The sequence below is a fragment of the Streptomyces capitiformicae genome (assembly GCF_002214185.1).
Taxonomy (GTDB): Bacteria; Actinomycetota; Actinomycetes; order Streptomycetales; family Streptomycetaceae; genus Streptomyces; species Streptomyces capitiformicae.
Genome location: NZ_CP022161.1, coordinates 690,290 through 747,960, shown reverse-complemented (window position 1 = coordinate 747,960; position 57,671 = coordinate 690,290). Strand labels below are relative to the sequence as shown.

At 70.7% G+C, this 57,671-nt stretch carries 45 protein-coding genes and 3 pseudogenes (2 of these 48 running past the window's edge); 17 read left to right on the top strand and 31 right to left on the bottom strand.

Features of this window, described 5'->3' with window-relative positions:
* From CES90_RS03235 to CES90_RS03185, 11 genes are all read right to left on the bottom strand, one after another.
* Positions 1–1,275, bottom strand: the 5' portion of a protein-coding gene (locus CES90_RS03235; RefSeq protein WP_189783134.1) for a PQQ-dependent sugar dehydrogenase. The gene continues 1,233 nt to the left of window position 1, outside the view; the window shows 1,275 of its 2,508 coding nt (coding positions 1–1,275); the start codon lies at positions 1,273–1,275; the stop codon falls past the left edge of the window.
* 108 nt (positions 1,276–1,383) lie between these two features.
* Positions 1,384–2,388, bottom strand: coding sequence for a sugar phosphate isomerase/epimerase family protein (locus CES90_RS03230; protein ID WP_189783135.1), 1,005 nt, complete (start codon positions 2,386–2,388; stop codon positions 1,384–1,386).
* 24 nt (positions 2,389–2,412) lie between these two features.
* Positions 2,413–3,852 (bottom strand): Gfo/Idh/MocA family protein, encoded by a 1,440-nt coding sequence (locus CES90_RS03225; protein ID WP_189783136.1) that lies wholly within the window; start codon positions 3,850–3,852, stop codon positions 2,413–2,415.
* A 157-nt stretch (positions 3,853–4,009) separates the two neighbouring features.
* Entirely contained in the window at positions 4,010–5,047 is a 1,038-nt protein-coding gene (locus CES90_RS03220) for a substrate-binding domain-containing protein (RefSeq protein ID WP_189783137.1), read from the bottom strand.
* Between the two features lie 125 nt (positions 5,048–5,172).
* A complete protein-coding gene (locus tag CES90_RS03215) occupies positions 5,173–6,192 on the bottom strand; it encodes an ABC transporter permease (RefSeq protein WP_189783138.1) in 1,020 nt (339 codons plus the stop codon).
* Entirely contained in the window at positions 6,189–7,730 is a 1,542-nt protein-coding gene (locus tag CES90_RS03210) for a sugar ABC transporter ATP-binding protein (protein ID WP_189783139.1), read from the bottom strand. The genes CES90_RS03215 and CES90_RS03210 overlap by 4 nt, the downstream gene beginning before the upstream one ends.
* Positions 7,731–7,826: 96 nt before the next feature.
* Positions 7,827–9,008 carry an ROK family transcriptional regulator gene (locus tag CES90_RS03205; protein WP_189783140.1) on the bottom strand — a complete coding sequence of 394 codons (1,182 nt, stop codon included), beginning with the start codon at positions 9,006–9,008 and terminating at the stop codon, positions 7,827–7,829.
* A 252-nt stretch (positions 9,009–9,260) separates the two neighbouring features.
* Positions 9,261–9,935 carry a GntR family transcriptional regulator gene (locus CES90_RS03200; protein ID WP_189783141.1) on the bottom strand — a complete coding sequence of 225 codons (675 nt, stop codon included), beginning with the start codon at positions 9,933–9,935 and terminating at the stop codon, positions 9,261–9,263.
* Between the two features lie 131 nt (positions 9,936–10,066).
* Positions 10,067–11,005: a beta-ketoacyl-ACP synthase III gene (locus CES90_RS03195; protein ID WP_189783142.1), complete on the bottom strand. Its 939-nt coding sequence runs from the start codon at positions 11,003–11,005 to the stop codon at positions 10,067–10,069.
* Positions 11,006–11,144: 139 nt separating this feature from the next.
* Positions 11,145–11,282, bottom strand: coding sequence for an MFS transporter small subunit (locus CES90_RS03190; RefSeq protein ID WP_189783143.1), 138 nt, complete (start codon positions 11,280–11,282; stop codon positions 11,145–11,147).
* Positions 11,248–12,588, bottom strand: coding sequence for an OFA family MFS transporter (locus CES90_RS03185; RefSeq protein ID WP_189783144.1), 1,341 nt, complete (start codon positions 12,586–12,588; stop codon positions 11,248–11,250). Before CES90_RS03185 ends, CES90_RS03190 begins: the two co-directional genes overlap by 35 nt.
* 252 nt (positions 12,589–12,840) lie before the next feature.
* On the opposite strand from CES90_RS03185, the pseudogene CES90_RS03180 reads away from it, so the two are divergent.
* The 5 genes and pseudogenes from CES90_RS03180 to CES90_RS03160 all read left to right on the top strand — a co-directional run bounded on the left by CES90_RS03180 (position 12,841) and on the right by CES90_RS03160 (position 18,703).
* Positions 12,841–13,711 (top strand): annotated as a pseudogene (locus CES90_RS03180) (2-dehydropantoate 2-reductase).
* Between the two features lie 9 nt (positions 13,712–13,720).
* A pseudogene (locus tag CES90_RS03175) lies at positions 13,721–14,302 on the top strand (2Fe-2S iron-sulfur cluster-binding protein); the annotation flags it as partial.
* Positions 14,303–14,310: 8 nt separating this feature from the next.
* A complete protein-coding gene (fdhD, locus tag CES90_RS03170; protein WP_189783145.1) occupies positions 14,311–15,156 on the top strand; it encodes a formate dehydrogenase accessory sulfurtransferase FdhD in 846 nt (281 codons plus the stop codon).
* A gap of 402 nt (positions 15,157–15,558) precedes the next feature.
* Positions 15,559–17,457 carry a sialidase family protein gene (locus CES90_RS03165; protein ID WP_189783146.1) on the top strand — a complete coding sequence of 633 codons (1,899 nt, stop codon included), beginning with the start codon at positions 15,559–15,561 and terminating at the stop codon, positions 17,455–17,457.
* A 10-nt stretch (positions 17,458–17,467) separates the two neighbouring features.
* Positions 17,468–18,703, top strand: a complete 1,236-nt coding sequence (locus tag CES90_RS03160; RefSeq protein ID WP_189783147.1) for a hypothetical protein — start codon at positions 17,468–17,470, stop codon at positions 18,701–18,703.
* Here CES90_RS03160 and CES90_RS03155 read toward each other — a convergent pair.
* Positions 18,642–19,682, bottom strand: coding sequence for a bile acid:sodium symporter family protein (locus CES90_RS03155; protein WP_189783148.1), 1,041 nt, complete (start codon positions 19,680–19,682; stop codon positions 18,642–18,644). The two genes, CES90_RS03160 and CES90_RS03155, sit on opposite strands and share 62 nt — an antisense overlap.
* Positions 19,683–19,825: 143 nt before the next feature.
* Between CES90_RS03155 and CES90_RS03150 the strand changes: the two genes are divergently transcribed.
* The 3 genes from CES90_RS03150 to CES90_RS03140 all read left to right on the top strand — a co-directional run bounded on the left by CES90_RS03150 (position 19,826) and on the right by CES90_RS03140 (position 23,905).
* Positions 19,826–20,701, top strand: a complete 876-nt coding sequence (locus CES90_RS03150) for a LysR substrate-binding domain-containing protein (protein WP_189783149.1) — start codon at positions 19,826–19,828, stop codon at positions 20,699–20,701.
* A 320-nt stretch (positions 20,702–21,021) separates the two neighbouring features.
* The gene (locus CES90_RS03145; RefSeq protein ID WP_189783150.1) at positions 21,022–22,848 is read left to right on the top strand and encodes an AMP-dependent synthetase/ligase; all 1,827 of its coding nucleotides are present in this window, start codon (positions 21,022–21,024) and stop codon (positions 22,846–22,848) included.
* 220 nt (positions 22,849–23,068) lie between these two features.
* The gene (locus CES90_RS03140) at positions 23,069–23,905 is read left to right on the top strand and encodes an aldo/keto reductase (protein ID WP_269801943.1); all 837 of its coding nucleotides are present in this window, start codon (positions 23,069–23,071) and stop codon (positions 23,903–23,905) included.
* A 608-nt stretch (positions 23,906–24,513) separates the two neighbouring features.
* Here the strand turns inward: CES90_RS03140 and CES90_RS03135 are convergent.
* Entirely contained in the window at positions 24,514–25,428 is a 915-nt protein-coding gene (locus CES90_RS03135) for a class I SAM-dependent methyltransferase (protein WP_189783151.1), read from the bottom strand.
* A 198-nt stretch (positions 25,429–25,626) separates the two neighbouring features.
* Positions 25,627–27,336 carry a glycoside hydrolase family 6 protein gene (locus tag CES90_RS03130; RefSeq protein ID WP_189783152.1) on the bottom strand — a complete coding sequence of 570 codons (1,710 nt, stop codon included), beginning with the start codon at positions 27,334–27,336 and terminating at the stop codon, positions 25,627–25,629.
* Positions 27,337–27,716: 380 nt separating this feature from the next.
* On the opposite strand from CES90_RS03130, the gene CES90_RS03125 reads away from it, so the two are divergent.
* The 3 genes from CES90_RS03125 (at position 27,717) to CES90_RS03115 (ending at position 34,522) form a co-directional block, all read left to right on the top strand.
* Complete coding sequence (locus CES90_RS03125; RefSeq protein WP_189783153.1) at positions 27,717–30,632, top strand: glycoside hydrolase family 48 protein; 2,916 nt, start codon at positions 27,717–27,719, stop codon at positions 30,630–30,632.
* Between the two features lie 145 nt (positions 30,633–30,777).
* Positions 30,778–33,444, top strand: coding sequence for a cellulose binding domain-containing protein (locus CES90_RS03120; RefSeq protein WP_189783154.1), 2,667 nt, complete (start codon positions 30,778–30,780; stop codon positions 33,442–33,444).
* Positions 33,445–33,604: 160 nt separating this feature from the next.
* Complete coding sequence (locus CES90_RS03115; protein ID WP_189783155.1) at positions 33,605–34,522, top strand: endonuclease/exonuclease/phosphatase family protein; 918 nt, start codon at positions 33,605–33,607, stop codon at positions 34,520–34,522.
* 54 nt (positions 34,523–34,576) lie between these two features.
* Here CES90_RS03115 and CES90_RS51885 read toward each other — a convergent pair whose 3' ends face one another.
* The 3 genes and pseudogenes from CES90_RS51885 to CES90_RS03105 form a co-directional block, all read right to left on the bottom strand.
* Positions 34,577–34,810, bottom strand: a complete 234-nt coding sequence (locus tag CES90_RS51885; protein ID WP_373313335.1) for a rhamnogalacturonan lyase family protein — start codon at positions 34,808–34,810, stop codon at positions 34,577–34,579.
* Positions 34,811–35,319, bottom strand: a pseudogene (locus CES90_RS03110) (rhamnogalacturonan endolyase family protein); the annotation flags it as partial. It lies immediately after the preceding gene.
* Positions 35,320–35,358: 39 nt separating this feature from the next.
* On the bottom strand, positions 35,359–36,315 hold the full coding sequence (locus tag CES90_RS03105) for a helix-turn-helix transcriptional regulator (protein WP_189783156.1): 957 nt from the start codon (positions 36,313–36,315) through the stop codon (positions 35,359–35,361).
* 39 nt (positions 36,316–36,354) lie between these two features.
* Here CES90_RS03105 and CES90_RS03100 point away from each other — a divergent pair, with 39 nt between their 5' ends.
* Positions 36,355–36,843, top strand: a complete 489-nt coding sequence (locus tag CES90_RS03100) for a hypothetical protein (protein WP_189783157.1) — start codon at positions 36,355–36,357, stop codon at positions 36,841–36,843.
* Positions 36,840–37,343 carry a hypothetical protein gene (locus CES90_RS03095; protein ID WP_189783158.1) on the top strand — a complete coding sequence of 168 codons (504 nt, stop codon included), beginning with the start codon at positions 36,840–36,842 and terminating at the stop codon, positions 37,341–37,343. The genes CES90_RS03100 and CES90_RS03095 overlap by 4 nt, the downstream gene beginning before the upstream one ends.
* Before the next feature lie 13 nt (positions 37,344–37,356).
* Here CES90_RS03095 and CES90_RS03090 read toward each other — a convergent pair whose 3' ends face one another.
* The 3 genes from CES90_RS03090 to CES90_RS03080 form a co-directional block, all read right to left on the bottom strand.
* Positions 37,357–38,097: a class I SAM-dependent methyltransferase gene (locus CES90_RS03090; protein ID WP_189783159.1), complete on the bottom strand. Its 741-nt coding sequence runs from the start codon at positions 38,095–38,097 to the stop codon at positions 37,357–37,359.
* 5 nt (positions 38,098–38,102) lie between these two features.
* Complete coding sequence (locus tag CES90_RS03085) at positions 38,103–38,408, bottom strand: 4a-hydroxytetrahydrobiopterin dehydratase (RefSeq protein ID WP_189783160.1); 306 nt, start codon at positions 38,406–38,408, stop codon at positions 38,103–38,105.
* Between the two features lie 145 nt (positions 38,409–38,553).
* Positions 38,554–39,657, bottom strand: a complete 1,104-nt coding sequence (locus tag CES90_RS03080; RefSeq protein WP_189783161.1) for an ADP-ribosylglycohydrolase family protein — start codon at positions 39,655–39,657, stop codon at positions 38,554–38,556.
* Between the two features lie 36 nt (positions 39,658–39,693).
* Between CES90_RS03080 and CES90_RS03075 the strand changes: the two genes are divergently transcribed.
* The gene (locus CES90_RS03075; RefSeq protein ID WP_189783162.1) at positions 39,694–40,539 is read left to right on the top strand and encodes a helix-turn-helix domain-containing protein; all 846 of its coding nucleotides are present in this window, start codon (positions 39,694–39,696) and stop codon (positions 40,537–40,539) included.
* Between the two features lie 7 nt (positions 40,540–40,546).
* Here CES90_RS03075 and CES90_RS03070 read toward each other — a convergent pair whose 3' ends face one another.
* A complete protein-coding gene (locus CES90_RS03070; RefSeq protein WP_189783163.1) occupies positions 40,547–40,963 on the bottom strand; it encodes a hypothetical protein in 417 nt (138 codons plus the stop codon).
* A 202-nt stretch (positions 40,964–41,165) separates the two neighbouring features.
* Between CES90_RS03070 and CES90_RS03065 the strand changes: the two genes are divergently transcribed.
* Entirely contained in the window at positions 41,166–42,029 is an 864-nt protein-coding gene (locus tag CES90_RS03065) for a helix-turn-helix domain-containing protein (protein WP_189783164.1), read from the top strand.
* A gap of 32 nt (positions 42,030–42,061) precedes the next feature.
* Here the strand turns inward: CES90_RS03065 and dnaK are convergent, their stop codons facing one another.
* The 7 genes from dnaK to CES90_RS03030 form a co-directional block, all read right to left on the bottom strand.
* Positions 42,062–43,918 (bottom strand): molecular chaperone DnaK, encoded by a 1,857-nt coding sequence (dnaK, locus tag CES90_RS03060; RefSeq protein WP_189783165.1) that lies wholly within the window; start codon positions 43,916–43,918, stop codon positions 42,062–42,064.
* 99 nt (positions 43,919–44,017) lie between these two features.
* Positions 44,018–46,675: a patatin-like protein gene (locus CES90_RS03055; protein ID WP_189783166.1), complete on the bottom strand. Its 2,658-nt coding sequence runs from the start codon at positions 46,673–46,675 to the stop codon at positions 44,018–44,020.
* Positions 46,676–46,797: 122 nt separating this feature from the next.
* Positions 46,798–47,226 (bottom strand): OsmC family protein, encoded by a 429-nt coding sequence (locus CES90_RS03050; RefSeq protein ID WP_189783167.1) that lies wholly within the window; start codon positions 47,224–47,226, stop codon positions 46,798–46,800.
* A gap of 64 nt (positions 47,227–47,290) precedes the next feature.
* Entirely contained in the window at positions 47,291–49,123 is a 1,833-nt protein-coding gene (locus CES90_RS03045; protein ID WP_189783168.1) for a vWA domain-containing protein, read from the bottom strand.
* Entirely contained in the window at positions 49,120–50,181 is a 1,062-nt protein-coding gene (locus CES90_RS03040) for an ATP-binding protein (RefSeq protein WP_189783169.1), read from the bottom strand. Before CES90_RS03040 ends, CES90_RS03045 begins: the two co-directional genes overlap by 4 nt.
* Positions 50,182–50,436: 255 nt before the next feature.
* Positions 50,437–52,512 (bottom strand): phage holin family protein, encoded by a 2,076-nt coding sequence (locus CES90_RS03035; protein WP_189783199.1) that lies wholly within the window; start codon positions 52,510–52,512, stop codon positions 50,437–50,439.
* 292 nt (positions 52,513–52,804) lie between these two features.
* Positions 52,805–53,200 carry a hypothetical protein gene (locus CES90_RS03030; RefSeq protein WP_149826763.1) on the bottom strand — a complete coding sequence of 132 codons (396 nt, stop codon included), beginning with the start codon at positions 53,198–53,200 and terminating at the stop codon, positions 52,805–52,807.
* A gap of 197 nt (positions 53,201–53,397) precedes the next feature.
* Between CES90_RS03030 and CES90_RS03025 the strand changes: the two genes are divergently transcribed.
* Together CES90_RS03025 and CES90_RS03020 are read left to right on the top strand one after the other, a co-directional pair.
* Positions 53,398–54,171: an MBL fold metallo-hydrolase gene (locus CES90_RS03025; RefSeq protein ID WP_189783170.1), complete on the top strand. Its 774-nt coding sequence runs from the start codon at positions 53,398–53,400 to the stop codon at positions 54,169–54,171.
* 34 nt (positions 54,172–54,205) lie between these two features.
* Positions 54,206–54,823 (top strand): DedA family protein, encoded by a 618-nt coding sequence (locus CES90_RS03020; protein ID WP_189783171.1) that lies wholly within the window; start codon positions 54,206–54,208, stop codon positions 54,821–54,823.
* A 219-nt stretch (positions 54,824–55,042) separates the two neighbouring features.
* On the opposite strand, the gene CES90_RS03015 is transcribed toward CES90_RS03020, so the two are convergent.
* The 3 genes from CES90_RS03015 to CES90_RS03005 all read right to left on the bottom strand — a co-directional run.
* On the bottom strand, positions 55,043–56,191 hold the full coding sequence (locus CES90_RS03015; protein ID WP_208921398.1) for an MBL fold metallo-hydrolase: 1,149 nt from the start codon (positions 56,189–56,191) through the stop codon (positions 55,043–55,045).
* Positions 56,192–56,279: 88 nt separating this feature from the next.
* The gene (locus tag CES90_RS03010; RefSeq protein ID WP_189783173.1) at positions 56,280–57,497 is read right to left on the bottom strand and encodes an aminotransferase class I/II-fold pyridoxal phosphate-dependent enzyme; all 1,218 of its coding nucleotides are present in this window, start codon (positions 57,495–57,497) and stop codon (positions 56,280–56,282) included.
* A 138-nt stretch (positions 57,498–57,635) separates the two neighbouring features.
* A protein-coding gene (locus CES90_RS03005; RefSeq protein WP_189783174.1) for a hypothetical protein crosses the window boundary here: on the bottom strand, positions 57,636–57,671 show its 3' end. 744 nt of this gene lie beyond the right edge of the window; 36 of the gene's 780 nt are visible here — the last part of the coding sequence; its start codon lies off the right edge, out of view; its stop codon occupies positions 57,636–57,638.

The window sequence follows — 57,671 nt, the reverse complement described above, 5'->3', positions numbered from 1 at the left end:
GTCCAGCGAGGCGTCGTAGTGGTAGACCGGGCCGCCCATCGGGGACTCGGAGCCGTCGCCGAACTCCGGGCGGGAGGCACCGTCGTACGGGATCCAGGCGGGCTCGGCGGGCGGCAGGTCGGTGAGACCGGTGTTGTTCGGCGAGGTGTTCTTGGGGGCCGAGCAGTCGAAGGCCGCGCCCGAGGTGCCGGTGGCGAAGTCGTAGTCGACGTAGGCGTCGTTGTCGCCGGTGCAGTACGGCCAGCCGAAGTTGCCGGGCTTGGTCACCCGGGCGAACTCGACCTGGCCGGCCGGGCCGCGCGAGGGGTTGGCGGCGCCGGCGTCGGGGCCGTACTCACCGACGTAGAGGATGCCGGTTTTCTTGTCGACGCTGAAGCGGAACGGGTTGCGGAGGCCCATCGCGTAGATCTCGGGGCGCGTCTTGTCCGTGCCGGGTGCGAAGAGGTTGCCGTCGGGGACGGAGTAGGAGCCGTCGGCGTTCACCTTGATGCGCAGGATCTTGCCGCGCAGGTCGTTGGTGTTGGCGGAGGTGCGCTGGGCGTCGAAGGCCGGGTTTCGGTTGGCGCGCTCGTCGATGGGGGTGAAGCCGTCCGACTGGAACGGGTTGCTGTCGTCGCCCGTCGACAGGTACAGGTTGCCGGCCGCATCGAAGTCGATGTCGCCGCCGACATGGCAGCAGATGCCGCGGGAGGCGGGGACGTCGAGGATCTTCGTCTCGCTGGCCGTGTCGAGGGTGCCGTCCGTCTTCAGGACGAAGCGGGAGAGCCGGTTTACGCCGTTGAAGGGTGCGAAGTCGGCAGCGGTGCCGGTCTCGGGGGCGTCGCCCGCAGGGGTGTTCAGCGGGGGCGCGTAGTAGAGGTAGATGAAGCGGTTGTCGGCGAAGCCCGGGTCGACGCCGATGCCCTGCAGGCCCTCCTCGTCGTGGGAGTACACGTCGAGCTTGCCCGCGAGTTTGGTGTTGCCCGCCGCGTCGGTCAGCCGCAGCTCGCCGTCGCGGGAGGTGTGCAGGACCGAGCGGTCCGGGAGGACGGCGAGCGACATGGGCTCGCCCGTCTCCGGTTCACCCTTGGCCAGGGTGACCTGCTGGAAGTCCTCGGCCTCGGCGGCCTGCGGGGCGGCGTCTGCAGCGGCGGCTTCGGCCGCGCCCGCAGCGGGCGAGGTGAGCGAGAGCGAGGCGCCCGCGAGCAGCAGACCGCTCAGCAGTGCGAGGGGGCCGCGGACGCTCCGGCGTCTGAAGTGGCTGGTGGGGTGTCTGTTGGCGTCGTACGGGTGCACGAGATGCCTCCAAGGAGGGGCCGGTCGTACGGAGCTGTACGGGTGTGTGCGGTACGCCGGGGTGCGCCGTCACCCCGGAGACAGGAAGCGCCCTTGCGGAACCAGGGTCTAGTCGTTGCCGCCGAACGCCGCGTCGAAGGAGGCCGACGGCGGTTCGAAGTCGTACGCCTTGAGGCGGGTCAGGGCCTCGGGGGCGCCCTGGAGCCGGTCCATGCCGGCGTCCTCCCACTCGACGGAGATGGGGCCCTGGTAGTCGATGGAGCGCAGCATGCGGAAGACGTCCTCCCAGGGGACGTCGCCGTGCCCGGCCGACACGAAGTCCCAGCCGCGGCGCGGATCGCCCCAGGGCAGATGCGAGCCGAGGCGGCCGTTGCGGCCGTCGAGCCGCTTGCGGGCCTCCTTGCAGTCGACGTGGTAGATCCGGTCGCGGAAGTCCCACAGGAAGCCGACCGGGTCGAGGTCCTGCCACACGAAGTGCGAGGGGTCGAAGTTGAGGCCGAAGGCGGGACGACGGTCGACGGCCTCCAGGGCGCGCTGGGTCGTCCAGTAGTCGTACGCGATCTCGCTCGGGTGGACCTCGTGCGCGAACCGCACGCCCTGGGCGTCGAAGACGTCGAGGATCGGGTTCCAGCGCGTCGCGAAGTCCTCGTAGCCGTGCTCGATCATGGATTCGGGGGCGGGCGGGAACATGGCGACCAGATGCCAGATGGCGGAGCCGGTGAAGCCGATGACGGTGTCGACGCCGAGGGCGGCCGCGGCCCGTGCCGTGTCGGCCATCTCGGCCGCGGCCCGCTGCCGTACGCCTTCGGGCTCGCCGTCGCCCCAGATACGGGCCGGGAGGATGGCGCGGTGACGTTCGTCGATGATGGCGTCGCACACCGCCTGGCCCACGAGGTGGTTGGAGACGGCCCAGCACTTCAGGCCGTACTTCTCCAGGAGTTGGTGGCGCGAGTCGAGATACGACGGGTCGGCGAGGGCCTTGTCGACCTCGAAGTGGTCTCCCCAGCAGGCGAGTTCGAGTCCGTCGTAGCCGAAGTCGCGGGCGAGTCGGCAGACCTCTTCGAGGGGCAGGTCGGCCCACTGGCCAGTGAAGAGCGTGAAGTTGCGCGGCATTGCCGTGGCCTCCTCGGACCGGAGTCAGAGCCCTGTCGTGGTGTGGTTCGGGATGTGGGTCGGGGTGTAGACGGAGTTCTTCTCGGCGCTCTCCTCCACCGCCGCGAGCACGCGCTGCACCTGAAGCCCGTCGGCGAAGGACGGCTCGGGCCGGGTTCCCGTCGCGATGGCATGCACCAGGTCACGGGCCTGGTGGACGAAGGTGTGCTCGTAGCCGAGGCCGTGGCCCGGCGGCCACCAGGCGTCCACGTAGGGGTGGTCGGGCTCGGTGACGAGGATGCGGCGGAAGCCGGCGTGGGCGCCGGGTTCGGTGTGGTCGTGGTAGGCGAGTTCGTTGAGCCGTTCCAGGTCGAAGGCCAGCGAGCCGCGTTCACCGTTGAGTTCGAGGCGCAGGGCGTTCTTGCGGCCGGTGGCGAAGCGGGTGGCCTCGAAGGAGGCAACCGCGCCAGAGGCGAAACGGCCGGTGAACAGGGCCGCGTCGTCGACGGTGACCGCCCCTCTGTCCGCCGAGCCTCCCGCCGCCGCCAGACCGCTGGACGCCCCGGCGGGCAGCGGCCGTTCCGTCACGAAGGTCTCGGTCAGCGCCGACACCCCGATCACCGGCTCACCCGCCAGATACTGCGCGAGGTCGACGATGTGCGCGCCGAGGTCGCCGAGCGCCCCCGAACCGGCCGTGTCCTTGCGCAGCCGCCAGGTGAGCGGGAACTCCGGGTCCACGAGCCAGTCCTGAAGGTACGTCACCCGTACGTGCCGCAGGGGGCCCAGCCGTCCCTCGGCGACCATGCGGCGGGCGAGCGCGGTGGCGGGCACCCGGCGGTAGTTGAAGCCGACCATCGCCAACTGCCCGCGCTCGTATGCCTCTTCGGCCGCCGTCGCCATCGCCTCCGCCTCCTCGACGGTGTTGGCGAGCGGCTTCTCGCAGAGCACGTGCTTGCCTGCGGCGAGGGCGGCGAGGGCGATCTCGGCGTGGCTGTCGCCGGGGGTGCAGATGTCGACGAGGTCGATGTCGTCCCTGGCGATCAGGTCCCGCCAGTCGGTCTCGGTCGCCGCCCAGCCGTGCCGGTCGGCCATGGCCCGCACCGCATCGCCGTCACGCCCGCAGACCGCCGCGAGCACGGGGCTGAGCGGCAGCTCGAAGACACGGCCCGCGGTGCGCCAGCCCTGGGAGTGCGCGGCCCCCATGAAGGCGTACCCGACCATGCCGACCCGCAGCGGAGGCTTGCCGACCCCTCCGGCGAGCCCGGCGGGCCAGGTCGCGGCGCCGGTGCCGACATGGGCAGCGCTGTCGGGCCTCGCCCCGGGCCCGCCCCGGGGCCCGGAAGCCCCGTCCCCCATGCCCGGCTCGGCCCCGAGCCCGCCCCCGGCTCCCGTGACGGCCCCCGCTCCCGTGACGCCCCCGGCATCAGGCCCAGCGGCTCCTGACTCCTCCGCCTCGGCCTGGTCGGGCTGCTGCGGCTGTCCCATGCGTGTGTCCTCCTCGTGATCGCGGCGCGGTGGGGGGCGGGGCCCTGCCTTCGTTTCCGATCAGCCCGGTCAAACCGGTCAGACTGGCCAGACTGGCCAGACTGGCCAGACTGGCCAGACTGGTCGGACCCGTCCGGCAGGACTCCCGCAGGACTCGTCACTTGAAGCCGGTGGGCATGTACTGGTCGACGTTGGCCTTGTCGACGACGGCCGAGTAGAGCGTGAGCGAGGCCGGGATCTCGAACTCGGCGAGGCCGCCGACGCCCTTGCCCTGGCCGAGGGCGCGGGCGAGGTCGATGGCGGAGGCGGCCATGGTCGGCGGGTAGAGGACGGTGGCCTTCAACACCCCGTCGTCCTTCTTGATGGCCTGGAAGGCGGAGAGGGCGCCCGCGCCGCCGACCATCAGGAAGTCGTCGCGTCCGGCCTGCTCGATGGCGCGCAGGGCACCGACACCCTGGTCGTCATCGTGGTTCCACAGGGCGTCGAAGTTCGACTGGGCCTGGAGGAGTTGGGCCATCTTGGCCTGCCCCGACTCCACCGTGAACTCGGCCGCCTGCCGGGCCACCTTCTTGATGTTCGGGTAGTTCTTGAGCGCGTCGTCGAAGCCTTTGGTGCGCTGCTGGGTCAGCTCCAGGTTGTCGAGCCCGGCCAGCTCGATGACGCGGGCGTCGCCCTTGTCCTTCAGCTTCTCGCCGATGTAGTGCCCGGCGTTGAGGCCCATGCCGTAGTTGTCGCCGCCGATCCAACAGCGGTACGCCTGCGGGGAGTTGAAGATCCGGTCGAGGTTGACGACGGGGATGCCGGCGCGCATCGCCTTCAGTCCGACCTGGGTGAGCGCCTTGCCGTCGGCGGGCAGGACGACCAGGACGTCGACCTTCTTGTTGATGAGGGTCTCGATCTGGCCGATCTGCTGGGCGGTGTCGTTGGACCCTTCGGTGATCTCCAGCGTGACGTCCTCGTACCGCTCCGCGCGGCTCTTGGCGTTCTCGTTGATCGCGTTGAGCCAGCCGTGGTCGGCCTGCGGCCCGGCGAAGCCGATGGTGACCGCCTTGCCGGGCTTGTCGTCGGCGGCCGACTGCTCGTTGGCGGCGGGATCTTCCTTGGACTCATTGCTGGTGCAACCGGTGAGGAGGGCGCCGGCCGAGACGGCGGCGGTCCCGAAGAGCAGTCCTCTGCGGCTCGTGAGGTGTGCCATGGCGTGGGCCTTTCCGTGTCAGGCATGCGGGGCGGATCAGGCGGAGGGGAAGGCATGCGTCTCAGGGGTCTCAGGGACCTCAAGGGCCTCAGAGGGAATCAGGGGTCACAGGAGTCACAGGGGCCTCAGGTCGTGTGGGCCGTACGTCGCTGGACCAGGACCGCGGCGACGATGATCGCGCCCTTGGCGATCTGCTGGACGTCGCTCTGGAGGTTGTTGAGCGCGAAGATGTTGGTGATCGTGGTGAAGATCAGGACGCCGAGGACGGAGCCCGTGATGGTGCCCCGGCCGCCGCTGAGCAGGGTTCCGCCGATGATCACGGCGGCGATGGCGTCGAGTTCGTAGAGGTTGCCGTTGGTGTTCTGGCCCGACCCGGACAGCACGATCAGCAGGAAGGCGGCGATGCCGCAGCACAGCCCGGAGAGCAGGTACAGATACAGCCGCTGCCGACGTACGTCGATACCCGCCAGCCGGGCCGCCTCCGCGTTGCCGCCGACGGCGACCGTGCGCCGGCCGAAGGTCGTACGGTTCAGCAGCAGCCAGCCGATGATCGTCACGACCGCGAAGACGAGGACGAGTGGCGGGATGCCGAGGATGTACGCGTCGCGCTCGCCGAGGTCGAGGATGCCCTCGATGGTGACGACCTGCGTGCTGCCGTCGGTGATCTGGAGGGCGAGACCGCGGGCCGAGGCGAGCATGGCGAGGGTGGCGATGAAGGGGACCACCCCGCCGTACGCGATGAGCAGTCCGTTCACCAGGCCGCATCCGACGCCGACGATCACCGCGGTGAAGAGGATGCCGCCGAAGCCGTACTCCTGGGTGGCGACCGTCGTCGCCCAGACGGAGGCCAGCGCCACGATCGCGCCGACCGACAGGTCGATGCCGCCGGAGGTGATGACGAAGGTCATGCCGACCGTGACGACACCGATCACCGAGGCCTGGGTGAGGACGAGTTGAAGGTTGCGGGTGTCGAGGAACTCGTCCGGCTTGGTGATGCCGCCGATGACGATCAGTACGGCGAGGACACCGAGCAACGACAGCGTGCGGACGTCGGCTCGGAACACGAGTGCGCGCCAGGCTGGCGGTTCGCTGACAGGTGCCATCTTGTCGGTGCCGCCCCGGGGCGGGGACACGGGCTGGGTCATGACGCCGGGCTCCCTTCTGTGGCCACGGGGCTTCCTTCCATCACGAGGTCGAGTACGCGGTGTTCGTCGAGTTCACCGGCGGGCGCGGTGTGGACGACGCGGCCCTCGCGCAGTACCAGCACGCGGTCGGCGAGGCCGAGGACCTCGGGCACCTCGCTGGAGACCAGCAGCACGGCGAGCCCCTCGTCGGCGAGGCGGCGTACGACCGCGTAGAGCTCGGCGCGGGCGCCCACGTCGACGCCCCGGGTCGGCTCGTCCAGCAGCAGCACCTTGCAGCCGCGCAGCAGCCAGCGGGCGAGGACGGCCTTCTGCTGGTTGCCGCCGGAGAGGGTGCGCACCTGCACGGAGGTGTTGTCCGGGCGCAGCGACAACTCCCGGGTCGCGGCCCGCGCGGCCCGGTGCTCTGCGCTCCGGTCGATCCAACCGCCGCGGGAGAAGCGGGACATGGACGACACGGAGACGTTCCTGGTGACGGACTCCAGCATCAGCAGCGCCTGCGCCTTGCGCTCCTCGGGGGCGAGCCCGAGCCCGGCCCGTACGGCAGCCCGTACGCTGCCTGTCCGTAACTGCTGTCCGTCCACGCTCACTTGACCGGCGGTGGGCTTGCGGGCGCCGTAGATCGTCTCCAGGATCTCGGACCGGCCGGAGCCGACGAGCCCGGCGAGGCCGACGATCTCGCCGGGCCGCACGTCCAGATCGAAGGGCTCGAACTCCCCCGCCCGGGCCAGCCCCCTCACTTCCAGTACGGGCGTACCGGCCGCCGGTCGCGCCGGTGGCCGGTCCGGGAAGACGTACTCGACGTTCCGGCCCGTCATCAGTGCCACGACCTCGCGCGTCGGCGTCGACTTCGCGGGCAGCCCGCCCGCCACGGCCCGCCCGTCCTTCAGCACGGTCACCCGGTCGCCGATCCTGCGGATCTCCTCCAGGCGGTGCGAGATGTAGACGACGGCGACCCCGTCCGCCGTCAGGTCTCCGACGATCCTGAACAGGTTGTCGACCTCGTCCGGGTCGAGCGCGGCGGACGGCTCGTCCATGACGATGAGCCGTACGTCGTGGGAGAGCGCCCGGGCCATCGACACGATCTGCTGCTGGGCGGCGGACAACTCGCCCACCAGCCGGGCCGGATCGATCTCAGGGTGCCCGAGTCGCTTGAGCAGAGCGGCGGTCGACGCCCGCGCCGCCTTTCCGCGTACGACGAAACCGGCGGCCGTGGGTTCGTGCCCGAGGTGGACGTTCTCGGCCACCGACAGGCCCTCCACCAGGTCGAGTTCCTGGTAGATGGTGGCGATGCCGAGGCGCATGGCGGCGATCGGTGAGCGGAGGGCGACCGTTTCCCCGTGCCAGGTGATGGTGCCGCCGTCGGGCTGGTGGGCGCCGGCGAGGACTTTGATGAGGGTCGACTTGCCTGCGCCGTTCTGGCCGAGCAGACAGTGGACCTCTCCGGCCTGGACGTCGAGGTCGACACCGTCGAGGGCCCGGACGCCGGGGAACGACTTGGTGATGCCGGACATGGTGAGCAGCGGTGGTTCTGGTGCCATGAGTTCCCCTTGGCGGGCGTGCGGGCCGGTTTCAGGGCAGGGCAGAGCAGGTGGTCGTGCTGGTGAGCCGTATCGAGTGAGTGACGAGTGAGTGGCTTACGCGGGTGAGAACAGGTGATCACTGATGAGGCGGGCCGCGCCGATGACTCCGGCGGTGGGGCCCAACTCGCCGAGGACGATGGGGAGGTTGCCGGTCGCGAGGGGCAGTGACTGGCGGTAGACCTGGGTGCGGATGGCGGCGAGCAGGGTGTGGCCGAGACCGGTCACCCCGCCGCCGATCACCACCAGGCCGGGGTTGAAGAAGCTGACGAGTCCGGCGATGACCTGGCCGGTGCGGTTGCCGCCCTCGCGGATCAGTTCGAGTGCGGTGGCGTCACCGGCGGCGGCCGCGGCGGCGACGTCGACGGCGCTGAGGGTGCCGCTCGTCTCCAGACGGGACGCGAGTTCCGCCGAGAGACCCTGCTGGGCGGCCTCCTTGGCGTCGCGGGCAAGGGCGGCGCCGCTGAAGTGGGCTTCCAGGCAGCCCCGGTTGCCGCAGGCGCAGGGGCGGCCGTCCGGTACGGCGAGGATGTGCCCGATGTCGCCGGCGCTGCCCGTCACCCCGCGGTGGACCTCGCCGCCGACGACGATGCCGCAGCCGATGCCGGTGCCGATCTTGACGCAGAGGAAGTCGCCCACGGAGCGTGCGACGCCCGCGTGCTGCTCCCCCATCGCCATCAGGTTCACGTCGTTGTCGACCATGACGGGGCAGCCGAGTTCCTGGCTGAGCGCCTCGCGCACCGGGAATCCGTCCCAGCCCGGCATGATCGGCGGGGCCACCGGCACACCCTCGGGGAAGCGGACGGGTCCGGGGACGCCGATACCGGCGCCGTCGAACCCCTCCGCGAGCCCGGAGGCCTTCAGCTTGGCCGCCATGGAGAGGACTTGTTCGAAGACGGCGACCGGGCCGTCCCGTACGTCCATGGGCTGGTTGATGTGGCCGAGGATCTCCAACTCCGCGTTGGTGACGGCGACATCGATGGAGGTCGCGCCGATGTCGACGCCGAGGAAGCGGAGTTGGGGGGCGAGCCGGATGTTGTGCGAGCGGCGACCGCCGCGGGAGGCGGCGAGGCCATCGGCCACGACCAGGCCCGTCTCCAGGAGGCGGTCCACCTCCACGGCCAGCTTCGACCGGGAGAGGTCGATGCGATCACCCAGCTGGGCACGGGAGTTGGGGCCGCCGTCGCGTAGCAGGCGCAGCAGGCGGGCCTGGTGTGCGTTCGCGGGTCGAGCCGTCATGCGTCTCACGAGCCCCTCCCCGCCTCATCGGCACCGCCGTGTGTGGCTTTCGAAGGGAAAGTAGCAGTGGATGCCGGAAGCGGGAAGAAGTCGCGCAGCAATTGCCGCTTACTTTCTCCACTGAGAGGACAAAGCGGGGGTGAGAGTAGCGGGGTTCAAGTACCGCGGCCCCGTAAGGGGCGCGGGGGAACTGCGCGACCAGCCACGACGGACCCTCAGCCGACGATCGCGGCAACCCCTACGGCGGGCCTCCTACTTCTCCCGCTCGTGGTACGTCTTCCGCGTGTGCTCCGTGTGGGCCCGCATGACCTCCGTGGCCCTCTGTTCGTCGCGGGCGGAAATGGCGGCGATCAGATCGCGGTGTTCGATCCAGGACTGGTGGCCGCGTTGGCGGGCGACGGGGGTGTAGTGCCAGCGGACGCGGCGGTCGACATGGGCGGCGAGTTCGGCGAGGACGGCGTTGCCCGCCAGCTCCATGACCTTGGCGTGGAAGTGGGCGTTCATGGCGACGGCGGCGTCCACGTCATCGGCGTCGACCGCACGCTCACCCTCGGCGCACAGCTCTTCCAGGGCCGTGATGCCGGCCGTGCCGGCGTTCGCGGCGGCGAGGCGGGCCGCCTCGGCCTCCAACAGGGTGCGCACCGTGAGGAGTTGGTCGGCCTCCCCCTCGGTCGGCTCGTGCACGAAGGCACCCTGCGCGGGCCGCAGGTCGACCCAGCCCTCGGTGTTGAGTCGCTGCAAGGCCTCGCGGACGGGCTGCCGGGACACCCCGAGGTGCCCGGCGAGCTCGCTCTCGACCAGGTGCTGGCCGGGGCGCAGGGCGCGCGTGGTGATGAGTTCGAGAAGTGCCTCGTAGACGCGGTCACGCAGTGGACCGGGGCGTTCGAGCCTGGGCACAGCTCCTTGCGGAAGTCCTGCCGACAACATCGCGGTCCCCTCCAGAGCGCCACCGGGCACTGCAAACGGAAAGTCAGTCAGAGGCAAAGCGTCAGTTAGACGTAGAGGCAGAGCCAGTATGAATTGTCTTTCGTCTACAGTCTACGACCCGTTGGAGGTGGTCATGGGCACCGGACGACCTGTCCCGCGTACGACAGGTTTCCGCCGAAGCCGAACAGCAGGACCGGGTCGCCGCTGGAGATCGCCCCGCGCTCGACGAGCTTGGAGAAGGCGAGCGGGATGCTCGCGGCCGAGGTGTTGCCGGACTCGGTGACGTCCCGTGCGACCACGGCGTTGACCGCGCCGATCTTCTCGGCGAGGGGTTCGATGATGCGCAGGTTGGCCTGGTGGAGGACGACCGCGGCGAGATCGGCGGGCGCGAGCCCCGCCTTCTCGCAGGCGGCACGGGCGATGGGCGGCAGCTTGGTGGTGGCCCAGCGGTAGACGCTCTGCCCTTCCTGCGCGAACCGCGCGGGCGTGCCCTCGATCCGTACGGCGTGCCCCATCTCGGGCACCGATCCCCACAGCACCGGACCGATGCCGGATTCGTCGGCGGCCTCGACGACGGCCGCGCCCGCCCCGTCCCCGACGAGGACACAGGTCGTACGGTCCGTCCAGTCCGTGACCTCGGACATCTTGTCGGCGCCGATGACGAGCGCCCGGGTGGCACCGCCCGCGCGTACGGCGTGGTCGGCGGTGGCGAGGGCGTGGGTGAAGCCTGCGCAGACGACGTTGAGGTCCATCGCGGCCGGAGAGGGGATGCCGAGCCGGTGGGCGACCCGGGCGGCCATGTTCGGGGAGCGGTCGACGGCCGTGGACGTGGCGACGACGACCAGGTCGATGGCGTCCGGGCCGAGGCCGGCCGCGGCGAGCGCCTTGGCGGCGGCGTGCCCGGCGAGCTCGTCGACGGGCTCGTCCGGGCCCGCGATGTGCCGGGTGCGGATGCCCACTCGGCTCGTGATCCACTCGTCACTCGTGTCGACCATGCCCGCCAGGTCCTCGTTGGTGAGCACCTTGGCGGGCTGGTAGTGGCCGACGGCGGCGATCCGCGAGCCGTTCATGGGTGGGTCCCCCTCATAGCCTGTGGTCAGCGGGATCCACCAGTCTGATCAGTGACTCACGGGTACGAGGACGGGTGAGGCGACAGTAATGACGGGCCCGGGTTGTGGGCTTCTGTCAGACCTCTGGACGTCCGAGCACTCACCCGGTGAACAGTTGCGTGGCCTTGCGTACGAGTTCGTACAGTCCGTAACCGAGCGGTACCCCCACCCACAGCCAGGCGAAGGCGATCAGCGGCCGCCGGTCAGGCGGGTTCGGAGTGCTGTCGCTGGACGACATCGGCGGCCTCCCTCGGGGCGGGGATGTGGAATCGGGGGTTGACCGGCCGTACCAGCTCGTTGGCGACGAAGCCGATCACGAGCAGCCCGATCATGATGAAGAAGGACATGCCGTAGAGGTCGGCGCCGTCCTTGCCCGCCTCCTCCTGCCGGTCCGCGATCCAGTTGACGATCAGCGGTCCGAGTACTCCGGCCGTGGACCAGGCGGTGAGCAGCCGACCGTGGATGGCGCCGACCTGGTAGGTGCCGAAGAGGTCCTTCAGGTAGGCGGGAATGGTCGCGAAGCCACCGCCGTAGAAGGAGAGGATCACCAGGGCGCAGACGATGAACAGCGGCTTGGAGGAGTCACCGAACTGCGCGATCAGCAGGTACATCAGCGCGCCCACGCCCAGGTAGACGCGGTAGATGTTCTTGCGTCCGATGAGGTCGGACGTGGACGACCAGATGATGCGGCCCGCCATGTTGGCCGCCGAGAGCAGCGCGACGAAACCGGCGGCCGCGGTGACGGTGACCGGGGTGGAGGACTTGGCGAAGAAGTCCGTGATCATCGGTGCGGCCTTCTCCAGGATGCCGATGCCCGCGGAGACGTTCATGCAGAGGATGACCCACAGGCACCAGAACTGCGGGGTGCGGATGGCGTTGCGGGCGGAGACCTGCGGCCCCTCGAAGACACTCGGCCCGCTGGCAGTGCTCATACGGCCCTCACTTCGCGGCACGCGGACCAGCAGCACGCCGAGCAGCATGAACACGGCGTACGACAGTCCGTGCACGAGGAAGGCGAGGGCGATGCCGGAGGAGTCGGAGCCGAAGGACTCCAGCATCTGCGCGGACCACGGCGAGGCGATGAGCGCGCCGCCGCCGAAGCCCATGATCGCGATGCCGGTGGCCATGCCCGGCCTGTCCGGGAACCATTTGATCAGGGTCGAGACGGGCGAGATGTAGCCGATGCCGAGGCCGATGCCGCCGACGAAGCCGTAGCCGAAGACGATCAGCCAGTACTGCTCGGTGGCCGCGCCCAGTGAGGCGAGCAGAAAGCCGGAGGAGAAGCAGATCAGGGCCACGGTCATCGCCCAGCGCGGCCCGTTGCGCTCCACGAGTGTCCCGCCGAACGCGGCGGACAGACCGAGCATGACGATGCCGAGTTGGAAGGGCAGCGCGCTCTGCGTGCCGCTCAGGCCGAGGGCCGATTCGAGCGGCGGCTTGAACACGCTCCAGGCGTAGGCCTGTCCGATGGAGAGATGTACGGAGAGCGCGGCCGGGGGAACGAGCCAGCGGCTCCAGCCCGGGGGTGCGACGGGGGGACTCATGATCCCGGACGGTAGGGAGTGACAAGGGAGTTGAGAAGGCGGCACGTCGACCGTATGCGATGAGCGGTATGCACGAAGCGCCGAACGGTCACCGCGGCCTACCCGTCGCTGCGACGCGACCCCTGCTACGAACGCCCCGCACTGCGCGAACCCTTGCTGGGGCAACTCCATACTGTAGACAATATTTCGTCGACACAGTTCGACAGTGCGTCATCTCCGCGGTATCCCTCGACCGAACGGAGCTCCCTCGCCATGAAAGTCGCAGTTCTCGGCGCCGGTGCGATCGGCGCCCATGTCGGCGCCGCGCTCCACCGCGGTGGCGCCGATGTGCATCTCGTCGCCCGTGGACCGCATCTGGCGGCCATGAGGCGGGACGGGGTGCGCGTGCTCAGCCCGCGCGGGGACTTCACCGCCCGCGCCCGCGCGCACGCCACCGACGACCCGGCCGGGATCGGTCCACCCGGCCGGGATCGGTCCGGTCGACTTCGTCTTCCTGGGCCTCAAGACCCACTCGTACGCGGCGTGCGGGCCACTGATCGAGCCTCTGCTGCGGCTGTGTCGTCTACGTGGCCACCGAGCTCTAAGGCCCGGGTGTCGTCCGGCACTTGGAAGGCACCCGGTTCTCCATCGGCGAGCCCGACCGGGGCGTGTCCCGGCGCTGTCTCGCGTTCAGCGAGGCCATGACGGCCGGCGGCCTCGAGTGCCCGGTGGAGCCCGACATCCGGGGCCGGCATCTGGATCAAGCTGCTCGGCAACATCTCGTTCAACCCGATCAGCGCCCTGGCCCGCGCGGCCATGCGGCAGATGTGTCTGCACGGCGGCACCCGCAAGGTCATCGAGACGATGATGGCCGAGACGCTCGCCGTCGCCGAGGCCCTCGGCTGCGAGGTCGGAGTCTCCATCGAGCGGCGGATGGCCGGCGCCGAACGTGTTGACCGGCGCCGAACGTGTGGGCGACCATCGCACCTCCACACTCCAGGACCTGGAGCGCGGCAAGCCCCTGGAACTCGACGTCCTCCTCGCCGCCGTCGTCGAGCTGGCGGACATCACCGGCGTCGAGGTGCCCACGCTCCGCACCGTCCACGCCATCTCGGACCTGCTCGCGCTGAGGAGCGCCGCATGAAGTGCGGGCTCAACCCCTCGGATCGCCGAGTGGATCAAGGAGTACGAGGCGAAACCGGACCGCTTCGGTCCGGACGCGGCCCGGCTCAACGAGTAACCGAGGATCGACAGCGAGCTCTATGTGCGGGACTACGACAAGTGCATCCTCTGTTACAAGTGCGTGGACGCGTGTGGGGACCAGTGGCAGAACAGCTTCGCGATCTCCGTGGCCGGGCGTGGGTTCGATGCGCGGATCGCGGTGGAGCACGACGGGCCCCTCACGGATTCCGCCTGCGTGTACTGCGGGAACTGCGGGAACTGCGGGAACTGCGGGAACTGCGGGAACTGCGGGAACTGCGTCGAGGTGTGCCCCACGGGGGCCTTGTCCTTCAAGTCCGAGTTCGACATGCGGGCGGCGGGTACGTGGGACGAGACCGAGCAGACCGAGACCACGACCGTGTGCGCGTACTGCGGTGTGGGCTGCAACCTCACGCTCCACGTGCAGGACAATGAGATCGTGAAGGTCACCTCACCGCACGACAACCCGGTGACCCACGGCAACCTGTGTATCAAGGGCCGCTTCGGCTACCAGCACGTACAGAACCGGGACTGAGACACGACATGGGACGAGTCACGGAACGACGCAAGGTGATCCGGATCCGGGACGGGGCGGTCTCCACCCGGCCGGACACACTGGTCGCCGAGGAACCGCTGGAGATCCGGCTCAACGGCAAGCCGCTGGCGATCACGATGCGCACGCCGGGTGACGACTTCGCGCTGGCGGCGGGGTTCCTGGTGAGCGAGGGAGTGCTGGGCGAGACCGGCGATCTCCAGAACATCGTCTACTGCGCGGGCGCCACGGTGGACGGCTCGAACACCTACAACGTGGTGGATGTGAAGACCGCGCCGGGTGTGGCCATCCCCGACATCACCCTCGAACGGAACGTGTACACGACGTCTTCCTGCGGGCTGTGCGGCAAGGCGTCGCTGGACGCCGTCCGTACGACGGCCCGCTGGCCGATCGCCGACACTCCCCCGGTCCGCGTCGACCCCGAACTGCTCGCGAGCCTCCCCGACCGGCTGCGCGCGGCTCAGCGGGTCTTCGACCGGACCGGGGGTCTGCACGCGGCGGCGCTGTTCTCGGAGGACGGTGAGCTGCTGGACGTACGGGAGGACGTGGGGCGGCACAACGCGGTGGACAAGCTGGTGGGGCGGGCGTTGCAGAACGGGGGTCTGCCGCTGTCCCGGGCGATCCTGCTGGTGTCGGGGCGGGCGTCGTTCGAGCTGGCGCAGAAGGCGGTCATGGCGGGGATTCCGGTGCTGGCGGCGGTCTCGGCGCCGTCGTCGCTGGCGGTGGATCTGGCCGCGGAGACGGGGCTGACACTGGTGGGGTTCCTGCGGGGCAACTCCATGAACGTGTATGCGGGTGAGCACCGGCTCGCCCTGCGGAGCGCGGCCCAGGCCTGAACCGGCCGGCGGGGCCCCGGTCGGCGGAGAGCGCCCCCTGCGCCGCCGGGGTCCCGTCGTTTTTCGCCGCCCCCCGGTCCGGGTAGCGGATTCCAGGGCTTGTCGCGCGGTTCCCCGCGCCCTGAAGAACTGGGGGCGCCCCCTGGTTTTTAAGGGGCGCGGGGAACCGCGCGAGCAACCACATACAACCCGCACCCGCCAACGCACTCCCAACCCCCCGAGCTCTCAGGCGCCCCAGGCCAAGCCTGACGCGGCGTCACCGGGCCCTGAGACACGCCGTTCCACAACTCTCGCATGGTTCTTGTGGGTGCGCTGAGGGCACAAGTAGCGTCTGTGGCCGCACGTTGGACGTGGGATGTCCAGATGTCCATATGCCTAGATGGATGAAGGGCTGGCCGCACCATGCCGTCGAGTCTTCACGCACGCCTCAGAACCACTCTCCTCGCGTTACTCACCACCGGCGCCCTCCTGGCCGTCGCCCACCCCACCGGAGCGGCGGCCGAAGTCGCACCGGAGCCGAAGGCCGCCGAGTTCGAGGAGCAGGTGCTGTTCAAGGCCTCCCAGGACCCCGGCTATGCCTGCTTCCGCATCCCGGCCGTCGTCAGGACGACGAAGGGCACGCTGCTGGCGTTCGCCGAGGGCCGGGTGCTGAACTGCGGGGACGCCGCCGACATAGACATCGTGCTCAAGCGGTCCACGGACGGCGGCCGTACGTGGGGTCCGCTCCAGGTCGTCAACGAGGGTGCGGGCGACACGCACGGCAACCCGGCGCCCATCGTGGACCGCGAGACCGGCCGGATCGTGCTGGCCGAGACGTACAACACGGGCCGTACGGACAGCGCGAGCTGCTCGGTGCCCTGCGACCGCACCCCGCATCTCCAGCACAGCGACGACGACGGCCTGACCTGGTCCACTCCGCGCGATCTGAGCGCCGAGATCCGCCCGGCCCACTGGAACTCCTGGTACGCCACGGGCCCCGTGCACGGCATCCAGCTCAGCAAGGGTCGGCACGCGGGGCGTCTCGTCTTCGGGGTGAACACCGAGACCTGGGCGAACGGCCGGGTCACCGCCAACCACGCGGCGCTCATCACCAGTGACGACGGCGGCGACAGCTGGAAGATCGGCGCGACGGACTCGTGGCCGATCGCGGACGTCGGCACGTTCCGCCAGAAGCCGTCCGAGCTGACGCTGACGGAGCGTCAGGACGGCTCGGTGTTCGTCAGCGGCCGTGAGCAGGACGGCACCGACCTCGGCCATCGCAGCCAGACGGTCAGCCGCGACGGCGGCGACAGCTTCGTCTCCCCGTTCCGGGCCCAGCCGGACCTGTACACGCCTCAGGTCCAGGGCTCCGTACTGCGGCTGGGCGACCGGCTGCTGCTGGCCTGCCCGGCCGACCCGGACCGCCGCCGGACCATGATGGTCCGCTCCTCGTACGACGGCGGACGCACCTGGGAGAGCGTGGACCGGGGCACGGTCGTCACCACGGACTGGTCCGGCTACTCGGACCTGGTGCGGATCGGCGGTGCCGGCGGCAACGACGTCGTGGGCCTGATGTACGAGGGGGGAGCGATAGATGCCCGCGACGAGATCCGCTTCGCCCGCTTCACCGAGGACTGGCTGAAGCCGCGCCGGGGCGCCGACCCGACGACCCCCGACAAGGCGCCTCACGGCCGGCGGGCCGCCGTACTCGGCGGTGCGCGTCCGACGGACGGGGCGTTCGGCGGCGCGATCGAGTTCGACGGCACCGACGACGCCGTACGGCTGCCGTACCGCCGTCAACTCCCCCTGGGTACAAAGGACTTCACCGCGTCGCTCTGGTTCCGCTACACGGCCACCACCGGTGAGCAGCCGATGCTGTGGATGGGCGGGGTCGGGACGACCCAGCCGCAGGTGTGGCTGCGCGGGGAGCCGGCGGCCGGGCGGCTGACCGGGCTGATCACCGTGCGGGACGGGGCGACCGCGCCGCGGACCGCGTCCGTGCGGTCGACGGGCGCGTACAACGACGGGCAGTGGCATCACCTCGCGCTGCGTCGAGGCGGCGGGCAGCTCACGCTCTTCGTGGACGGCACGCCGTTCAGCACCGCCGATGTGACGGGATCGGTGAGCCGGAACTCCCCGTTCGGGGTGCACATCGGGCAACGGGTCGACAGCCGCGTCCACTTCACCGGCGCCCTCGACGAAGTCCGCGTCCACGACCGGGCGTTGAGCGACGAGGAGGTGAGCGGACTGCGCGCCGCGAGTACGACGTCCGAAGGCTCGATCCTGTGGCTGCCCATGGACCGGGTGAGCGGAGGCAACTAACGTCCCTTCCGTGCCCGACGACGCACGAGCACGACGGCTGTCGGGGACCGGACCCGCCCTGATCCTGGGCCTGGTGCTGGTCCTCGCGGCCGTGCTGCTCACCGCCCTCCCGGACGACGACCGGGAGGGCGGCCGCACCTGCACGGCCCGGACGGTGCGGGACTGGGACCCTGACACGTCCCTGACCGGCGAGTTCGCCCGCTACGGCGACGACGCCACCCGCACCGACGACTGGACCGGCGGCGACGGCACCCACTCGGTACGGCTCCCGGACGGGCGGGTGCTGTGGCTGTTCTCCGACACCTACCTCGGTCAGGTGTACGCACCGCCCAACCCGGTCGGCGAGTCCGTGGCGTGGCGGGATGTCTCGGCTCCCCTGGTGCGCAACTCGGCCGTGGTGATGTCGCCTTCGGGCCGCCTGGAATCCACGCTTCCGGCACCCGTGTTCCCGGACCCGGCCCCGCAGCAGTGGCGCTGGCCGGTGGCCGCCCGGGTCGAACCCCGCTCCCCCGGCTCGGCCGAGCAGGTCGTACGCGTGCTGCTGTGGACGCGGACGGCGGGGCAGTCGCCGTGGATCTACGGGGTGCCCACGGCGACGGAGGTGGCCACGCTGTCGCTGCCGGATCTGCGGCTGGAGGGCATCACGACGGTGCTGGACCAGGGATCCGTCGCCGATCCCGCCCGGCGTGTCCTGTTCGGCACGACAGCCGTCGACGCGGGCGACTGGACGTACGTCTTCGGCGGCACCGACGCCCAGGCCGCCTCCCGGCCGACGTCCCACGCGTATGTCGCCCGGGTGCCGCGCGGCAGGCTCGGCCAGCCGGGGGCGTGGGAGTACTGGGACGGCTCCCGGTGGGCGGTGCGGGGGCGTCCGGCGGCGGTGCTCGGCAACGGGGACGACAAGGGGGTCGGCAGCGCGTTCACGGTCGTACGGGACGGCCGTACATATGTGCTGTTCACCATGGCCGCCGGTACCGAGGGGCTGACGACCGTCACCGCGTACTGGGCCTGCTCCCCCACCGGTCCCTGGCACGGGCCCACCAGGGGCTTCAGTCCGCCGCTGCCCGACGGCGGGGTCGCGGCGTACAACCCGCAGGCGCACGAGGCGGCCGACGACGGGCGGCTCGTCCTCAGCTACGACGTCAACTGGCTGGACGCGAACGGGACGACGGCGCAGCTGAACATCACGCGGAACGTGACCCTGTACCGACCTCGGTTCCTGTCGCTTCGTCTCGCTGCTCCGTGACCGCCCGCTCCACCGGGTCGTGCGAGCGGCGCTTGGCGATGACCGCGCACACCATGAGCTGCATCTGGTGGAACAGCATCAGTGGGAGGACGGCGAGGGAGGCCTCGGCGCCGAACAGGACGCTCGCCATGGGAAGCCCGGAGGCCAGGGACTTCTTCGAGCCGGCGAACTGGATGGCGATGCGGTCCGCCCGGTCGAAGCGGAGGGCCTTCGCCCCGTACCAGGTGAGCGTGAGCATCACCGCGAGCAGCACGGCCTCGACGACCAGCAGCCCGGCGAGCCGCAGCGCGCTGACCTGGCTCCAGATCCCGCGCACCACGCCTTCGCTGAACGCGACGTAGACGACGAGGAGGATCGAGCCGCGGTCGACGAGGCCGAGGATCTTCTTGTGCCGGGTGATGAAGGGGCCGATCCAGCGGCGGGCGACCTGCCCCGCGACGAACGGCACCAGCAGCTGGAACACGATCTTCCAGATCGCGTCGGCGGAGAAGCCGCCCACGCTGCCGCCCAGCAGACTCGCCGCGAGCAGCGGGGTGATGACGATGCCCGCGAGGGAGGAGAAGGAGCCCGCGCAGATCGCCGCCGGGACGTTGCCGCGGGCCATCGATGTGAAGGCGATCGACGACTGGATGGTCGACGGGACGAGGGTGAGGAAGAGCAGACCGGTGTAGAGCGAGTGGTTCAGGAACACCGGTTCGAGGCCGCGGGCGGCCAGACCCAGCAGCGGGAACACGACGAACGTGCAGGCCAGGACGGTGACGTGCAGTCGCCAGTGCTTGAGGCCGTCCAGGGCCTCACGGGTGGAGAGCCGGGCACCGTAGAGGAAGAAGAGGAAGGCGATCGCCGCCGTCGACGCCCCCGACGCGACGTCGGCGGCCGTACCCCGCGCCGGGAGGAGTGCCGCGAGGCCCACCGTCCCGAGCAACAGCAGGATGTACGGGTCGATCGGCATCCAACTCGGCCACTGCAGGCGTTTCACGGTGCTCCACTTGCTTGGTTCGGCTGCGCTGACGGGGACGGGACATGCCCTCTCCATCGTCCACCTGATCCCCTCGATCGGGAATCCGGCATACCACTCTGACCGTCATCACGTTCCACGATGACCGCGCTAGCCTTGTCCTCATGTACGACCCCTCCCATCTGCGCACTTTCCTCGCCGTGGCCCAGACGCTGAGCTTCACGCAGGCCGCCCGGCGCCTCGGACTGCGGCAGTCGACGGTCAGCCAGCACGTGCGCCGGCTGGAGGACGCGACCGGGCGGCAGCTGTTCTCCCGGGACACGCACTCCGTGGAGCTGACGGAGGACGGCGAGGCCATGCTCGGCTTCGCGCGCCGGCTCCTCGAAGTGCACGAGCAGGCGACGGCGTTCTTCACCGGGACCCGGCTGCGCGGGCGGTTGCGCTTCGGCGCGTCGGAGGACTTCGTCCTGACCCGGCTCCCGGAGATCCTGGAGGGGTTCCGGCACGACCATCCCGAAGTGGACCTGGAGTTGACGGTCGAGCTGTCGGGCACGCTGCACGAGCAGCTGACGGCGGGCAAGCTCGACCTGGTGCTGGCCAAGCGGCGCCCTGAGGACCCGCGCGGCGAACCGGTCTGGACGGACCGGCTGGTGTGGATCGGCGCGGAGCGGCTCCGCCTCGACCCCGACCGCCCGGTGCCACTGATCGTCTATCCGCCGCCGGGCATCACCCGCGCTCTGGCCCTGGAGGCGCTGGAACGCGAGGGCCGCGCCTGGCACATCGCGTGCACCAGCGGCAGCCTCAACGGGCTCATCGCCGCCGCCCGCGCGGGCCTCGGCGTGATGGCGCACTCTCGTCGGCTGGTGCCGCCCGGTCTGGTCCGGGTGCCGGAGCGGGCGGGCCTGCCGGAGTTGGGCGAGGTCGACTTCGTACTGGTGCACGGCCGGCGGCCGGGAGCGGCAGCTGGCGCGGCGGACGCGCTCGCCGCGGCGATCCTCTCCGGCGGGGACCGACTGCACGGGCGGGCACGCGGGGTGTGACAGCACGGCGGGCGGGTGCGCTGGGAAGAGTGTCGGTCACAAGTGGACCGCCGGCGCTGGGGCCGGGTGTGAAGCGGCATGCCCGGCCCCACGTGCGCGCATCGGCGCACACCGTGATCAGGGCGTGCGGGTTCGGTGGAGATTGGGGCGCCCAACCTACGCAGGCGTAAGGAGTTGCGCCGGAAATCTCCCGGTCTGCCCGTGTTTCCTGTCGTCACCCTGTGACGTGCGTGCGGATTCGTCCCTTCCAGAACCCCTCCCGTCCGACAGTCCCGTGAGGTAGCTTTCACGCGCTGTGGGGAGCGCCACGAGGAGCGGGTTTGCGCGAGTTCACCAACCCTCCGTTGGCGTCGGCGCCGCCGGTGGGCGGCCTGGCCGACGTCGTCTTCGAGTACGCCCAGGAGGACCCGACGTACGTGGCGCTCGGCCGTAAGGACGAGCGGGGCGAGTGGCGCGACGTGACCTCGGCGGAGTTCCGTGACGAGGTGCTCGCGCTGGCAAAGGGGCTGCTCGCGGAGGGCGTCCGGTTCGGCGACCGGGTCGCCATCATGTGCCGTACGCGCTACGAGTGGACCCTCTTCGACTACGCCCTGTGGACCGTCGGCGCCCAGGTCGTCCCCATCTACCCGACCTCCTCCGCCGAGCAGGTCTTCTGGATGCTGTACGACGCGCAGTGCACGGCGGCGATGGTCGAGCACGAGGACCACGCGATGACGATCGCCACGGTCATCGACCGGCTGCCTCAGCTGCGCCGGCTGTGGCAGCTGGACGCGGGCGCGGTGCAGGAGCTGTACGAGTCGGGTGCGCACCTCGACGACGAGGTCGTGCACCGGCACCGGCGGGCGGTGACCCCCGAGTCGATCGCGACGATCATCTACACGTCCGGCACGACGGGCCGCCCCAAGGGCTGTGTCATCTCCCACGCCAACTTCATGGTCGAGGCGGACACGGTCATCGAGCGCTGGGCGCCGCTGTTCAAGTCCCGGAAGGGCGACGAGGCGGCGACGCTGCTGTTCCTGCCGCTCGCCCATGTATTCGGACGGATGGTGCAGGTCGCCGGGATCCGCGGGAAGGTCAAGTTCGGTCATCAGCCGCAGCTCAGCGCGGCCGTCCTGCTGCCGGACCTCGCCGCCTTCAGGCCGACGTTCTTCCTCGCGGTGCCGTACATCTTCGAGAAGGTCTTCAACGCGTCGCGGCGCAAGGCCGAGCGGGAGGGCAGGGCCGGGCCGTTCGAGAAGGCCGTCGAGGTCGCCGTGAGGTACGCGGACGCGGTGGAGGCGAAGGCCTGGGGCATCGGGCCCGGCCCGTCGGCGGGCCTGCGGATGCAGCACCAGTTCTTCGACAAGGTCGTCTACGCCAAGATCCGCGAGGCGATGGGCGGCCGGATCAAGTACGCGATGTCCGGCGGCTCGGCGATGGACCGGCGGCTCGGCCTGTTCTACTCGGGCGCCGGCATCCACATCTACGAGGGCTACGGCCTGACGGAATGCACGGCGGCAGCGACCGCCAACCCACCGGAGCGCACCCGGTACGGCACGGTGGGTCAGGCCATCCCGGGCATGACCGTGCACATCGCGGAGGACGGCGAGATCTGGCTGCGCGGCCCCAACGTCTTCCAGGGCTACCTCAACAACCCCAAGGCCACCGACGAGACCCTGCACGACGGCTGGCTGGCCACCGGTGACCTGGGCTCCCTCGACGAGGACGGCTACCTCACCATCACCGGGCGCAAGAAGGAGATCCTGGTGACCTCGGGCGGCAAGAGCGTCTCCCCGGCGATCCTGGAGGAACGGGTGCGCGACCATCCGCTGGTCGCGCAGTGCATCGTCGTCGGCAACGACCGGCCGTACATCGCCGCCCTGGTCACCCTGGACGGGGAGGCCGTGGAGCACTGGCTCCAGATGCACGGCAAGCCGAAGCTGAAGCCGGCCGACCTGGTACGCGACCCGGAGCTGGAGACCGAGGTACGGCGGGCGGTGGTCGCGGCCAACACCCTGGTCTCGCAGGCCGAGTCGATCCGCACGTTCCGGATCCTGGCGCACCAGTTCACTGAGGAACAGGGCCTGTTGACGCCTTCCCTGAAGCTGAAGCGCAAGGCGATCGAGAAGGCGTACGCGGTCGAGGTGGAGGCGCTGTACCGGGCGTGACCGCTCCGCAGGGTTGCGGCTTCGCTCAAGCGGGAGGGACCCCGCGGCGGAGCCGCATATCGACACAGCCCAGCGCCCCTTACGGGCGCGGCTGCGGTCGGCCGTCGCTTTCCGGCCATTCTGTAATTCGGGGCGTGAGCGGTCCGCTCAGGAATGCATCGCGCGCCGTGATCGTTGACGATGGGATGTACCAACCGACGACTTGAAGGATCGAGAGCTCGTGAGCAGCAAGGTCCCCCCGACCATCCTGAACAACGGCGTCGAGATGCCCCAGCTGGGCTTCGGCGTCTGGCAGGTGCCGGACGACGAGGCCGAGCAGGCGGTCGGCACGGCGCTGGAGGCCGGCTACCGCAGCATCGACACGGCCGCGATCTACGGCAACGAAGAGGGCACCGGCAAGGCCATCGCCGCCGCCGGGATCCCCCGCAAGGACCTCTTCGTCACCACCAAGCTCTGGAACAGCGATCAGGGCTACGACTCCACACTGCGCGCCTTCGACGAGTCCCTGGCCAAGCTCGGCCTGGAGTACGTGGATCTGTACCTGATCCACTGGCCGATGCCGGCCCACGGCAAGTTCGTCGAAACGTTCAAGGCGTTCGAGAAGCTGTACGCCGATGGTCGCGCGAGGTCCATCGGTGTCTCCAACTTCCTCCCGGAGCACCTGGAGACGCTGATCGAGGCCACGTCCGTCATCCCGGCGGTCAACCAGATCGAGCTGCACCCGCACCTTCAGCAGCACGCGGCCCGTGAGTACCACGCGGAGCAGGGCATCGCCACCGAGGCCTGGTCGCCGCTCGGCCAGGGCAAGGGGCTTCTGGAGGTCCCCGCGATCATCGCCATCGCGCAGAAGCACGGCCGCACCCCGGCCCAGGTGGTCCTGCGCTGGCACCTCCAGCTGGGCAACGTGGTCATCCCCAAGTCGGTGACGCCGTCCCGGATCAAGGAGAACATCGAGGTCTTCGACTTCTCCCTGGACACCGAGGACATCGCGGCGATCAGCGCGCTGAACGAGGACCGCCGCATCGGACCGAACCCGGCCACGTTCGACATGGCCTGACGCACATCCGCAAAAGACCGCCCGCCGGACGCGCTCCGGCGGGCGGTTTCGTAGGTCACGGGCCGGCTGGCCGAACGGCCGTCGGTCGGGCTGCCCGATCGGTCGTACGACCACGGTGTTGACGACGACGCCCGCCGGTTGCCGTCTCGCCCAGGCGTCCATGATCGCCCCGTTGAGGTTGCCGCCCGGATGAGCGGCGCCGGACACAGGACGTTGGTCAGCACCGTCTCCGGCGGCCTCCACGGCCACCCGCACGTCCGCGCACTCCGGTGGTGGGTGACAGGATCGCCGTATGAACGACGAGTTGGACAACGTACTGGCCGAGCCAGCACGGATGTTGGCGCCGATCGCGCCGGACCTCGACGTCCGACTCAGCCGCACGCCCCGAACGGTCTTGAGCGCTCCCCCAGACTTCGTCCGGGGGGACCCCCAGGTCCCCGGCGTACTCAGCCCCGGGGCGGCGACACGCATCCTGTGTGTGGTCCGATCCCGGCAGGCCCCTGCGGCCGGAGGCCGCTATGGACACTGCCCTGTGCGACCTGGCCAGGTGGGTACGGCCAGTGGCGACGGGGAGGCCCCGAATCGGCGTCGACGGCTTCTGAGGATCCCTAGTGTGCTTCCGGCGCCGTCCCCACATGGACGGTGTGGGCCGCGAGGACGAACACGTCGGGGCGGTGGTACAGGCCCGTCTTGTCGTCGGGGTCGAGGAGCCGGTCGAGGGTCGAGAGGTCGGAGGCATCCAGATAGTCCGCGAGGCCGTTCCGGCGGCGCCGGAACGAGTCCAGGGCATAGGCGCGGGCGGGTTCCGGCAACGGGGCCGGAAGGTCAAGCAGGAAGGTGCGCGACGTGGCGTTCCGCAGGCCCACGGCGGCGAGAAGCCCGGGCCAGTCCTCGGCCTCGGCGACGGTGTCGGGCAGCTCGGCGCGCATCTGGCTGAACCGCAGTTCCTCGGCCACGTCGAGCCGGGACTGCAGCCCGGGGCGGCCGAAGCCGATGTCTCGCGGCAGGAAGCGCGCGGGCAGGCCGCCTTCCACGAGCGCCACCACACCGCCGGGCGCGAGCCGTTCGACGAAGGCGGCGAGGCCGGCCCGCTGGTCCCCGAGGTGGTGCAGGCTGCGGCCGGCCCACAGCAGATCGGCCGGGTAGTCCAGGTCGGCCAGGCCGCCGGGGAGCTCGACCTCAAGGGTGCCGAAGCGGTCGGCGAGGCCACGGCGCTCGGCCCGGGCCCGGGCGCGTTCCAGCAGGGGCCCGGAACCGTCGACGGCGACGACGCGGGCGCCGGGGAACTCGTCGGCCAGCAGACAGCTCACCACCCCCGGCCCACTGCCCGCGTCGACGACCAGCCCCGGCTCGGGCAGCCGCGTCGCCACCCAGGCCGCGGCCTCCCGATACAGCGGAGCGAACAGCTCCGCCTGCTCCTCCAGATGCTCGGCCATTTCGGCCCAGTCGATGTCGGTGCTGTTGTGCTGGTGCTGGTGCTCGTGCGCGTGCCGGTGCGTGTGCTGGTGCTCGTGCTGTCCCATGGTGGTGAGCCTCTCTTCCGGGTGCCGCCAGCCTGCGTCGACGTGCCGGAGAAGGGCCACTTCCCTTGCCGTATCGGCAAATATTCGAGGCCACATTTTGGTCGCCCCGCACGCGGTCGCCCCGCTCCGGACGGGGTCCGGAGCGGGGCGACGGGGGAAGACGAACCAGAACTACTCGGAACCAGGACTACTCGGCTGTCACAGTGCCGGGTACGCGTTCTGCATCAGCTGCTGGAACTGGGCGGAGAACCAGTGCCCGGACAGCGGCGCGTTGGGCAGGGCGCCGGACATGTTGTAGTTGTTGCGCGGGTTGCCCGTGTACGTCGGGTCGCACATGCGGTCGAAGCCCTTGCCCTCGTCGTTCGGGATGGCGGAGCTGGCCCCGTCGGACTCCCCCGGCGGCTTCATCCACACGTAGGCGTCGATCCCCGCCGCCGGGGCGGCCTGCGGGCGCTCGCCGAGACCGGCTCCGGACTGGTTGCACCAGTTGCCGGTGTTCAAGCGGCGGTCGTAGCGCCCGCCGTCGACGTACGTGTCGACGCTGGTCGTCGCGCCCGGTCCGGTGGGCCGTGCGGTGCCGCCCCAACCGTTGCGGGAGGTGTCGATCAGCATGCCGATGTTCGAGTTGAAGCCCGCCGAGACCAACTGGCCGCGGAAGGCCTGGGCGAAGGACAGCTCGTCGAGGTAGCGGTTCCAGTCGACCCACTTCGACTCGCGGACCGACTTGCCGGCCACGGTGTCGTTGATGGTGAAGTTGTTCTCCTTCAGGGCGCTGTAGTTCGCCGTGTTGGTGATGAAGCCGTGGACGTCGTTGACCGTGGCGCCCTCGGCGGTCGCCGCCTCCTTCATGATGGTGGCGGAGGGGCCGAAGTTGTCGTCCCAGCCGAGCCAGCCGTGGTGGCCGGCGTCGACGTAGTTGTAGACGTTCGCCACGTCGCCGAGCTTGTTGAGCGCGTAGCCGACGCCCTTGACGTAGTTGCCGTTGGCCTTCATCACATCGCACTGCGGCACGGCCGTCGGGCGGCTGCCGGTGTTGGTGACGAGGTTGGGCAGGGAGTCGATCTCGACCGCGGTGACGATCCGCAGCGAGGCGTACTTGGGGTCGGCGAGGATCGCCTTGATCGGGTCGATGTACTGCGTCTTGTACTTGTCGATCTCGTCGGCCTTGAGTTCGCCGTTGGAGGCGAGAGCCGAGCAGTCACGGCCCGGCAGGTTGTAGATCACCAGCTGGACGACAAGCTCGTCCGAGCCCTTCTGCCGCAGCGCCTCGTCGAGGTGGGCCCGCAGGCCCATCTTGCCGCCGGCGCCCGCGATGGCGGCGGTGCGGTCCAGCCACACTCCCGTGGGCTGGTTGGAGATCCGGCTGCCGCCCGGCTCGGCGGCGGCGTTCGCGGACCATTCCGGGTTCACGTACACCTTGGCGCCGGAGTAGGGGTTGTCCACCCTCGTGCCGGGCGTACCCGGGCCCGGGTCGGTACCGCCACCGCCGTCGTCGACGTTGCAGGTCATTCCGTCGAGCGTGAACGTGGCCGGAAGGGCGTTGGTGCCGCTGTAGGTGGCGTTGAAGCCGAAGCTCACCGAACCGCCGGTCGCCAGCGTGCCGTTGTACGTCTCGTTCGCGGCGGTCACCGAGGTACCGCTCTGGCTGATCCGGGCGTTCCAGCCGTTGCCGACCTGCTGGTTGCCCGCGTACGACCACTTCACGGCCCACGACGACTTGGCGGCGCCGTTGTTGGTGATGGTGACGGCGGTGGTGAAGCCGGTGGACCACTGGTTCTGGATCTTGTAGTCGACGGTGCAGGGGATCGCCTTGGCGCCGACGTCGTCCGGCACAGCGGCGATCGCGGTCCCGGCGGCGCCGGCGACCAGCGCCATCGCCGCGAGGAGTGCTGTTCTGGTACGGCTCATGAGTGCGGGTTTCCTCTTCCGTAGTGGGGTGTACGAGGAGGAGTCGTCGCGCCGTCACACAAAGCGAGTAAAAGACCTGAACGCTGGGGGTGTTGTCTGAGCGTCCCTCGCAGCTCGGACACGTCAGGGACGAACGCGTCGACTGATGGAACCGCTCCCACTGGTGCTGGTGAAGGTAGCGCCAAGTGCCGGTAAAAGACAGAGGCGTTGCGTCATCGCGCACCACGAATCTTTTCGCCCTCATCGAATCTTTTCGGCTCTTCAAGCGCCTTGACCCCTTGCGCCCCGCTCCCCAATATGGGAGCGCTCCCACTGGTTCAAGGCTTGTTGTTGCTGCTCCGCCCCCACCTTCGTAAGAGCCGCACGGAAGGAACCAGAGCATGCACCCCAGACGGAGACGCCGTGCCACGCGGCGCCTGTGGACCGCCGTGGTGGCGGGCCTCGCACTCCCCTTGACGATGCTGAGCACGGGTTCGACTCCCGCCAGTGCGGCGGCGGTCGCGTGCAGCGTCGACTACAAGACGAACGACTGGGGTTCGGGCTTCACCGCCGACCTCACGATCACCAACCGGGGCACCGAGGCCATCAGCGGCTGGACCCTGACGTACGACTACGCGGGCAACCAGACGCTGTCCAACGGCTGGAACGGCACCTGGTCGCAGTCCGGGAAGACGGTGACGGCGCGGAACACGTCCTGGAACGGCACGATCGCCGTCGGGGCCGCGGTGACCACCGGCGCCCAGTTCACGTACAGCGGCAGCAACGCGGCACCGGCCAACTTCGCGATCAACGGTACGACGTGTGTGGGCGCCCATCAGCCGCCGATCACCGTGCTGACCAGCCCGGCTCCGGGCGCGGTCTACTCGCAGGGTGACCCGGTGCCGATGGCGGCCACGGCCGCTGCCGCGGACAACGCGACGATCACCAAGGTCGAGTTCTACGACGACACCACGCTGCTCGGCACGGACACGACGTCGCCGTACACGTTCTCGGCCACGGGGTTGGCCGTGGGCGGTCATTCCCTCGTCGCCAAGGCGTACGACAGCCTGGGCGCGTCGGCGGACTCCACGCCGGTCGGTATCACGGTCGCCTCGGGTCCCGCCGTGGTGGTCACGCCGACCCAACTGGGCGTGCGGCAGGGCGAGTCGGGCACGTACGACGTGAAACTTTCGACACAGCCGTCGTCCAACGTGACGGTGACGACCGCGCGGGCCTCCGGCAACACCGGGCTCTCCGTGACCGGTGGCGCATCGCTGACCTTTACCCCGTCGAACTGGAACACGGCCCAGAAGGTGACCATCGGCGCGAACGCCTCCGGCACCGGTTCGGCGGTCTTCGAGTCGACGGCCACCGGGCACGCCAAGGCCGCGGTGACGGTGACCCAGCTGGCGGCGGCCGGCGAGTACGACGCCCGCTTCCTGGAGCTCTACGGCAAGATCACCAACCCGGCGAACGGCTACTTCTCCCCCGAGGGCATCCCGTACCACTCGGTGGAGACGCTGGTCGTCGAGGCGCCGGACCACGGTCATGAGACCACGTCGGAGGCGTACAGCTACCTCCTGTGGCTCCAGGCCATGTACGGCAAGGTCACGGGCGACTGGTCCAAGTTCAACGGCGCCTGGGAGACCATGGAGAAGTACATGATCCCCACCCGCGCCGACCAGCCGTCCAACTCCTTCTACACGCCGAACAAGCCGGCGACGTACGCCCCCGAGCACGACACCCCGAACGAGTACCCGGCACAGCTCAACACCTCGGTCTCGGTCGGCTCGGACCCGATCGCCGCCGAGCTGAAGAGCGCCTACAACACGGACGACATCTACGGCATGCACTGGTTGCAGGACGTGGACAACGTCTACGGCTACGGGAACTCGCCCGGCAAGTGTGAGGCGGGCCCGACCGACACCGGCCCGTCGTACATCAACACCTTCCAGCGCGGCCCGCAGGAGTCGGTGTGGGAGACCATTCCTCAGCCCACCTGCGACCAGTTCAAGTACGGCGGCCCGAACGGGTACCTGGACCTGTTCACCCGTGACGCGCAGTACGCCAAGCAGTGGAAGTTCACCAACGCGCCCGACGCCGACGCGCGCGCCGTGCAGGCCGCGTACTGGGCGGACATCTGGGCCAAGCAGCAGGGCAAGGGCGGCGACGTCTCCGCGACCATCGGCAAGGCCGCGAAGATGGGCGACTACCTGCGCTACGCGATGTACGACAAGTACTTCAAGAAGATCGGGAACTGTGTGGGTCCGACCAGCTGCCCCGCGGGCACCGGCAAGGACTCCTCCCACTACCTGCTCAACTGGTACTACGCGTGGGGCGGCGCCACCGACACCAACGCCGGCTGGGCCTGGCGCATCGGCTCCAGCCACGCGCACGGCGGCTACCAGAACCCGCTCGCCGCGTACGCCCTCGCCAACTACGCCCCGCTGAAGCCCAAGTCGGCGACCGGGCAGGCGGACTGGGCCAAGTCCCTCGACCGGCAGATCGAGTTCTACCGCTGGCTGCAGTCCAACGAGGGCGGCATCGCGGGCGGCGCCACCAACAGCTGGGCGGGGCGGTACGCCACGCCGCCGGCCGGGACGCCGACCTTCTACGGCATGTACTACGACGAGAAGCCCGTGTACCACGACCCGCCGTCCAACCAGTGGTTCGGCTTCCAGGCGTGGTCCATGGAGCGGGTCGCCGAGTACTACCAGCAGACGGGCAACGCCGCCGCGAAGACCGTGCTCGACAAGTGGGTCGACTGGGCGCTGTCCAAGACCACCATCAACCCCGACGGGACGTACCGGATTCCCTCCACGCTCCAGTGGTCCGGCGCCCCGAACACCTGGAACCCCTCCAGCCCCGGCTCCAACAGCGGGCTGCACGTCACCGTCGCCGACTACACCGACGACGTGGGGGTGGCGGCCGCGTACGCCAAGACGCTGACGTACTACGCCGACCGCTCCGGTGACGCCGACGCGGCCCGGGTCGCCAAGGCGCTGCTCGACGGGATGTGGGAGCACCACCAGGACGGGCTCGGTGTGGCGGTGCCGGAGACCCGTGCGGACTACAACCGGTTCGACGACCGGGTGTACGTGCCGAGTGGGTGGACCGGGACCATGCCGAACGGCGACGCGATCAACTCGTCGTCGACGTTCGAGTCGATCCGATCGTTCTACGAGGACGATCCTGCGTGGTCGAAGATCGAGGCGTACCTGGCGGGTGGCGCCGCGCCGTCGTTCACGTACCACCGGTTCTGGGCTCAGGCGGACATCGCTTTGGCCATGGGTTCGTACGCGGAGCTCCTCGAATAAGTCCCCGCTGAAGCTCCGTGTGCAAGGTCCTGCACTCCGGCGGGGGCAGGACCTGGGCCGGGCGGTCCCCACCCGCACAGGGGGCCGCCCGGCCGTTCGCGCCCGTCCATCCCCCTCCCCCCACATACCTGGAGAGGACTTCCCCGTGCGAAGAACCCGCATCCTCACCACCGTCCTGGCCCTCGCGGCCGGTCTGCTCGCGGGCTCCCCACCCGCGTTGGCCGCCGAGAAGGCGGAGAAGTCGGTGTCGATCGCCGCCGACACGTATACGTGGAAGAACGCGCGTATCGACGGCGGCGGCTTCGTGCCCGGCATCGTGTTCAACCGCAAGGAGAAGAACCTCGCCTACGCCCGCACGGATATCGGCGGGGCTTATCGCTGGGTGGAGTCGTCCAAGAGCTGGACGCCGCTGCTCGACTCGGTCGGCTGGGACAACTGGGGGCACACGGGTGTCGTGAGCCTCGCCTCGGACTCGGTGGACCCGAACAAGGTGTACGTGGCGGCCGGTACGTACACGAACAGCTGGGACCCGGGCAACGGCGCGATCTACCGCTCCTCGGACCGGGGGGCGAGCTGGCAGAAGACGAACCTGCCGTTCAAGTTGGGCGGGAACATGCCGGGCCGGGGCATGGGTGAGCGGCTCGTCGTCGACCCCAACAAGAACAGCGTCCTGTACCTGGGCGCGCCCAGCGGCAAGGGACTGTGGCGGTCGACTGACTCGGGGGTCACCTGGTCGCAGGTGACGAACTTCCCGAACGTCGGCAACTATGTGCAGGATCCGGCCGACACCAGCGGCTACGCGAACGACAACCAAGGGATCGTCTGGGTCACCTTCGACGAGTCCACGGGGACGTCCGGCAACGCGACGAGGACGATCTACGTCGGGGTCGCCGACAAGGACAACGCCGTGTATCGCTCGACCGACGCGGGCGCGACCTGGTCGCGAGTGGCCGGGCAGCCCACCGGCCATCTGGCGCACAAGGGCGTCCTCGACGCGACGAACGGCTATCTGTATCTGTCCTACAGCGACAAGGGCGGGCCGTACGACGGCGGCAAGGGGCAGCTGTGGCGGTACGCGACGGCGACCGGTACCTGGACGAACATCAACCCGGTGGCGGAGGCCGACACGTACTACGGCTTCAGCGGGCTGACGGTCGACCGGCAGAAGCCCGGCACGGTCATGGCGACGGCGTACAGCTCGTGGTGGCCGGACACCCAGATCTTCCGGTCGACGGACAGCGGAGCGACCTGGACGAGGGCGTGGGACTACGGGTCGTCCGGCAGTCGCGAGAACCGCTACACCATCGACGTCTCCTCCTCCCCATGGCTGACCTGGAACGCGAACCCCTCACCGCCCGAACAGACCCCGAAACTCGGCTGGATGACCGAGTCGCTCGAGATCGACCCGTTCAATTCCAACCGGATGATGTACGGGACGGGCGCGACGATCTACGGCTCCGAGAACCTCACGACCTGGGACAGCGGCGGCAAGTTCGCCGTCAAGCCCATGGTGCGGGGCCTGGAGGAGACCGCGGTCAACGACCTGGCCTCTCCCCCGTCGGGCGCCCCGCTGCTGAGCGCCCTCGGTGACGTCGGCGGCTTCCGGCACACGGATCTGACGAAGGTCCCGTCGATGATGTTCACGCAGCCGAACTTCACGACGACGACCAGCCTTGACTTCGCCGAGGCCAACCCGAACACGGTCGTGCGCGTGGGCAATCTGGACTCCGGGCCGCACATCGCGTTCTCGACCGACAACGGCGCCAACTGGTTCGCGGGAAGCGACCCTTCGGGCGTCAGCGGCGGCGGCACGGTCGCAGCGGCGGCCGACGGCAGCCGGTTCGTGTGGAGCCCGCAGGGCACCGGCGTGCAGTACACGACAGGCTTCGGCAACTCGTGGGCGGCCTCCAGCGGCATCCCGGCGGGTGCGATCGTCGAGTCCGACCGCGTCGACCCGAAGACCTTCTACGGCTTCAAATCCGGGAAGTTCTACGTCAGTACGGACGGCGGCGCGACCTTCACGGCGTCCTTCGCGACCGGTCTGCCGAGCGGCGACAGTGTCCGCTTCAAGGCGCTGCCCGGCGTGAAGGGCGACGTGTGGCTGGCGGGCGGTGCGCCCGACGGCGCGTACGGTCTGTGGCACTCCACGGACGGCGGCGCCACCTTCACGAAGCTGGCGGGCGTCGAGCAGGCCGACACCATCGGCTTCGGCAAGGCCGCGACGGGGGCCTCGTACCAGACCCTCTACACCAGCGCCAAGATCGGCGGCGTACGAGGGATCTTCCGCTCGACCGACAAGGGCGCGACCTGGACCCGGATCAACGACGACGCCCATCAATGGGGTTGGACCGGCGCGGCCATCACCGGCGACCCGCGCCTCTACGGGCGGGTCTACATCGCGACGAACGGGCGCGGGGTCATCTACGGCGACTCCTCCGACACCGGTGGCGGAGGTGGCGGCACGGACCCCGATCCGGATCCCCAGCCGACGGGCGCCTGCGCGGTGACGTACCAGGTCACCAACGAGTGGTCGGGCGGCTTCCAGGCGGACGTTCGGCTGAGCAACACCGGCACGAGCGCGTGGACCGGCTGGTCCCTCAACTGGTCCTTCCCCAACGGTCAGACCGTCTCGCAGATGTGGAACGCCGACCACACCCAGTCGGGTTCGGCCGTGACGGCGAAGAACGTGGGCTGGAACGGCAATGTGGCGGCGGGTTCATCGGTGAACTTCGGCTTCACGGGGAGCCGGTCGGGTACGAACGGGAAACCGACCGCATTCAAGGTCGGTGACCAGAGCTGCGCGGTCAGCTGATCCGCACGGCTGTGCGCGGGGCGCGTGCCGAAACCGGCACGCGCCCTCTTCCGGCCATGTGCACCGCCATATATCGACATGTTCATGACTGGAACATCGGGCCGTTCCACAATGCTGTGCGCACCGACTCGCCCGGACGCCGCCACAGAAGGAGCCCCCTGTGCCGAACCACAGCCGAGTCACGCGCCGCATCGGTCTGAAGACCGCCCTCGCCGCGGCGGTTCTGCTTCCCCTGTCCCACACAGGAATGTCAGCCGAGCCCGCCGAGGCGGCGGAGGAGGACGCAGCCGCTGGTACCCCGCTCGAAGTCATGTCCTTCAACCTGCGCTACGCGAGCACCACACGGCCCAACAGCTGGGCCGTCCGCAGGCCGGTGATGCGGGAGCTGCTGCGGCAGGAAGGACCCCATGTCATCGGCACCCAGGAGGGCCTCCACCACCAGCTCCTCGACATCGAGGCCGACCTCGGACCGACGAACTACGACTGGATCGGCACGGGACGCGCCGGCGGCAACCGCGACGAGTTCATGGCCGTCTTCTACGACACCCGCCGCCTCGCGCCACTCGAACACCAGCATTTCTGGCTCTCCGACACCCCGGAGATCCCCGGCTCCAACACCTGGGGCGGCGGCTCCATACGCATGGTCACCTGGGTCCGCTTCCGCGATCTCCAGGACGGCGACCGGCAGTTCTACGTCCTCAACACCCACCTCGACAACGCCAGCCAGTACGCCCGCGAGCGCGGCGCGACCCTGATCACCGAACGCATCGCCGGCTTCGACCGCTCCCTCCCCCTCGTCGTCACCGGGGACTTCAACGTCGCGGCCCACAAGAACGTCGTCTACGACACGATGCTGGGCGCCGGTCTCGTCGACACCTGGGACACGGCGGCCGAGCGCAGCGACCTGTACGCGACCTTCCACGGTTACCGGCCGCTCACCCCCGGCGGCGACCGCATCGACTGGATCCTCGCCACCCCGGGGGTCACGACCCACCGGGCGTCGATCAACACCTTCTCGTCGAACGGCCAGTTCCCCAGCGACCACCTGCCCGTACAGGCCTCGCTGGCCCTGGGATGAGCCAGGACCCTCTCGGCGGCCAGTGGGATGCCCGGCCGCCGAGAGGTTGACCGCCTACGGCGTGTACACCGTCGGCCTCGGTGCCGTCGGCATGTTGTTGCCGATGAAGAAGCTGGTGTGCGGGGGCTGGTTGTAGGCGGTGTTCTGCCAGGCGAGGCCTGTGCGGTACATCGGGTCGTGGAGCAGGGTGGTGATCTTCGTGGTGGTCTCGATCGGGGTCGAGTAGATCCTGAGGGCCGTGTTGCCACTGGCGCGCCAGACGACCTCCTCGCGCCAGTCGCCGAGGATGTCGCCGTCGAGGTCGCCGACGGAGGCGTCGTTGGCCTCGTAGGTGTACGCGACGCCGTCCGGGGTGGTGCCGCCCGCGGGCGCGCTGATCGGTACGTCCTTGTAACCGGTGCGGAGTTGGACCGCGTGCACCGAGTCACCCTGCTCGACGCCGTTCACGATCGCGCGCGGACGGTGTAGTCGGCCTGGGCGGGGGCGCCGGAGTGGAAGTAGGTGGTGGAGCCGGAGATCGGGGTCGAGTTGCCCTTCGTACCGGCGCGATAGACGTTGAACGACACGTCGTTCGGGTCGGTGCCGAGCCAGCGCCGGCTGACCAGGTTGCCGCTGTCGACATGCGCACTGACCACGCCCCGGTCCAGTTCCTCGACCTGGCGGGCGGTGGCCGCGGCGGCGGGCGGGGCGGTGAAGGTGGTGAGTCCGGCGGCGGTCAGGGCGGCGGCCGCCATCGTTGTCACGATCCTGCGGGCCTTGCGGATCTTGCGTCTGCGGTGCGCATGCGGGTGCTGCACGGGGAGTACCTCCCGAGAGACAGACGGGGTTCCGTTTCCTCAGTCGCCGCTGCTCGCACCGGAGTTGCCGTATCTTCCGGTCAGTTCGGCGACCGTCCGGGCGATCCGCGCGCGCAGCTCGGCCGGTTGCAGCACCTCGATGTCCGTGCCCAGCCGCAGGAACTCACCGTGCGCGTGCTCGACGGACTCGATGGGCACCCTGACCTCGGTCCAACCGTCCCCGCTCGCACGCTTGTCGACCCGCACGGCCCTCGCGAGCGTCACCCCCGGCGCCAGCCGGACCAAGGCCTCTCCCCGGTACAGCCGCTCGTGGAAGTCGCGCTGGTACGCCGTCCAGTACACGGCCAGGTCGAAGTCGTCGGGGCGGGTGAACTCCTCGTCGGACACGGTCAGTTCGAGGATCTGGCCGACGCGGAAGGTGCGCGGCCCCGAGCCCGAGACGACGTACCAGCGGCCGGCCTTCAGGACCAGTCCGTACGGTTCGAGGCGACGCCTTACGTCCGTGGGTTCGGCCCAGCGGCGGTAGAGGACGTGCAGGACCCGGCTGTTCCAGACCGCGTCGGCGACCGCGGGCAGGAACGGGGCGTCGTCGGCCTTGGCGTACCAGCCGGGCGCGTCCAGGTGGAAGCGGCCGGCGACCCGGTCGGCGTGGGCCCGCAACTCCACGGGCAGCGCCGCGCGGACCTTCAGCTGGGCGGCGGCCAGGACCGCGCCGAGGCCCAGTTCGGCGGCTGGGCCGGGGGCGCCCGCGAGGAAGAGGGCCTCGGCCTCCTCCGTCGTCAGGCCGGTGAGGCGGGTGCGGTAGCCGTCGAGGAGGCGGTAGCCGCCGGCGTGGCCCGCGTCGCCGTACAGCGGGACGCCGGCCGCGCCGAGCGCCTCCACGTCCCGGTAGACCGTGCGGACCGACACCTCCAGCTCCTCGGCGAGCTGGGCGGCGGTCATCCGGCCCCGGGTCTGGAGCAGAAGGAGGATCGAGACGAGCCGACTGGACTTCACTGACACAGGATGTCAGTGAAGCGGCCCTAGCGTCGCACCATGAGCTTCACCGAGAAACTGCTGACCGTGCCCCCGCCCATCGAGGTGGCCGGGCGGCGGATCAAGCGCTATCACGTCACGGCCGACCCGGCCGGCATCGCACCCGAGGTCGAGAAGGCGGCGTACGCGATCCTCCCGGAGCTGTTGCCGGAGCCGGACGGGACGCCGCCGGCGACGTTCGTCGTGCTGCACCGGGGCGGGGACGACGGCGCCTACCTGAACGTCTACAGCTGGGTGTGGGACAACGTCCTGCACTTCGCCGGCGCGGCGGCCGGCCAGCCCGTGCTCGGCTGCCCGGACCGCGATCCCGCGCACTTCGTCGCCACCGACCGGCCATGGATCGGCTGCGTATGGGAGCTGCCGCCGATCCAGCACGAACGGGACGCCTGGGTACGGCATCTGCTCGCGCCCCAAGTACCCGACCTCGACGCCTACTTGACCGACTTCCTGCCCGCCGGAACCACTGGATCCACCGGAGACCGTTCATGAGCAGCGCGCACGACTTCGACTTCTTCCACGGCGACTGGGAGGTCCGCCACCGCCGCCGCACCGACTTCCTCGACCCGGACAGCGACTGGGAGGAGTTCCCGTCGACGAGCCGGTGTCGGCCGCTGTTCGACGGGGCCGCGAACATCGACGAGATCGACATGCCGTACCTCGGTTCGAAGGGACTGACGCTGCGGCTGTTCGAGCCGGACACAGGGCTCTGGACGCTGAACTGGTCCTCCAGTCGCAGTGGGAGGTTGTTCCCGCCGGTCGCCGGACGGTTCGAGGGCGGTCGCGGTGAGTTCTACGGCGACGACACGCTCCCCCACTCTCGACTTCGCTCGAGCGGGGGGACCCCCATCGGGAAGGACGTGCGGGTGCGGTTCGTGTGGTCGGGTGTGTCGGCGACCAGCGCCCGCTGGGAACAGGCGTTCTCCCTCGACGACGGGGAGACCTGGCTGACCAACTGGACCATGGACTTCACCCGGCCGCCGGTCTCCTGAACCCTGAACCCCTTCAGCCCTTTCGGAACGCCCGCAGGGTGAACTCCGGGTCCGGGCGCGGGCGGTCCTGGTCGGGGAGGGCCGCGAGGCGTACGGCGAAGTCGTCGGCGAGGGGGTCGCCGGGCGGGAGGGTCATGAACCAGCCGCGGCGCAGGTCGGTGACGGTTCGGCGCGGGCTGCGGCCCTGGCCGCGCCCCGGGAAGCGGGCCTGCCCGACCGGGCGCAGGCCGTGCTCCTCGGCGTACGCCTCGACGGCCGCCGCCGTGTCCAGGGCCGGGCGGCGCGGTCGCGGGGCGAGGACGGCGTCGATGTCGCTGCCCACGTTGTGGGCGGCGGCCTTGTCGACGGTGGTGACGTACACGCCGCCCGGCCGCAGTACGCGGGCACACTCGCCGACGACGGTCCGGACGTCCTCGGGGCCGCCGAGCAGATGCAGCAGCCACACGCTCGTCACGGCGTCGAACTCCCCGTCGCGGAAGGGGAGTCGGCGGGCGTCGGCGAGCACGACGGCACCGGGCAGCCGGGGGACGGCACGGCTCGCCATGCCGTATGTACGGTCGATGCCCGTCAACCGCATCTCCGGCCGCGCGGCCGCGTAACGCCGGGTCACGATGCCGGTGCCGCAGGCCACGTCGAGCAGACTGCGCGTGTCCTCGGGGACGAGGCCGAGTACGGCTTCGGCGGCGGCCTCGGCCCGGGGCTCGCCGCCGCGCAGGGCGTCGTACTCGACCGCCTCCTTGTCGTAGTCCAGCACCCGGCTCAGCTCGCCCCGTGGCCGGGCGCGAGCGCCTCCACCCTGCGGGCCAGCTCGAAGTCCTTCTCGGTCACGGCGCCGCCCACGCTGTGCGTGTGGATGGTCAGCGAGACGGTGTTGTAGCCGAGGGTGAGGTCGGAGTGGTGGTCGAGCTCCTCCTGGGTCTGGGCGATGTGCACGACCATCGCGGTCGCCGCGAAGTGCGATCCCAGGCGGTAGGAACGGGCGATGCGGTCCCCGTCCAGCGACCAGCCGGGCAGCTCCGCCAGCCGGTCCTCGATCTCCTTCTGCGACAAGGGTTCGACGGGCATGGCCGACTCCTTCCGTTACGTCCCCTCCATGACGTGCGGTCCCTCTCAGCCTGCCACAGGCCGACCGCCGGGTACCTGGTCAGGCGGCTCGCCGGTCGTCAGATCCGTATCAGAGGCCACTTTCGCAACAGGCCCTGGATCCGGATCAGATCCGTACGCTCTCGGCCGCGAAGTCGTCCGCCAGGACGGTGATCTCGGCGCGGCCCTCCGTCGCCGTCAGCCAGTCGTGGGGCAGGCCGTGGTCGCCGTAGTGGGCGCCGAGGAGATTGCCGCAGATGGAGCCGGTGGAGTCGCTGTCGCCGGAGTGGTTGACGGCGAGGAGGAGGGCCTCGGACACGGTGGGGGTCCCCCCGCTCGAGCGAAGCCGAGAGTGGGGGAGGGTGGCGAGGGCGCAGTAGACGCCCATGGCGAGGGCCTCCTCGGCGATCCAGCCCGCGCCGAGGGACTCGACCTTCTCGGCCGTGGGCGCGCCGTCGGCGGCCAGGTCGAGGGCGCGATTGAGGGCCGTGCTGGTCTCCTCGTGACCCGGGTGGCGGGCCAGCAGCCGCAGCGTGCGCAGTACGGCGCCCTCCAGTGACTCGTCGGCCACCAGGTACGCCACGATCGCGGCCAGCGCACCGGCGGCGTAGTAGCCGGTGGGGTGCCCGTGGGTCATCTGGGAGCACCGCGCGGCCATGTCGAACGCGGTCTCGGCCGGGACGCGGGCCAGCCCGAAGGGCGCCGCGCGCATGACCGTGCCGCAGCCCTTGGAGTTCGGGTTGACGGGGCCGGGCCGACCGAGTGGAACGGCCGGGTCCGGGTGGTGGACCTGGGCGAGGCCGGACAGGCAGGCGTTGCCGGGGGCGCGGCGGGCGTACAGCCAGGGCTGGGCGGCGAGTCCGGAGGAGACGCGCGGATCGGGGCCGGGCTGCCGCTGGGTGTCGAGCCAGCGGCCGTAGGCCTCCCGGACCAGCTCGGGCCAGGCGCCGTCGCCGCCCTTGAGCCGTGCGCGCTCGTGCGACTGCTGAAGTGCCTCGACGGTGAACAGGGTCATCTGGGTGTCGTCGCTGACCCGCCCCACGACCCCTTCCCCGTCCGGCACCAGCCCGGTGACCCCTCGGCCGCCGTGCGTACCGCGGATGATGTCGAGCGAGGCGAACTCGATCGGATAGCCGAGCGCGTCGCCGACCGCCCCGCCCAGCAGGCACCCTCGTACCCGTGCCCGGTAGACCGCCGTCGCCTCCCAGGACGGATTCCACGGGTTGTACACGCGCCACTCCTCGATCGCCTCGGCTACGTTCGTCGTGTGACCATTGTCCCGTCCGGCACCAAGGGCCGCCCCACCACCCCTCCCGACCAGGGCGTCGGCCCGCTGCTGCGGGCCTGGCGGGAGCAACGACGGGTCAGCCAGCTGGAGTTGGCGCTGCGCGCCGGTTCCTCGGCGCGGCACATCAGCTTCGTCGAGACGGGCCGCTCCCGCCCCAGCGAGGAGATGGTGCTGCGGCTCGCCGAGCACCTGGACGTCCCTGTCCGGGAGCGCAACGCGTTGCTCCTGGCCGCCGGTTACGCCCCGCGCTATCCCGAGACCCCGCTGGACGACCCGGCGATGGAGGCCCTCCGCGAGGGCATGGAGCGCCTGCTCCAGGGCTACGAGCCGTATCCGGCGCTGGTGATGGACGCGACGTACCACGTCCTGGCCGCCAATCGGGGCATCGCCATGCTGCTCGGCGGTGTACCCGAGTCCCTGCTCGTACCGCCGCTCAACGCCATCCGACTCACCCTCCACCCCGAGGGTCTGTCACCCCGCATCCGCAATCTGCGCGCCTGGCGCGGTCACCTGCTGGAACAGATGCGACGCCAGATCGCGCTGCGCCGCTCGGAGCCGCTGCGCGAGCTGTACGAGGAGGTGGCGGCGTATCCACTGCCGCCGGGCACACCCGACGAGGAGTCCGGTGGGGATCGGGGCGAGGAGGCGAGCGCGTACTTCGCGCTGCCGTTGCGGATCGAGCACGAGGGGCGGGTGCTCTCCTTCATCTCGTCCGTCTCCACGTTCAACACACCCATGGACGTGACCGTGGCCGAGCTGGCCATCGAGACGTTCCTGCCGGCCGACCCGGCGACGGTCAAGTACCTGCGATCACTGGCGACTTGATGCTCAGTCAGTGGCCGGTCGCCCGCACGGCGAGGTACTGCGCCGCCGCGAAGCCGGCCACGGCCAGCGCCTGGAGCACCGTCCACACCGCGCCCGCCGTGCTCGGCGTCAGCCATACCGCCAGGGCGACGAGACTGAGGACGGCCCAGAAGAGGTTGGCGTCGATCACGGCTCGTACGGGCAGCATCGGCGGGCGCTCGCGCGAGGCCAGCAGGCCCACGGCCGCCGCGTACACGACGAGGAACGCGCCGAGCGCGCGAAGCAGCCCCGGGTCGACCCCGAGGAACCGGCCGAGCGGCCCGGCGGCGGCGAGGTAGGCGAGACCGTTCGCACCGGTCACCACGGCGTCGGCGGCCAGGAAGCGGCGGAGCATGGTCCGAGGGTCGGTGGTCCGGGCGATCGCGGCGAGCTGGGTTGCGGACATGGCGGATCAGCCTCCATCGAGGTCGAATGGGACATGGGAGAAGAAGGACGGGAGAACTGCCCTCACCTTGCCGCGCGCGGCGCAGGCTGGTCGATTACCTCGGAGGTCATGGCAGCGCGTAGGCTGTGGGGTCGCCCATGAGATGTCCATTACCGGAACATGACAGACTGTTCGCATACTTCGGCGCGTGGGGAGGCGTGGCGTGAGTGAGCGGCGGGCCGCGCCCACAGTGGGTCAGGTGGTGCTCGGGAAGCGGCTGCAGGAACTGCGCGAGGCCGCCGGGCTCAAGCGCGACGAGGCGGCGCGCGTACTGCGGGTCGCCGCGGCGACCGTGCGGCGCATGGAGACCGCCGATGTCGCCCTCAAGATCCCCTACGTACAGATCCTGCTGAGGACGTACGGTGTGGCCGAGGACGACATCGCCGCGTTCCTGACGCTCGTCCAGGAGGCGAACAAGCCCGGCTGGTGGCAGCGGTTCCATGACGTGCTGCCCGACTGGTTCAGCCTGTACGTCAGCCTGGAGGGTGCGGCGCATCTGATCCGGCAGTACGAGCCGCACTTCGTACCCGGCATGCTGCAGACCGAGGACTACGCGCGGGCCGTCATGGAGGCCGGAACCGTCGGCCGGACCGGGCCCGAGACGATCGAGCGCCATGTGTCGCTGCGCATGGCCCGGCAGAAGCTTCTCACCGAGGACAACCCGCCGCACCTCTGGGTGATCATGGACGAGACGGCGCTCATGCGTCCGGTGAGCATCGACTCCCAGGTCATGCGCGACCAACTCGACCGGCTTCTGGACGTCACGCCCGAGGACCACATCACCCTGCAGGTGGCGGAATTCGCCAGCGGCCCCCACCCCGGCACCTATGCCCCGTTCTCCCTCTTCCGCTTCGCCGAGCCCGAACTCCCCGACATGGTCTACACCGAGTACCTCACCGGCGCCCTCTACCTCGACTCCCGCTCCGAGGTCGCCATGCACCTGGAGGTCCTCGACCACATGGCGGCGCACGCGGCGTCCGCCGAACGGACGAGGGACATCCTGGAGCGCTACCGCGACAGGTACTGACCGCCGCGGAAAACACGCCCTGGGCGCCGCCTCTACGCCGCGCCGCCCTTCGTGTCCTTCTCGTCGTCCACGATCTCCGCGTCGACGACGCCCTCTTCCTCGGTGGGGCCCGGAGACGAGTCCTCGGGAGGGGTGGTCGAGGCGGACGCGTACATGGCCTGGCCCATGCGCTGGCTGACCGAGGCCAGTTTGTCAATGCCGGCGCGGAGAGCGGCGGTGTCCTCCGGGTGTTCCAGGAGGCCTTTCAGCTCGGCGACGGCGGACTCCACCTCGGACCTGGTGTCGGCCGGTACGCGCTCCTCGTTCTCGCGGAGGAACCGCTCGGTCTGGTAGACGAGTTGCTCGGCCTGGTTGCGGGTCTCGGCGGCCTCGCGGCGACGGCGGTCCTCGTCGGCGTACTGCTCGGCCTCCCGCATCATGCGGTCGATGTCGTCCTTCGGGAGCGCGGAGCCGCCGGTGACGGTCATCTTCTGTTCCCGGCCGGTCGCCAGATCCTTCGCCGAGACGTGCATGATCCCGTTCGCGTCGATGTCGAAGGCCACCTCGATCTGCGGGACGCCGCGGGGCGCGGGCGGCAGGCCGGTGAGATCGAAGACGCCCAGCTTCTTGTTGTACGCGGCGATCTCGCGTTCGCCCTGATAGACCTGGATGCCGACCGACGGCTGGTTGTCCGCGGCCGTCGTGAAGATCTCCGAACGCCGGGTGGGGATCGTGGTGTTGCGTTCGATGAGCTTCGTCATGATGCCGCCCTTGGTCTCGATGCCCAGGGACAGCGGGGTGACGTCGAGGAGGAGTACGTCCTTCACGTCGCCCCGGATGACGCCCGCCTGGAGCGCGGCGCCCACCGCCACGACCTCGTCGGGGTTCACGCCCTTGTGCGGGTCCTTGCCGGTGAGCTCCTTCACCAGGTCGGTCACGGCGGGCATCCGGGTCGAGCCGCCGACGAGGATGACGTGGTCGATCGCGGCGAGCTTCACCCCCGCGTCCTTGACGGCCTGGTGGAAGGGCGTCTTGCAACGGTCGAGCAGGTCGGCCGTCAGTTCCTGGAACTGGGCGCGCGTCAGCTTCTCGTCCAGATGGAGCGGCCCCTCGGCGGACGCGGTGATGTACGGAAGGTTGATGGACGACTCGGAGGAGCTGGACAGTTCGATCTTGGCCTTCTCGGCGCCCTCGCGCAGCCGTTGCAGCGCCATCTTGTCGTTGCCGAGGTCGATGCCGTGGTTCCCCTTGAAGCGTTTGACGAGGTACTCCACGATCCGCTGGTCCCAGTCGTCACCGCCGAGGTGCGTGTCGCCGTTGGTGGCCTTGACCTCGATGACCCCGTCGCCGATCTCCAGGAGCGAGACGTCGAAGGTGCCGCCGCCGAGGTCGAAGACGAGGACGGTCTGCTCCTCGCCCCGGTCGAGGCCGTAGGCGAGGGCGGCGGCCGTGGGCTCGTTGATGATCCGCAGAACCTTCAGGCCCGCGATCTCCCCGGCCTCCTTGGTCGCCTGCCGCTGGGCGTCGTCGAAGTACGCGGGCACGGTGATCACCGCGTCGGTGACGTCCTCGCCGAGGTAGGACTCGGCGTCCCGCTTCAGCTTCTGCAGCACCCGCGCGGACAACTCCTGGGCCCGGTAGCGCGTACCGTCGACGGAGCCCTGCTCCGGGAAGCGCCAGCTTCCGTCGCCCATATGCCGTTTGACCGAGCGCGCGGTGCGCTCCACGTTCGTCACGGCCTGTCGCTTGGCGACCTCGCCCACGAGGACCTCGTTGTTCTTGGCGAAGGCCACCACGGAGGGTGTGGTCCGCTGACCCTCCGCATTGGCGACGACGGTCGGTTCGCCGCCCTCCAGCACGGCCACCACCGAGTTCGTCGTCCCCAGATCGATCCCTACCGCACGCGCCATCGCCGTCCCCTTCCAGCACAGTTCCGCGAGATTCCGCGAGATTCCGCAAGGTTCCGCCCGGGGTTCCAACCTCCAGCACAAAACTTGAGTGAGCTCTTGTCAATGGGGCGTACGGGCGCTTCGGGGGCGTCTGCGGAACGCGTGCGCCAGACGCAGGGTCCCGCTCACCGTGCCGAAGAGCAGTCGCCAGTACCACCGGTCGACCGCCGCCCTGACCGCGTTCGCCGTCACCACCGCGCTGTGCGCGACGGTGTGGCTCAGCAGCTTGCTGTCCTTCTCCTTGGTGAAGGTCTCCTCCGAGATCCGGCAGGCCTTGAGGAGGTCCTCGACGGTCTCCGGATCGACCGCCTGCCCGGGGTTCTGCCCAGTCCGCCCGATGTCCGGGTGCCGCTGCCGGTAGAGCTTCAGGAAGTCGCTCGCGGCGAGGGCGCCGCCGGCCTGCTTGTCGAGCTCGGCCTGCGCGGCGACGTGGGGCAGTTCCTCGGCCACGATCAGCCGTTGCAGGCCGCGGGCCACCCACATCGACGTCAGCGGCAGGCTGTCGGGCGGCTCCGTCCCGTCATCCGCCGTGAGGAAGGCGAGCTCGGCGGGCTCCCCGTCGGGCCCGGTGGTGAAGACACCGGCGGGTTCCCCGGAGCCGGCGATGTCCCTCAGCCCCTGGACGACGGGCACGCCCCCGGCGGCGAGCCGCTGCAGACGTTTCGGGGAGAGCAGCACATGGACGAGCCATCCGGCGCCGTCCAGCCGCCCCCACATCCAGTCGTTGGCCCGCCAGGACCTCTTGAAGAAGGCCCCGAAGTGATGAGTCTGCAGCCCGGTGAGCTTTTCGGCGGCGAGCCGGCGTGTGTCGACCAGGGCCCGCGTGTCGGCGCTCATCTGGATCAGCTCCACGCGCTGCCGTGCGGCAAGCTCGTCCGGGAAGATCACCCGCTGGGCGGCGAGCAGGTCGTACAGCCGCCGGGCCACGGCATCGGCGGGCAGCGGATCATCCGGGTCGGGCCCGGTCAGATACGTCAGCAGGACCCGCCACTCCGCGTCCCCACCACCTGTGCCGCCCTCGGCACCGAGCAACAGCGGCCGGGTGCCGAGGACCGCATCGACCATCGTCGACCAGGCGCGCTCCAGATCCGGCAACTGGTCGGGCGACGGCAGCTGGGCGGCGACGGCGGGTGCCCAGCCGGGGGCCTGGAGCACGGCGTCCACGGGGTCGGTGTTCTCCGTGGCGCCGGCCACCACCGCCTCCACGACCGGCCGGAGGAGCTTGCGCAGCTTCAGGTCGGTGCGGTGGGGCATCGCGCGGTGCACCTCCGCCACCCGCGCCTCCACCCCCGTACGCGTACGCACCGGCGCACCGGCGCTGCTCTCCCGCAGCAGCCGGAGCACGGTGGACTTGGCCGCGTCGAGCAGCGGCCGGCCGTACCGGGCCAGGGCGGCGAAGACCTCCGCTCCCTCCAGGAGGGTCTCCGGCGGCGGACCGTGGCGCTCGATCACCGCGGCCGCCCCGGCGATCAGCCGGTCCATGTCGGCGCCGAAGCCGACCGGGCGGTCCCCGGAGGCGGCGCCGCGGGCGATGAGCTGGGCCAGGGTCTCGTCGGCGACGGCGCGGGCCAGAGCCTGGACATGCGCCTCGTAGTGCTCCCGGCGAAGGTCCGCGCCGCCGAGGTCGGCGCCGCCGGCCGCCATCCGGGCCAGCCGGGTCTCCGCCCGCAGCCGGCTCCGGACGCGTTCGTTGTGGGCGGCCAGGGCGCTGAGCTCCGCGGTGACGGTCTGCGAGGTGACGACACGGAAGACCTTCAGCAGCGTCGGTCCCAGCGACGGCACGTCGGCGGGAAGCGGGAGCGGTGGGGGATCACCGGCCTCGCCGTCGGGCGACGGCACGACGTAGGCGAGGACACGGCGTACCTCGCGGCTCGCCGGCCGGTCGAAGACCGCCTGCAGGGCGGGCCCGATCGGCCGGTTGGCCAGCAGTCCGCCGTCGGCGCAGAACTGTGTCCGGGACAGCCGGAGCATGTATGGGCTCATGTCGGGGCGTTCGTGCGTGGGCTCGCCGACGGGAATGTACGCGGGCTCGAAGGCCACGGGGTAGGAGGCGCTGGACCGGGCGGCCCGGGCGAGGGCCTTGATCACGTGGTCGTCGGCGAGATCGTCGGCGGTGAACCTGAACAGGCCCCGATGATCCGTGTCACGGATGACGCTGCCGTAGTCGTCCCGGAAGGGCCGTGGCAAGCCGTCCAGGAGCGTGGTGGTGATGAAGACGTGCGTGGGGTCGGGATCCGCGTCGCCTGCGAGGACACCGCCCTCAAGGCCCGGCACGGGAGCCGCGAGGACGGCCTTCAGGCCCTCTTCGAGACCGCGCAGCAGTCCGTCCTCGCCCTTGAGGAGGGACGGCGGCTTCTGTTCGGAGAGGTCCCGCAGCAGGCTCCCCAGCGCCCCCTCCTCCAGCCACAGCGCCCGCAGTCCGCCCAGGTCACAGCCGCGTACGTTGGCGAGGCCCAGGACGGCCGCGTTGATGCCGCCGGCGCTGGTGCCGGAGAGCACGTCGACGCTGACGTCCAGCCGCAGCAGTTCGAGCAGCTTCTTGTAGCGGGCGCGGACACGACCGGCGTGTGTGTCCGCCTTCTCCGCCCGCGCGGCGGTCGTCAGGAGGTTCAGTTCCCTGGCCACGCCGCCCATCCACACGGCGAGGCTCAGCCCGCCGGTGAAGGCGACGGCCAGTCGCAGCTCCGCGTCGGGTCCGGGCCGTTCGTCGTCACCCATGCGCCCAATGTGCTCGCTACGAGCGACTCGCGCATCCGGGACGGCGACGTTCCGGTGGCCCTTCCGGCGGCCGGACAGGCACCTGGGCGAGGTGGCCTGTCCGGCGGCCGGCGACTCGTGGGTCAGGCCAGCTTGGCCGAGAGGGTGATCGGCACCGCCTTGAGGGCCTGGCTGACGGGGCAGTTCACCTTGGCGTCCTCGGCCGCGGCCACGAAAGCCTCCTCGTCGAGGCCGGGTACGGTGCCCTCGACGGTGATGTGGATGCCGGTGATGCCCTCGCCCGGCTGGAACGTCACGTCGGCCGACGTGGTGAGCCTGGTGGGCGGGGTGCCCGCGCCGGCGAGGGCGTGCGAGAACGCCATGGAGAAGCAGCTGGAGTGGGCGGCCGCGATCAGCTCCTCGGGGCTGGTCCTGCCGTTCGCGTCCTGGGCGCGCGATGCCCACGTCACCGGCTGCTCGGCGATGGCACCGGAGGAGTCGAAGCTGACGACACCGCTGCCCTCGAGCAGGTTGCCTTCCCAGACGGTGTGTGCGGAGCGCGTGGTAGCCACGGTTCTTCCTTTCGCGTGGGTCCCGTTTCAACGGGGGTTGGGCCCCATCCGATCACACTCCGGCTCATCTCACCCTGAACACGGGCCCACGTGCGGTGAACGGCAGGCGAGCACCTTGGGGAATCAGATACGCGTGCTCGCGCCGTACCCGCAGTACGTCGCACCAGCCGTCCGTGATGACGAGGACGGGAGCGTTCGGCGGGAAGTCGTCGGCGCGGTGCAGCAGGTCGATTCCCGGTTGCAGGACGGTGCCGCCGCGGCCGTGGACGCGTACGCGTCCGGCGATCTCCGTGACCGGGAGGTAGCCGGCGTCGTGCGGGGCGGCGTCGCAGAAGACGACCCGGGCGGCGGGTACGTCGCGTGCCTCGGCGTACGAGGCGATGGCGCCGAGGGCCTTGCCGAGGAGGGTGCGGTCCATGGAGCCGGAGGTGTCCAGGACGACGCCAAAGGTGCAGCGGGCAACCTCCTCGGGCGGGAAGTACCGTCCGGCGCGCGGGATGTCGGGGGTGGAGGACTGGCGGCGCGAGGGACGGGCGTAGGTCCGTACGGGCTCCGGACGGGGCACGAACTCGTCGAACCAGCGGGCCAGTTGAGCGTCCCAGGGCAGCGGCGGGTGGCTGAGGGCGCGGATCTCCTCGACCAGGCCGCCGGGCAGGAAGCCGCGTTCCTGCCGCTGGTGCAGGTCGAGTCCGCGGCCGAGACCCCGGCGGTAGAACTCGTCGAGGTCCACGTAGTCGCGGGGCGCGCCGAGGGGCCCACCGAGGATGTCGCCGGCGCCCTTGCCGCGCAGGGTGGACAGGCGGCGCGTCCGGCGCAGGTCGCCCGCGATCCGGTCGTAGACCTCCTCGGCCGACAGGCCGTTCAGCGCGGGGTCGTACAGCAGCCCCTCGGGCATGGTGCCGACCTGCATCTCCCGCAGCCAGCCGTTGATGACGTAGTCGGCGGCGATGTTGAACAGATACGGGTCGCGGGTGCCGCAGCGGTCGCCGTGGCGCAGGGCGGCGTGCAGCATCTCGTGGGCGAGGACGAACCGCCACTCCTCGTCGTCGAACCGGACGAGGGGGTTGATGTAGATCTCCGCCGCCGCGGCGTCCACGGCGGCGATGGAGATGCCGTGGGCGCGGTTGAGTTCGGGGTCGGCGACGATCTTCATGCCCGCCGCGATGCCGCCGAGCAGCGGGTAGGACGTGATGAACCAGCTCAGCGCCTCCTCCCAGGGCCGCTTGCGATGCGGCTCGCTGTCCAGGGAGTCGCGGCGGCCGCCCGCCATGTCCATCGCGGCGGACATGGTGCGGGTGAGGGCGTCCGCGAACGCGAGCTGCCAGTCCGGGGGCTGGGCCTGCCCGTACCCGCGCGTCCAGGGCACGAGCACCTGGTCGTGTTCCCCGCCGGCCGTGCCGCAGCGCTCGTACACCGCCGGGAGTCCGTCGCGGCGCCAGCGGGCGGCGAGCCGCTCCTCGTCGCCGTCGGGGTACGCGGCGGGCAGGAGCTCGGGGGTCTGGCCGATGGGGAAGGTGAGCAGGAAACGGTTGACGACCACGCAGCGGGCGGCGAGATCGAAACGGTCGGGCTGTTCGCGTGGGCCCTTCGCCGCCGGGACGTGGCCGAAGCCCAGGTGGATGGCGGCGTGTGCGATGGCCCAGGCCCAGACGCCGGGGTCGGCGAGCCGGTCGGGGTGCGCGTGCACCACGCCCTCGGAGTCGACCCGGACCAGGCCGTCGCGGGGCGGGCGGAGGCAGTCCTGACGGCAGGTGGTGAACCCCACGGCGTTCAGCGCGGGGTTGGCCAGCACCAGGGCGAGCCCCGCCTCGAACGCCTCGGCGGCCAGATCCCGTTTCTTCTTGCCCTTGCCCTGACTCTTGCCCGTGCCCTGCCCCTTGCCACCGGGTCGGCTCATCGGCGGGCCTCCACCAGCCGGGGCATGTCCCGGGCCGCCTCCACGAGGAACCAGGCGGGCAGTACGGGGTGGCCGTCGGCGTCGGAGGCGATGACGGTCTGGGCGACCTCGACGGATATCTCGGCGAGCTGCACCAGCAGGGACTTGGCGCGGTACGCAGTCTGCCGGCCGTTCGCCGACATGTGCTGCTTGCTCGCGGGCAGGTCCTTGATGAGCCGGCCGCGGAAGGAGTCGGCGAGGAAGTACAGCAGGTCGCGGTCCTCCAGGCGGTGCGGCCAGCCGGCCTCGCCCTTGAGGATCGCCTCGATGCCGAACCGGCTGCGCACCACCTTGACGTAGCCGCAGAAGGCGACCGCGTGCGCGGGGGTCAGCGTGCCGTGCGCGAGGACCTTGAGGGTCTCCTCGTCGAGGTCGCGTCCGAAGGAGTGCAGGGCGTCGGAGAGCATGTGCCAGGAGCGGGGCGTGGAGAACGGCTCCTCGGTCTTCGGCGGCTTGGACCAGAGGTGGTCGGGGCGGTCGGTGAGGTGGTCCAGGATCCAGGGGTGGATGCCGGCCTCGGCCGCCCACACCAGCCAGTCCTTCGACGAGGCCTCCAGATGGACGTGGGTGAGACGGTTGACCAGGGCGGAGGCGATGGGGCGGGCGAGGGCGTTGTCGGTGGCGCGATTGCCGGCGCCGATGACGATCGAGCCCTTCGGCAACTCGTAGTTGCCGATACGGCGGTCCAGGATCAGCGAGTAGAACGCCTTCTGCACGTCCGGCGTCGCCGCGTTCAGCTCGTCCAGGAACAGGCAGTACGGCTCGTCACGGGCGATCACCTCCGGCGGGCAGAACACCGAGCGGCCGTCGCGGATCTGCGGTACGCCGATGAGGTCCTCCGGCGCGAGCTGGGTACCGAGCAGGCTGACGCACTCCAGGCCCAGCGACTCCGCGAATCCCTTGACCAGGGAGGACTTGCCGATGCCGGGGGCGCCCCAGACGAACACGGGCCGTACGGTGGCGAGGCCCAGCAGCAACTCGGGGATACGGGAGGGGGTGACGGTTATGGCAGCCTGCAAGGGGTTGGCTCCTGGGGAGGTTCGAGAAGGCGCGCGCTCGTCGGGGCGCCGATGCGAACAGTGTGGGCCGACCTTTTGAACATCGCAGCCGAATTTTGGGTGCCTAAGCGTCTGCCGGGTTCTGTTGTGTCGTGGGTGCCGGCTCGTTGTGGCTTGTCGCTCCCCCACTCTCGGCTTCTCCCCCACTCTCGGCTTCGCTCGAGCGGGAGGGGCCCCCATGAGCGGGAGGGACCCCCATCGCGGCGGAGCCGCAAATCAACTCTGCTCCGCGCCCCTTTGGGGCGCGCTGCCGTCAGACTCAGTGTCGTAGGTCAGCGGTACCTGGGGGCCGTTGGATTCCCTCAGCCATCGTTTCAGTACTCGGTGGATGTGTTCGGCGCCCACCAGGTCCTCGTTGTCCTCCACCGGCGCCGACAGTGCCAGAGGCGACAACAGGAACGGGCGGGCCTGGCAGCCGCCCAGGCCTCCGTGGGAGCCGATCTGTTCCTCGAAGGCGAGGACTTCGCCCTCGAGCGGGTCGTACCAGGAGTTGACCATGATGTCGGCGGTGTGCGGGAAGGCGTGGGTGCGGCGTACGGCGTCGGCGGCGCCCGGGCCGAAGTCGGCCAGCGGGCCCGGGTTTTCGTCCGTCAACTCGTCCACGGGGACCTCCGCGCCGTGCGCGCCCAGTATCACGCCGCCGTGCTCCTCACTCCGTACGAGCACGAAGCCGATGCCGGGGTGGTTGGCGAGGGTGGAGAGAAGGGCCGGGTGTCGGGCGTCGATCTCCTCGCGGCTCATGCGGTGCGGCACGTCCGGGAAGGAGACGAGGCCGAGGTTGCCGGAGGCGAGGACGATCGGCTCGGAGCGGCGGGTCGGGCGGTGCTGTTCGCCGTCGTCCTCGACCGGGATGTGCAGGGCGGCCCGTACCGCCGCACGGGCCTCGGCGCCACTGTGGGTGCGCTGGGCCTTGCGCGGTACGGGCAGACCGCAGCCGGCGCGGACCAGGTTGCCGAGGGTGAGGCCGTAGCGGCCGAGGAAGGTCTCGCCGGGGCTCTGGCCGTGGTCGGAGAGCAGCACGATGCGGTAGGCGCGCGGGGCGTGTTCGGCGACCTGCGCGATCAACGCGAGGGAGCGGTCGAGGCGTTCGAGGACTTTCTCGGCGTCCCGGCTGTGCGGGCCGGAGTGGTGGGCGACCTCGTCGTACGCCACGAGGTCGGCGTAGATCGCGGCGCGGCCGGCGAGCATGTCGCCGATCACCGCGGAGACGACGACGTCGCGCTCGACGACGGTCGCGAAGGCGCGGATGAACGGGTAGAGGCCGCCGCGCTTGACCCGGGGCCGCTGCTGGGCGAGTCGGGCGCGGGAGGACTGGCCGATCTCGCGCAGGACGTCGGCCGCGAAGGACAGGGCCGTGCGGACGGCGTTGGCGGGGTCGGAGAAATAGGCGAAGTACCCGGCGCGCGACCGGTTCTGTTTGGCACGGCGGGCCGCGATGGACAGGACGAGCGCGAGTTGGTCGGCGCCGCCGCTGAAGAGGTTGCCGCGGCTGGCCCCGTCGACGGTGAGCAGGCCGCCGTCGCCGGTGCGGGCGATGGCCCGGCGCTGGAGTTCGGCCGCGTTGGAGGGGCGGTTGCAGACGACGACCTCCCGGCTCTCCTTCTCGTACCAGCGGAAGGCCGGCACGTCGTGGTTGGTGCCGTGGAGGATGCCGAGCTGGCTGGCGCCGGTCTGGCTGGACCAGTCGGTGCGCCACGGGGTGAGCCGGTGGGTGGGCCGGGGGTGGGGGGTCCCGTCCGACGGGTGGCCGAGCCACTGGGCCACGGTCGGCATGAGGCCCTTGCCGATGGCCGCCTCCAGTACGTCGTGGCCGACGCCGTCGAGCTGGAGGAAGAGGGTGCCGGGTCCGGCGGGTCCGGGGCGGCGGAAGGCGTGCCTGCGGCGTCGGTCGGCCAGCCGGTACAGGCGGCGCCGGTACGCGTCGTCGTCCCGTACGGCCAGGGCGCCACCGGTGGCGGAGGCCACGGCGGACATCACGGCGGCGACCACGACGGCGGTCTCTGGCGCGGCCGCACCGCGGCCGGAGGGAATGACCCACAGGGCGATGAGGAGCAGCGAGCCGTTGAGGAAGAAGACGAGCAGGCCGAGCACCAGGGCGGGGACGAGCAGCAGCGCCCGCACCAGCAGGGGCCACACGAGGGAGGACAGCAGGCCGAACGCCCCGGCGCCGAGGGCGGCGGTGACACCGATCTGGGTGGCGCTGTCGCCGCTCGTGGACTGCAGCCTGAAGTCGGGCAGCGCCCCCGCGAGCACGAGCATCGTCACCGTGGAGACACCCCACACGGCCAGCATCCGCCAGAACCCGCTCAGCACCCTCCGCCAACGCTCACCGCCCACGCCCGGCCACCTCACCTCCCGTCGCTCCGCCCAGCCTGTCACAGGGGCCGGGGACGACGGGGTGTCATCCGGGGGTGCGTGGAGGCTCTGCCGGAGCACGGCCCGGGAAGAGCTCGGGGCGTACTGTCCGTTGCGGGCTGCGGATCGTATGCGGCTGGTCGCGCCCACGCGGCGGAGCCGCATGTCGATACAGCCCCGCGCCCCTTCAAGGCGTCCGGCGCCCGGAACGGTGCGACCTCGCCCCTGCTCAGCGGCCGTCGTAGCCCGCCGTCGGCATGGACAGGCGGCGGTGTACGCGGGCCTTCATCTGGGCGTCGTAGGCGGGTTCGGCGCGGCCGACGGTCTCGACGCGTATGCCGCGGCGGGCGCACTCGGCGGTGAAGTCGTCGACGGAGGCGAGGGCGCGTTCCAGGACGCGGCGGCTGGGGGCTACGAAGAGGTCGACGAGGCCGGCGTCGACGTCGGCCCACAGGGCGCCGTGGTCGGGGCGCAGCCCGCGTACGAGCAGCTCCCGTGTCACCACGTAGCCGCGCTCCGCGGCCCAGCGGGCGCACATGGCGTGCTGGCCGCGGGAGTCGACCAGGAAGGGCTCCGCCTCCAGCTCCTCCAACGGGGTCAGGCTGGCGATGGCCGCGACCCGCACCACCGCGGCCCGCCCCGACTGCACCGGGCAGCCCGCGGGTACCTTCGCGCGGGGCGCGTTGTCGTATGCGTCGCTCTTGTCTCCCATGGTGTCCCCCTCACCTCCGGGTCCAGGGCCGGTCCGACGGATCATGCCCGGGCCGCAGACCCTACTCCAGCCCGTAGGCTCGGGGGAGTAGCGCGAAGGAGGCGGACGGAGTGCCGGCGGAGATCACCTGGTGGGGTCATGCCACCTGCACGGTGGAGGATTCGGGCACACGGGTGCTCACGGATCCGCTCTTCGCACGCCGGCTCGCGCATCTGCGCAGGCGCCGGGGTGCGCCGCCCCCGCCCGAGGCGGCGGTCGCGGACGTCGCGCTGGTGTCGCATCTGCACGCCGACCATCTGCACGTCCCCTCCCTGGCCCGACTCGCGCCGGGGACCCGGCTGGTGGTGCCGAGGGGTGCGCCGCGCCAGGTGCCGGGGCTGCGCAGGCTGGGCCATCTGCGGCTCCGCGAGGTGGTGCCCGGGGACGAGGTCAGGGTCGGTGACCTGGTCGTACGCGCGGTGCCCGCCCGGCACGACGGGCGGCGGCTGCCGTTCGGGCCGCACCGTTCGCCGGCCCTCGGGTTCGTGATCGACGGGGAGGCGCGGACGTACTTCGCCGGGGACACCGGGCTGTTCGAGTCGATGGCCAAGGAGGTCGGGCCGGTCGATGTGGCGCTGTTGCCGGTCGGCGGCTGGGGGCCGTACCTCGGTGACGGGCATCTGGACGCGGGGCGCGCGGCACAGGCGCTCGCGCTGCTCGCACCCCGGAGCGCGGTTCCGGTGCACTACGGAACGTACTGGCCAATCGGCCTGGACGCCGTGCGCCCCCATGAATTCCATGCGCCCGGCGAGGAGTTCGTGCGCCTGGCGGCCTCCTGTGCGCCCGACGTCGCCGTGCACCGGCTGGGGCACGGTGAGAGCGTACGACCGGGGGGAGCGCCATGAGATGCCGGCCGACCGGAGTCGCGGAGGGCGCCCGGTGATCGTCCTGTCCGTCGCGACCACGCCGCTGCCGCACGAGTCCACGCAGCAGGCGATCGGTTATCCGACGTTGTTCCTGCTGGTGTTGATCGGGGCGCTGGTGCCGGTGGTGCCGACGGGGGCGCTGGTCAGTTCGGCGGCCGTGGTGGCGTTCCATCAGACGGCGCCGTTCGCGCTGCTGCTGGTGTTCGTGGTGGCCTCGGTCGCCGCGTTCCTCGGGGATGTCGCGCTGTACTGGCTGGGGCGGCGCGGGATGGGCTCCAAGAATGGTTCGCGGTGGCTGGAGGCGATCCGCCGCCGGGCGCCGGAGGACCGGCTGGCGCGGGCCCAGGAGAAGCTCGACGACCACGGGGTGACCGTGCTCGTGCTGTCCCGGCTGGTGCCGGCCGGTCGTCTTCCGGTGATGCTGGCGTGTCTGCTGGCGAAGATGCCGCTGCGGAGGTTCGCGCGGGGGAATCTGCCGGCGTGCCTTGCGTGGGCCGTGACCTACCAGCTGATCGGGATTCTTGGGGGGTCGTTGTTCGATGAGCCTTGGGAGGGGGTGCTGGCGGCGGTGGTGTTGACGTTGTTGATCAGTGTGGTGCCGAGTGTGTGGCGGCGTATTCGTTCCGCTTGAGGCTCGTTGAGAGCTCGGGGCTTGATGTGCGTTGCGGACTGCGGGTTCGTTGTGGCTGATCGCTCCCCCACTCTCGGCTTCTCCCCCACTCTCGACTTCGCTCGAGCGGGAGGGACCCCCATGAGCGGGAGGGACCCCCATCGCGGCGGAGCCGCAGATCGACACGGCCTACACGGCCCCGCGCCCCTGAAAACGGGGCGCGGGTGCGCCGTAGCTGAGTCAGGGCAGTACCCGGGATCCGCCCACCGGCAGGTCCCACAGGTCCTCTCGGGGCAGGCCCGCCGCCTTCCATGCCGCCCGTACTCGCGTCAGCGGTTCCAGGACCGGCTCAGCCGACAGGACGAAGGTTGCCCAGTGCATGGGGGCCATGGTGCGGGCGCCCAGGTCCTGGAATGCCTGGACCGCCTCCTCCGGGTCGCAGTGGACGTCGCTGAGCCACCAGCGGGGGGCGTAGGCGCCGATCGGGAGCAGGGCGAGGTCGATGTCGGGGTAGCGGCGGCCGATCAGGGAGAACCAGTGGCCGTAGCCCGTGTCGCCGGCGAAGTACACGCGTCGGCCGTCCGACGCGGTCAGTACCCAGCCGCCCCACAGTGAGCGGCAGGTGTCGGTGAGGGTGCGCTTGGACCAGTGGTGGGCCGGTACGAAGTCGAAGCGGACGCCGTCGAGTCGGGCCGCCTCCCACCAGTCCAGCTCGGTGACACGGGTGAAGCGGCGCCGCCGGAACCAGCCGCCGAGGCCGGCGGGTACGAACACCGGGGTGTCGCGCGGGAGTCGGCGCAGGGTGGGGGCGTCCAGGTGGTCGTAGTGGTTGTGGGAGATGACGACCGCGTCCACCCGGGGCAACGCCTCCCAGGCCACGCCGACCGGGGTGAGCCGGGCGGGAGTGCCGAGGATCCGGCGGGACCAGACGGGGTCGGTGAGGACCGTCAGCCCGCCGATCCGCACCACCCAACTCGCGTGCCCCGCCCAGGAGACGGCGACGGTACGCGCGTCCACCCGGGGCAACGGGCCCGGCTCGTACGGCAGTCGGGGTACGTCGGCGAGCCCCTCGGCCCCGGGACGCACGGAGCCCTCCCGGGCGAACCGGGCGAAGGCCTTCAGGCCCGGCAGGGGTGTGGTCAGCCGGTCGGCGAAGGACCGCGGCCACCGGCGCCGCTCACCCAGCGGGCGGGGTTCGGCGAGCGGTGGGGGCGCGAGCGGGCGGGCGGAGGGCGACGGCGGGGACGCCGGATCGTCGGTGTCGTCAGTCGTCGTGGAACTCGTCGTGGAACTCGTCGTGGAACTCGTCGTGGAACTCGTCGTGGAACTCGTCGTGGAACTCGTCGTGGAACTCGTCGGTGAGGTGGTCGACTCGGACTGCTGCGTCATCGAGGAGGCTCCCATCGCTGAGCGTCGTCACGAAAGGATCGTCGTCGTTGAAGACCGGTTGCTGGTTGTCGGGCTGGAGGAGAGTCGGTCATCGAAGTTCCTCGAAGGCCTCTCCGAGGATTGTCAACGCGCGTTCCACATGGGGGAGTCCCAAGGGGTCGGGGGCGGCCAGTGCCCTCGCCCGTTCCTCGTCGGTGGTGCCGAGGAACGGGCCGGTCGACAGACGGACACGCAGCGCTCCGAGGTCGTCCCCGAACCGGTGGCCGCCGGGTGCGGGCAGGCCGAGTCGGGCGGTGAGGAAGTCCTCCAGTTCCTGGGCGTCCCCGACACCCTGCGCGGTGAGCGCCGACCGCAGCGGGGCGAGGTCGACGTACAGGTACCGGCCGGCGTTCGGCGGCAGCACGAGCGCTCCGGCGGCGGCGACGGCCCGGTGCGCGGCGGCGGCGAGGCGCGCGTGCAGACGTACGGCGGCGGCGAGGCGCTCGGTGACGGGGGCGGGCTCGTCGAGCGCGTACGCGGCGGCCGCGGCGACCGGCGTGGCGACGCAGGCGCCGAGCGCGGTGAGCACGTCGAGGACGCGGTCGCGCAGCCCCGCGCCGTCCCCGTGGGCCGAGAAACGGGCGACGGCGGCGGGCCAGCCGGGCGGCAGGAAGGGACCGGCGAGGTCGGTGACGACGGTGACCCGGTCGGGGAGCATCTCGGCGGGGCTGAGCAGCACGGTGTCGTGCGGGTCGTGCAGGGTGTCGCGCCAGGTCTCGTCGCTGACCAGGTGCAGCCCCTCCCCCACGGCCGCCTCCATGGTCTCGTGGACGAGTTCGGGCGGCGCCACGGTGGCGGTCGGGTCGTCCGCGACGCACAGGACGAGCAGCCGGGGGTCACCGCCCTCGGCCCGGATCCGGCGCACGGTCTCGAGCAGCGCGTACGGGTCCGGAATGCCCCCGCAGTCGGCGGGCGTGCCCACGTGGAACACCGATCTGCCCAATGCCCGCGTCTCCGGCTCCCACCAGGCGGCACACGGCCGTGGGAGCAGGACGTCACCGCCGATCGCGGCGGTCAGTGCGAGCAGCAGGGCGGGGGCGCCGGGGGCGGCGACGGCCCGATCGGGTGTGGTGGGCAGACCGCGCCGGTCCCAGTAGCCGCAGGCGGCCCCCAGAAGCGCGGGACCGCCACCGGGCGGTACGGCGTCGGGTCGGCCCGCGGCGGCGGAGAGCACCGCGACCAGTTCGGGGAGGATGGGGAGGCCCTGGTCGGGGAAGGGCGGGCCGTAGCGGACGGGACCGTGTCCTTCGGGTTCCGTCCGCCGCATGTGTGCCTCCGCGAAGTCGTGTCGCAGTCGCGCCCCGGAAGGCGGCGCGCCCTCGGCCATTCAGTACCCGGGCTCACGCGCCGTATGGGCGCCCGTACGGGTTGCGCCGGTCACAGCGCCGCGCCACCGCCTCATGACCTATGACGTCCGCCGGTCGCGGCGGAGCAGGCGGTG

Bases quoted from the DNA above. Each gene is read 5' to 3' on its own strand.
- CES90_RS03230 (WP_189783135.1), bottom strand. From the start codon at position 2,388: ATGCCGCGCAACTTCACGCTCTTCACTGGCCAGTGGGCCGACCTGCCC.
- CES90_RS03225 (WP_189783136.1), bottom strand. From the start codon at position 3,852: ATGGGACAGCCGCAGCAGCCCGACCAGGCCGAGGCGGAGGAGTCAGGA.
- CES90_RS03220 (WP_189783137.1), bottom strand. From the start codon at position 5,047: ATGGCACACCTCACGAGCCGCAGAGGACTGCTCTTCGGGACCGCCGCC.
- CES90_RS03215 (WP_189783138.1), bottom strand. From the start codon at position 6,192: ATGACCCAGCCCGTGTCCCCGCCCCGGGGCGGCACCGACAAGATGGCA.
- CES90_RS03210 (WP_189783139.1), bottom strand. From the start codon at position 7,730: ATGGCACCAGAACCACCGCTGCTCACCATGTCCGGCATCACCAAGTCG.
- CES90_RS03205 (WP_189783140.1), bottom strand. From the start codon at position 9,008: ATGACGGCTCGACCCGCGAACGCACACCAGGCCCGCCTGCTGCGCCTG.
- CES90_RS03200 (WP_189783141.1), bottom strand. From the start codon at position 9,935: ATGTTGTCGGCAGGACTTCCGCAAGGAGCTGTGCCCAGGCTCGAACGC.
- CES90_RS03195 (WP_189783142.1), bottom strand. From the start codon at position 11,005: ATGAACGGCTCGCGGATCGCCGCCGTCGGCCACTACCAGCCCGCCAAG.
- CES90_RS03190 (WP_189783143.1), bottom strand. From the start codon at position 11,282: ATGTCGTCCAGCGACAGCACTCCGAACCCGCCTGACCGGCGGCCGCTG.
- CES90_RS03185 (WP_189783144.1), bottom strand. From the start codon at position 12,588: ATGAGTCCCCCCGTCGCACCCCCGGGCTGGAGCCGCTGGCTCGTTCCC.
- fdhD (WP_189783145.1), top strand. From the start codon at position 14,311: ATGGGACGAGTCACGGAACGACGCAAGGTGATCCGGATCCGGGACGGG.
- CES90_RS03165 (WP_189783146.1), top strand. From the start codon at position 15,559: ATGCCGTCGAGTCTTCACGCACGCCTCAGAACCACTCTCCTCGCGTTA.
- CES90_RS03150 (WP_189783149.1), top strand. From the start codon at position 19,826: ATGTACGACCCCTCCCATCTGCGCACTTTCCTCGCCGTGGCCCAGACG.
- CES90_RS03135 (WP_189783151.1), bottom strand. From the start codon at position 25,428: ATGGGACAGCACGAGCACCAGCACACGCACCGGCACGCGCACGAGCAC.
- CES90_RS03130 (WP_189783152.1), bottom strand. From the start codon at position 27,336: ATGAGCCGTACCAGAACAGCACTCCTCGCGGCGATGGCGCTGGTCGCC.
- CES90_RS03125 (WP_189783153.1), top strand. From the start codon at position 27,717: ATGCACCCCAGACGGAGACGCCGTGCCACGCGGCGCCTGTGGACCGCC.
- CES90_RS03100 (WP_189783157.1), top strand. From the start codon at position 36,355: ATGAGCTTCACCGAGAAACTGCTGACCGTGCCCCCGCCCATCGAGGTG.
- CES90_RS03095 (WP_189783158.1), top strand. From the start codon at position 36,840: ATGAGCAGCGCGCACGACTTCGACTTCTTCCACGGCGACTGGGAGGTC.
- CES90_RS03085 (WP_189783160.1), bottom strand. From the start codon at position 38,408: ATGCCCGTCGAACCCTTGTCGCAGAAGGAGATCGAGGACCGGCTGGCG.
- CES90_RS03070 (WP_189783163.1), bottom strand. From the start codon at position 40,963: ATGTCCGCAACCCAGCTCGCCGCGATCGCCCGGACCACCGACCCTCGG.
- dnaK (WP_189783165.1), bottom strand. From the start codon at position 43,918: ATGGCGCGTGCGGTAGGGATCGATCTGGGGACGACGAACTCGGTGGTG.
- CES90_RS03055 (WP_189783166.1), bottom strand. From the start codon at position 46,675: ATGGGTGACGACGAACGGCCCGGACCCGACGCGGAGCTGCGACTGGCC.
- CES90_RS03045 (WP_189783168.1), bottom strand. From the start codon at position 49,123: ATGAGCCGACCCGGTGGCAAGGGGCAGGGCACGGGCAAGAGTCAGGGC.
- CES90_RS03035 (WP_189783199.1), bottom strand. From the start codon at position 52,512: ATGCTGGCCGTGTGGGGTGTCTCCACGGTGACGATGCTCGTGCTCGCG.
- CES90_RS03015 (WP_208921398.1), bottom strand. From the start codon at position 56,191: ATGACGCAGCAGTCCGAGTCGACCACCTCACCGACGAGTTCCACGACG.
- CES90_RS03010 (WP_189783173.1), bottom strand. From the start codon at position 57,497: ATGCGGCGGACGGAACCCGAAGGACACGGTCCCGTCCGCTACGGCCCG.